General features: G+C 58.8%; 47 protein-coding genes (2 of these 47 running past the window's edge). 23 read left to right on the top strand and 24 right to left on the bottom strand.

Translation table 11 applies throughout. From position 1 onward, the window contains the following. A protein-coding gene (locus FJE54_RS00985) for a response regulator transcription factor (RefSeq protein WP_139650681.1) crosses the window boundary here: on the top strand, positions 1–365 show its end. 1,072 nt of this gene lie to the left of the window's left edge; 365 of the gene's 1,437 nt are visible here — the last part of the coding sequence; its start codon lies beyond the left edge, outside the window; it ends in the stop codon at positions 363–365. A 75-nt stretch (positions 366–440) separates the two neighbouring features. On the opposite strand, the gene FJE54_RS00980 is transcribed toward FJE54_RS00985, so the two are convergent. Together FJE54_RS00980 and FJE54_RS00975 are read right to left on the bottom strand one after the other, a co-directional pair. Beyond that, positions 441–611 carry a YegP family protein gene (locus FJE54_RS00980; RefSeq protein ID WP_139650680.1) on the bottom strand — a complete coding sequence of 57 codons (171 nt, stop codon included), beginning with the start codon at positions 609–611 and terminating at the stop codon, positions 441–443. Positions 612–780: 169 nt separating this feature from the next. Beyond that, positions 781–1,305, bottom strand: coding sequence for a GNAT family N-acetyltransferase (locus tag FJE54_RS00975; RefSeq protein WP_139650679.1), 525 nt, complete (start codon positions 1,303–1,305; stop codon positions 781–783). 182 nt (positions 1,306–1,487) lie between these two features. Here FJE54_RS00975 and FJE54_RS00970 point away from each other — a divergent pair, with 182 nt between their 5' ends. The 4 genes from FJE54_RS00970 to FJE54_RS00955 all read left to right on the top strand — a co-directional run bounded on the left by FJE54_RS00970 (position 1,488) and on the right by FJE54_RS00955 (position 6,643). After that, entirely contained in the window at positions 1,488–2,762 is a 1,275-nt protein-coding gene (locus FJE54_RS00970; RefSeq protein ID WP_139650678.1) for an ammonium transporter, read from the top strand. A gap of 18 nt (positions 2,763–2,780) precedes the next feature. Further along, positions 2,781–3,119, top strand: coding sequence for a P-II family nitrogen regulator (locus FJE54_RS00965; RefSeq protein WP_139650677.1), 339 nt, complete (start codon positions 2,781–2,783; stop codon positions 3,117–3,119). Positions 3,120–3,966: 847 nt separating this feature from the next. Next, positions 3,967–4,788: a helix-turn-helix transcriptional regulator gene (locus tag FJE54_RS15915; RefSeq protein ID WP_180326483.1), complete on the top strand. Its 822-nt coding sequence runs from the start codon at positions 3,967–3,969 to the stop codon at positions 4,786–4,788. Positions 4,789–4,966: 178 nt separating this feature from the next. Then, positions 4,967–6,643 carry an FAD-dependent oxidoreductase gene (locus FJE54_RS00955; protein WP_180326637.1) on the top strand — a complete coding sequence of 559 codons (1,677 nt, stop codon included), beginning with the start codon at positions 4,967–4,969 and terminating at the stop codon, positions 6,641–6,643. 328 nt (positions 6,644–6,971) lie between these two features. Here FJE54_RS00955 and FJE54_RS00950 read toward each other — a convergent pair whose 3' ends face one another. Next, the gene (locus FJE54_RS00950; protein ID WP_139650674.1) at positions 6,972–8,180 is read right to left on the bottom strand and encodes an IS110 family RNA-guided transposase; all 1,209 of its coding nucleotides are present in this window, start codon (positions 8,178–8,180) and stop codon (positions 6,972–6,974) included. A 266-nt stretch (positions 8,181–8,446) separates the two neighbouring features. Between FJE54_RS00950 and FJE54_RS00945 the strand changes: the two genes are divergently transcribed. From FJE54_RS00945 to FJE54_RS00930, 4 genes are all read left to right on the top strand, one after another. After that, positions 8,447–8,854, top strand: a complete 408-nt coding sequence (locus FJE54_RS00945; protein ID WP_255467149.1) for a phasin family protein — start codon at positions 8,447–8,449, stop codon at positions 8,852–8,854. A 197-nt stretch (positions 8,855–9,051) separates the two neighbouring features. Beyond that, positions 9,052–10,533, top strand: coding sequence for an ABC1 kinase family protein (locus FJE54_RS00940; protein ID WP_255467148.1), 1,482 nt, complete (start codon positions 9,052–9,054; stop codon positions 10,531–10,533). Between the two features lie 321 nt (positions 10,534–10,854). Then, a complete protein-coding gene (locus FJE54_RS00935; RefSeq protein ID WP_218971881.1) occupies positions 10,855–11,283 on the top strand; it encodes a Fur family transcriptional regulator in 429 nt (142 codons plus the stop codon). A gap of 115 nt (positions 11,284–11,398) precedes the next feature. Further along, a complete protein-coding gene (locus tag FJE54_RS00930; protein WP_180326482.1) occupies positions 11,399–12,757 on the top strand; it encodes a sensor domain-containing diguanylate cyclase in 1,359 nt (452 codons plus the stop codon). Between the two features lie 88 nt (positions 12,758–12,845). On the opposite strand, the gene FJE54_RS00925 is transcribed toward FJE54_RS00930, so the two are convergent. Continuing rightward, a complete protein-coding gene (locus FJE54_RS00925) occupies positions 12,846–15,848 on the bottom strand; it encodes an EAL domain-containing protein (protein ID WP_255467147.1) in 3,003 nt (1,000 codons plus the stop codon). Positions 15,849–15,989: 141 nt separating this feature from the next. Between FJE54_RS00925 and FJE54_RS00920 the strand changes: the two genes are divergently transcribed. After that, on the top strand, positions 15,990–19,634 hold the full coding sequence (locus tag FJE54_RS00920) for a cell wall-binding repeat-containing protein (RefSeq protein WP_139650671.1): 3,645 nt from the start codon (positions 15,990–15,992) through the stop codon (positions 19,632–19,634). A gap of 317 nt (positions 19,635–19,951) precedes the next feature. Next, positions 19,952–21,184: a 30S ribosomal protein S1 gene (gene rpsA, locus FJE54_RS00915; protein ID WP_139650670.1), complete on the top strand. Its 1,233-nt coding sequence runs from the start codon at positions 19,952–19,954 to the stop codon at positions 21,182–21,184. A 140-nt stretch (positions 21,185–21,324) separates the two neighbouring features. Here rpsA and FJE54_RS00910 read toward each other — a convergent pair whose 3' ends face one another. The 6 genes from FJE54_RS00910 to FJE54_RS00885 all read right to left on the bottom strand — a co-directional run bounded on the left by FJE54_RS00910 (position 21,325) and on the right by FJE54_RS00885 (position 28,823). Continuing rightward, positions 21,325–22,851, bottom strand: coding sequence for a helix-turn-helix transcriptional regulator (locus FJE54_RS00910; protein WP_139650669.1), 1,527 nt, complete (start codon positions 22,849–22,851; stop codon positions 21,325–21,327). Between the two features lie 404 nt (positions 22,852–23,255). Then, on the bottom strand, positions 23,256–23,594 hold the full coding sequence (locus tag FJE54_RS00905; RefSeq protein WP_139650668.1) for a SpoVA/SpoVAEb family sporulation membrane protein: 339 nt from the start codon (positions 23,592–23,594) through the stop codon (positions 23,256–23,258). 8 nt (positions 23,595–23,602) lie between these two features. Beyond that, positions 23,603–23,992: a SpoVA/SpoVAEb family sporulation membrane protein gene (locus FJE54_RS00900; RefSeq protein ID WP_180326481.1), complete on the bottom strand. Its 390-nt coding sequence runs from the start codon at positions 23,990–23,992 to the stop codon at positions 23,603–23,605. Positions 23,993–24,061: 69 nt separating this feature from the next. Then, positions 24,062–24,394 (bottom strand): 4Fe-4S dicluster domain-containing protein, encoded by a 333-nt coding sequence (locus FJE54_RS00895; RefSeq protein ID WP_139650666.1) that lies wholly within the window; start codon positions 24,392–24,394, stop codon positions 24,062–24,064. A 2-nt stretch (positions 24,395–24,396) separates the two neighbouring features. Beyond that, on the bottom strand, positions 24,397–26,640 hold the full coding sequence (locus FJE54_RS00890; protein ID WP_139650665.1) for a molybdopterin-dependent oxidoreductase: 2,244 nt from the start codon (positions 26,638–26,640) through the stop codon (positions 24,397–24,399). Between the two features lie 341 nt (positions 26,641–26,981). Continuing rightward, the gene (locus FJE54_RS00885) at positions 26,982–28,823 is read right to left on the bottom strand and encodes an acyltransferase family protein (RefSeq protein ID WP_139650664.1); all 1,842 of its coding nucleotides are present in this window, start codon (positions 28,821–28,823) and stop codon (positions 26,982–26,984) included. A gap of 328 nt (positions 28,824–29,151) precedes the next feature. On the opposite strand from FJE54_RS00885, the gene FJE54_RS00880 reads away from it, so the two are divergent. The 3 genes from FJE54_RS00880 to FJE54_RS00870 all read left to right on the top strand — a co-directional run bounded on the left by FJE54_RS00880 (position 29,152) and on the right by FJE54_RS00870 (position 31,727). After that, positions 29,152–29,436, top strand: coding sequence for an ArsR/SmtB family transcription factor (locus FJE54_RS00880; protein ID WP_139652150.1), 285 nt, complete (start codon positions 29,152–29,154; stop codon positions 29,434–29,436). Positions 29,437–29,518: 82 nt separating this feature from the next. Then, positions 29,519–29,737 (top strand): cation transporter, encoded by a 219-nt coding sequence (locus FJE54_RS00875; protein ID WP_139650663.1) that lies wholly within the window; start codon positions 29,519–29,521, stop codon positions 29,735–29,737. Between the two features lie 91 nt (positions 29,738–29,828). After that, positions 29,829–31,727 carry a heavy metal translocating P-type ATPase gene (locus FJE54_RS00870; RefSeq protein ID WP_139650662.1) on the top strand — a complete coding sequence of 633 codons (1,899 nt, stop codon included), beginning with the start codon at positions 29,829–29,831 and terminating at the stop codon, positions 31,725–31,727. A gap of 85 nt (positions 31,728–31,812) precedes the next feature. Here the strand turns inward: FJE54_RS00870 and FJE54_RS00865 are convergent, their stop codons facing one another. Next, entirely contained in the window at positions 31,813–32,520 is a 708-nt protein-coding gene (locus FJE54_RS00865) for a TorD/DmsD family molecular chaperone (RefSeq protein WP_139650661.1), read from the bottom strand. Between the two features lie 43 nt (positions 32,521–32,563). After that, on the bottom strand, positions 32,564–33,997 hold the full coding sequence (locus FJE54_RS00860; RefSeq protein WP_139650660.1) for a helix-turn-helix transcriptional regulator: 1,434 nt from the start codon (positions 33,995–33,997) through the stop codon (positions 32,564–32,566). A gap of 294 nt (positions 33,998–34,291) precedes the next feature. Here FJE54_RS00860 and FJE54_RS00855 point away from each other — a divergent pair, with 294 nt between their 5' ends. Next, a complete protein-coding gene (locus tag FJE54_RS00855; RefSeq protein WP_218971880.1) occupies positions 34,292–35,116 on the top strand; it encodes a 4Fe-4S dicluster domain-containing protein in 825 nt (274 codons plus the stop codon). 42 nt (positions 35,117–35,158) lie between these two features. Continuing rightward, complete coding sequence (locus tag FJE54_RS00850; RefSeq protein WP_255467146.1) at positions 35,159–37,405, top strand: molybdopterin-containing oxidoreductase family protein; 2,247 nt, start codon at positions 35,159–35,161, stop codon at positions 37,403–37,405. A gap of 178 nt (positions 37,406–37,583) precedes the next feature. Here the strand turns inward: FJE54_RS00850 and cydC are convergent, their stop codons facing one another. The 8 genes from cydC to FJE54_RS00810 form a co-directional block, all read right to left on the bottom strand. After that, a complete protein-coding gene (cydC, locus tag FJE54_RS00845; RefSeq protein WP_139650658.1) occupies positions 37,584–39,332 on the bottom strand; it encodes a thiol reductant ABC exporter subunit CydC in 1,749 nt (582 codons plus the stop codon). Further along, positions 39,329–41,047, bottom strand: coding sequence for a thiol reductant ABC exporter subunit CydD (cydD, locus tag FJE54_RS00840; protein ID WP_139650657.1), 1,719 nt, complete (start codon positions 41,045–41,047; stop codon positions 39,329–39,331). The genes cydC and cydD overlap by 4 nt, the downstream gene beginning before the upstream one ends. A gap of 148 nt (positions 41,048–41,195) precedes the next feature. Continuing rightward, positions 41,196–41,582, bottom strand: coding sequence for an FMN-binding protein (locus FJE54_RS00835; RefSeq protein WP_139650656.1), 387 nt, complete (start codon positions 41,580–41,582; stop codon positions 41,196–41,198). Positions 41,583–41,626: 44 nt separating this feature from the next. After that, positions 41,627–42,274 (bottom strand): TetR/AcrR family transcriptional regulator, encoded by a 648-nt coding sequence (locus tag FJE54_RS00830; protein WP_139650655.1) that lies wholly within the window; start codon positions 42,272–42,274, stop codon positions 41,627–41,629. Between the two features lie 117 nt (positions 42,275–42,391). After that, complete coding sequence (locus FJE54_RS00825; protein WP_139650654.1) at positions 42,392–42,904, bottom strand: DUF3784 domain-containing protein; 513 nt, start codon at positions 42,902–42,904, stop codon at positions 42,392–42,394. Positions 42,905–43,094: 190 nt separating this feature from the next. Then, entirely contained in the window at positions 43,095–43,751 is a 657-nt protein-coding gene (locus tag FJE54_RS00820; protein ID WP_139650653.1) for a DUF6320 domain-containing protein, read from the bottom strand. Beyond that, positions 43,738–45,243 carry a phthiocerol/phthiodiolone dimycocerosyl transferase family protein gene (locus tag FJE54_RS00815; protein ID WP_255467145.1) on the bottom strand — a complete coding sequence of 502 codons (1,506 nt, stop codon included), beginning with the start codon at positions 45,241–45,243 and terminating at the stop codon, positions 43,738–43,740. Before FJE54_RS00815 ends, FJE54_RS00820 begins: the two co-directional genes overlap by 14 nt. Further along, positions 45,216–46,235, bottom strand: coding sequence for an alpha/beta hydrolase (locus FJE54_RS00810; protein ID WP_139650652.1), 1,020 nt, complete (start codon positions 46,233–46,235; stop codon positions 45,216–45,218). The genes FJE54_RS00815 and FJE54_RS00810 overlap by 28 nt, the downstream gene beginning before the upstream one ends. A 191-nt stretch (positions 46,236–46,426) precedes the next feature. Between FJE54_RS00810 and FJE54_RS00805 the strand changes: the two genes are divergently transcribed. From FJE54_RS00805 to FJE54_RS00785, 5 genes are all read left to right on the top strand, one after another. Further along, entirely contained in the window at positions 46,427–47,041 is a 615-nt protein-coding gene (locus FJE54_RS00805) for a Type 1 glutamine amidotransferase-like domain-containing protein (protein WP_139650651.1), read from the top strand. A 141-nt stretch (positions 47,042–47,182) separates the two neighbouring features. After that, a complete protein-coding gene (locus tag FJE54_RS00800; RefSeq protein WP_139650650.1) occupies positions 47,183–47,470 on the top strand; it encodes an AbrB/MazE/SpoVT family DNA-binding domain-containing protein in 288 nt (95 codons plus the stop codon). Then, on the top strand, positions 47,449–47,817 hold the full coding sequence (locus tag FJE54_RS00795; RefSeq protein WP_255467144.1) for a type II toxin-antitoxin system PemK/MazF family toxin: 369 nt from the start codon (positions 47,449–47,451) through the stop codon (positions 47,815–47,817). The genes FJE54_RS00800 and FJE54_RS00795 overlap by 22 nt, the downstream gene beginning before the upstream one ends. Positions 47,818–47,933: 116 nt before the next feature. Beyond that, positions 47,934–48,278 (top strand): metal-sensing transcriptional repressor, encoded by a 345-nt coding sequence (locus FJE54_RS00790; protein ID WP_139650649.1) that lies wholly within the window; start codon positions 47,934–47,936, stop codon positions 48,276–48,278. Positions 48,279–48,307: 29 nt separating this feature from the next. Continuing rightward, complete coding sequence (locus tag FJE54_RS00785) at positions 48,308–51,028, top strand: heavy metal translocating P-type ATPase (protein WP_180326636.1); 2,721 nt, start codon at positions 48,308–48,310, stop codon at positions 51,026–51,028. Between the two features lie 111 nt (positions 51,029–51,139). Here the strand turns inward: FJE54_RS00785 and FJE54_RS00780 are convergent, their stop codons facing one another. From FJE54_RS00780 to FJE54_RS00765, 4 genes are all read right to left on the bottom strand, one after another. Beyond that, positions 51,140–51,595 (bottom strand): hypothetical protein, encoded by a 456-nt coding sequence (locus FJE54_RS00780; RefSeq protein ID WP_139650647.1) that lies wholly within the window; start codon positions 51,593–51,595, stop codon positions 51,140–51,142. A gap of 103 nt (positions 51,596–51,698) precedes the next feature. Beyond that, a complete protein-coding gene (locus FJE54_RS00775; RefSeq protein ID WP_139650646.1) occupies positions 51,699–52,508 on the bottom strand; it encodes a MerR family transcriptional regulator in 810 nt (269 codons plus the stop codon). Between the two features lie 190 nt (positions 52,509–52,698). Then, on the bottom strand, positions 52,699–53,106 hold the full coding sequence (locus FJE54_RS00770) for a cytochrome c3 family protein (protein ID WP_139650645.1): 408 nt from the start codon (positions 53,104–53,106) through the stop codon (positions 52,699–52,701). After that, positions 53,103–54,815: an FAD-binding protein gene (locus tag FJE54_RS00765; RefSeq protein WP_139650644.1), complete on the bottom strand. Its 1,713-nt coding sequence runs from the start codon at positions 54,813–54,815 to the stop codon at positions 53,103–53,105. Before FJE54_RS00765 ends, FJE54_RS00770 begins: the two co-directional genes overlap by 4 nt. 372 nt (positions 54,816–55,187) lie before the next feature. Here FJE54_RS00765 and FJE54_RS00760 point away from each other — a divergent pair, with 372 nt between their 5' ends. Beyond that, on the top strand, positions 55,188–55,775 hold the full coding sequence (locus tag FJE54_RS00760; RefSeq protein ID WP_139650643.1) for a hypothetical protein: 588 nt from the start codon (positions 55,188–55,190) through the stop codon (positions 55,773–55,775). 379 nt (positions 55,776–56,154) lie between these two features. Next, positions 56,155–57,671, top strand: partial view of a type II CRISPR RNA-guided endonuclease Cas9 gene (cas9, locus tag FJE54_RS00755; protein ID WP_139650642.1) — the 5' portion only. Its footprint extends 2,611 nt past the window's final position; 1,517 of the gene's 4,128 nt are visible here — the first part of the coding sequence; it begins with the start codon at positions 56,155–56,157; its stop codon lies beyond the right edge, outside the window.

Here is a 57,671-nt window from a genome sequence, read left to right as displayed (position 1 = left end):
CCGAAACGAGTTTCGTCGCCTACCTGGTATGCGCGATGATCATCGTCGTGGTGGGAAGTTTGGTGTTCACCCAAGTCGATCTCATGAAGCTGTATAAGCCGAAGCCCACGAATCATGCGGGACAGGGTGTTTCTGAGAACTGCAGAAGGATATCTGAAGCGTGCGGGTTGACTCCCCGCGAGAGCGAAGTTCTGGGTTTGCTTGCCGAAGGTAGGAGCGCTCCGTACATCAGCGGCGAGCTTTGCATCGCGGAGAGCACAGTGAAGCACCATATCAGCAGCATCTATCGAAAGATCGGCATTTACGACAGGCAGAGTTTGATGGACGTCGTGTTGCAGGGGGTGGCCGGCAAGGGCGCTCTGTAGGACTGCTGCCAAGCAGGGCGTGACCTCATGTCTAGGAAGCCCTGCTTGGCGATGCGACCATACGATCGAGCGTTGCTACTCCTCGACGATTTCCGCGTCGGGCGCGTTCTTCTTCACGCTCTCGATGCCCTTTTTGCAAGCCTCTTTCGAGCTGTAGGTTTCCGAGGTTGCGATGATTTCGCCGTTGTTCGCCTTGAGGACGAAGTGGCAGCCTTTTTCGGTTTTCCTGATAACGAATTTACCCATGATGCAGTCTCCTCTCGCTTGTACGTGAGGCGATGATACACCTGATCAAGCACGGACGACCGTCTTCGATGCTTGGTTAAACCGCTGGGTTAAGCAGAGTGGTTCGCAAACGTGCTTGCCTCGGTCTGCTGTGGCACTGCGCGTGCAGGAGCTGTGTCGGAGTCGACTCTTACGACTCCCGCTCTTCTACGGTTTTTTCCATGATGTAGTCGTCCATGATGAAACCGTCTCCGATGTCTGTTTCGGCAACTTCGATCGTTTTGAACCCCTTGGCTTCATATGCTCGGATGGCTAGGTCGTTGCCTTTGTTGACGGTAAGGTACATGGCCTTAAGCCTGCGCATTTCGCACAGGCGCTCGTAGAAGTGGATGACGCGCGAGGCGTATCCCTTGCCGCGCTCCGAGGCGTACAAATAGATTTTGGAGATGAAGAACCGCTTGGTGGAAAGTTCCATCTTGCCGCCCGTATAGCCGACGATGCGGTCTTCCCCCGACTGGTCGTCAACTAAAAACCAGTACTCATATTCGCCGTTTCTGATATCGCGGATGAGCGCGTCGAAGCTTTGGAACCGCTCGACCATGTAGTCGGTCTGCTCCTTGCCGATGAGTCCCGGCCAGTATTCGTGCCAAATCTCGTCAGCCATCGCTGCGAGGTCTTTGATCTGCTCGTCGGTTCCAACTGGTTCGAATCTCATAGATGCTCCTTGGTCGCGTGCTGTTTTCGGCGTCATGTTTCCGTATTGTAACGCCCGAACTTCGCGTTTGTTAAAAGAGTTTCTCGAAACCGTTAACAGTCCCGTATCTGCCGCTCGTCGCCCGCGTGGGATGGGATTATCGGTGACGAAAACGGATAAGACGGCGATTAAGGAGGTAGTATATGTTCGACACAGGATCGACGGGATTCATGATCGTCTGCGCGATGCTCGTTTTGCTGATGACGCCCGGTCTGGCGTTCTTCTACGGAGGTTTGAGCAGGCGCAAGAACGTGGTGAACACGATGATCATGGTGCTTGCGGTGATGGGCATCGTCGGAATCACGTGGACGGTCTGCGGGTGGTCGTTCGCATACGGCGGCGACGGCTCGATCCCGTTTTTCGGGGGATTCGATCAGCTCGGATGCTTCGGCGCGGTGCAGGGCATGCTTGCGGAAGCGCAGACGGTGCCCGAGGACGCGGTGTATCCCGGCATCGTGGATGTCGTGTTCCAGATGGCATTCTGCATGATCACCACGGCCATCATCACGGGTGCGGTCGCGGGCCGCATGAAGTTCGGTGCGGTATGCGCGTTCGTGGCGATCTGGACGATCGTCGTGTATCCTCCGCTCGCCCACATGGTGTGGGGCGGGGAGGGGAGCCTGATCGGAGACACGATCGGCGCGCTCGACTTCGCCGGTGGCGACGTCGTGCACATCAGCTCCGGGCTGACGGGGCTTATCCTGTGCGTCTTGCTGGGCAAGCGCAAAGGTTTCGGCATGATGAACTACCGCCCGCACAACGTGCCGTTCGTGGCGCTTGGAGCTGCGCTTCTGTGGTTCGGTTGGTTCGGGTTCAACGCGGGCTCCGAGTTCGCGGCTGACGGAGTCGCGGCGCTTGCGCTCGTCAACACGGTTGTGGCTTCAGGTGCGGCGCTCGTGTCCTGGATGCTTGTTGAACGTATCAAAGTGGGGAAGCCCACCTTGGTCGGCGGTGCGACCGGTTTGGTCGCCGGCTTGGTGGTTATCACGCCGGCAGCAGGTTTCGTGGAGCCGTGGGCGGCCATCGTCATGGGCCTTATCGTTTCGCCCATCTGCTACTTTGCCATCTCGCTCTGCAAGAAGAAGCTCGGCTACGACGATGCGCTCGATGCGTTCGGATGCCATTGCGTGGGCGGTATCGTGGGCGGCGTGCTGACGGGCCTGTTCTGCGTGCCCGAGCTATCCTGGACCGAATTCGGCGGTCTGTTCTATACAGGGGACCCCTCTCTTCTGGTCAGCCAGGTGCTCGGCATACTCGTAACGGTCGTGTTCGTAGGCGTTGCGGGCATCGTGATCGGGCTGATCGTCAAAGCCGTGTTCGGGGGCAGCTTGCGGGTGAGCGAAGAGAAGGAAGCGCAGGGTCTCGATGTGGCGGAGCACGGTGAGAGCGCCTATCCGGCCTACATTGGCCTCGATTAATCAAAGAAGGGAACTGACATGAAGAAAATCTCGGCGATCGTTCGGCCTGAAAAGCTCGAGCCTTTGAAAGATGCGCTCTTCGCAGCGAAAGTGTCAGGCATGACGATATCCCAGGTGCATGGGTGCGGAAACCAGCATGGCTGGAAGGAATACTATCGCGGAACCGAAGTGATGCTCAACATGGTTCCGAAGGTGAAGTTCGAAATCGTGGTCGGTGACGAACGGGTCGATGCCATTGTTGACCTCATCTGCGAAACTGCGCAGACAGGAGACGTGGGGGACGGCAAAATCTTCATCTTCCCTGTTGACGAAGTGGTGCGTATACGCACGAAGGAAAAAGGCGAGGCGGCCGTTTAGGTCAAGACGAATCCGTTGAGCCTGGCTGCGCATGAGGCGCGGTTTGCGGACGCACGCAGCCCCGAAAGAATGTTACGGGGCTGCGTGCGTCTTCCCGTTCGGTTCGCAGGGCTGCTATCCGCGATCGTGATACACTGAGGCGGAACAGTTGTGCGGGGGTATTATGGACATGCCAAAACGTTCCGGGATACGTGGATACGCTGCCTTTCTTGGTTTCGGGTTCTATTGGGCCTGGGTGACTGTTGTCTTTTACAGCGATGCACTCGCGCCTGGTGTGTCCGATGCGGACGGCATGGTCGACATGGTTTGGCTCTGGGCGACATGGGCCCATGCTATCGCGCTCTTCGCACACGCTGCATTCGCACGTAAGATGCCCCACCTTCTCGATACCCGAGCTCTCACGATTGGGGGATCTGTTGGAACGGCGCTGGGGACAGCGATGATACCCCTTGCTCTCGTTGTCTTTGACCCATCTTCGCCTGAGCGTGTCGTGGTTGTGGCAGTCGGCGCCGTGCTTGTGGGAGTGACGAGCGCTTGGCTTGTCCTCCAGTGGGCGATTCGGTATGCAGCGATTGACCGTGGCCCTGTAATCCAGTTGTCTCTGTTTTCATTTGCAGGCGGCCTACTCCTCTATTTCCTATGTATGGCGCTATCCTTACCCCTTGCGACGGTGACCGCAGTTCTTCTTCCGCTCTTTTCGGGTGCTTCCCTCGCTTTTGCTTCCACGAAAAAAGAGGGGGTTGAATCGAATTCCGCTCCGATTGGGGCGAACGAAGCACCATCGCATTTTTCCGCAGGTTTGCTTCTTTCGGTTGGGGCCGTGTTCGTGTTCGCGTTATGCGGCGAAATGCTGCGTGCTTTTTCGCTTGAGCTCACCGATGCTCGCGTAAACGAGATGGGTAGGCTGTATCTGCTAGGAGGCGTTCTCGGCCTAACCGCGTTGGCGGCGTACCTTTTTCTTCCGCTGGGAAAGATGGAGCGCCGTCGCATCACATTGCCGCTTGTGAGAAACGTCCTTATCGTTATGGCGGTTGCCTTTTTGTTGGCACCGTTTCTGAGTGGAGTTTCCCTTTCTGTTTCGTACGGGATATTCGGAGCGGGATTCTGGTGCTTCAGGGCTATATCGTGGATTCTCTGCTTGCTTATCGTGGTGCGTTTCCGTTACAGTCCCGTGCGTGCAATCGGTGTGATGGACGGAGCTTTTGCGCTTTCTGTTGTGGTGAGCGCACAGTTGAACTCGTGGCTTGTCGAAACCATTAAAGTTGGGGGAACCGAGCTTACCACGGTGTCTCTTATTACGGTATTCGTGCTGATGTTCATTGTTGTCGTGGTGCTGAATGGCAAGGAGACCGGCAGCGTCTTGCGAGAAACCGTCGAAGATCGCGGTTCGCCTGACACGGGGATGCCGTCGAGGGGCGATGGCGATATTGCGTCATGCATCGATGAGATCACACAGGAATACGACCTTACTCCGCGAGAAGCGGAAGTAGCTCTTTTACTTGCAAAGGGAAGGAGTCTTCCCTTCATACAAAACGAGCTCTACATCTCTTCGGGCACTGCCCAGACGCATGCTCGCCACATTTACAAAAAACTCGATATACACTCGAGGCAGGAGTTTCTCGATATCGTCGAGGCTCGTATTGCGCCGAACAGGGAGTCGTTGCGCTAGCGAAACCAGTTCGCGAAAAGGCTTTTTGCAAGAATCAGTGATTTCATGTGATGCCGAATCATGGCTTTTCTCATCAAGAGCGACGCTTCCGTGTACGACAATGCCGGCAGGCTTCGGTCGTTCGCATGTGCGCGAATCGAGCGAAGCGCAGTATGTGCTCGATCGATTGGAGGGAACTATGGAAAAGCATGCTACGTTTTTATCTCGTCGTACGTTTTTGACGGGAGCGGCTCTTACGGGAGCGGCAATGGCGGTTGCAGGCGTGACGGGGTGCGCCTCTGCGCCCTCAAACGATGGGAAGCAATCGCAAACGGCCCAAAGTCCAGCCGCCGGCAATCAGCCTTCTGGAAGTGACGATCTTGCTATCGCGGCTGTATCGGTAGGTGAAGCGGGGGAGCCGGCGAAGGAGTGCGACTACTTGGTTATCGGTGGCGGCAACTGCGGCATGATGTCTGCAGCGCACGCAAGCTCGCTCGGTTTGAAGACGATCCTGCTTGAGAAGTCGACGGTTACCGGGGGCTCGTCTGTTGGGACTGAAGTTACCATGGCATTTTCGGACTGCAAGATCATGCAAGAATGCGCAGACGATCCGAATGTGGTGAACGCAAGCCAACAAACGGGAAGCAATAACGACATATACACGTACTTCATGATGCACAACTCGTGGGAGGCGAACGCCGAGCTCGTTTCGAACTATGTGAAAAACAACCACCGCCAGCACGATTTCCTGTACGAGCATGGTGCGTATCCCATGATGTTGCTTCCTTCGCTTGATGCTCCAACAGGAGGTATCATGTACGAAGGGCAGGGCATCGGGGCATTCGACGTCATGCAGAAAGCCGCCGAGCAGTACGATGCGGAGATACTTACTGGATCACCGGCAACCGCATTGGTTGTCGATGAGGGCGGAACAGTCGTTGGGGCTATGGCGACGATCGACGGAAGCAATGCGTACGTCAAGGCGAAAGCCGTGTTCGTCGGTACCGGCGGCTTTTCGACCAACGCCGAGATGATCGAGCGATTCATTCCCGGGTACGGCCCGATTGCCTGGAAGAACGATTCTCACCTCGCCCACGATGGCGACGGAATCCGTATGATGCTTGGTGCCGGGGCTGTCCCGTCGGATATGGGGTTTGCCCAGCCGTCGGCCTCGAGCGTCGAAGGCGTAACATGGGACACCCCTATCGACAAGGCGGCTCGCGAACCGTACTTGTGGGTGAACGCCGTTGGCAAGCGACTCGGAAACGAGAAGTGGTCGGTCATGGATACCATGTTCAAGGTCGGTATCAAGGAGAACGATTACGTGTACTTCAATGTGATCGACTCGGCAGCCGTCAAGCGTATGGAAACCGAGCCGCTCATGACAAATGCGCGTACGGTTCTCGGCTCCATGGATCCGGTTCCTGAGATGGGCGAGGAGCTGGAAAAGGGCGTCACGTCGGGAGACGTGTACAAAGGCGAGACGATCGAGGAACTCGCTGAGGCTGCGGGGATCGACCCCGAAGGGCTTGCCGCAACGGTTGACGCGTACAACGCCTTGGCGAAAGCGGGCGAAGACACGGAATTTTACAAGGACCCTGCCGCACTTTTTGCTCTTGAAGAAGGCCCCTTCTACGCGTTCAAGCTCATTCCGTCCTGGTATTCGACGCTGTGCGGTGTGAAGATCGATGGCAAGATTGAAGTGGTGAATGCGGAAGGCAAGCCGATACCGGGACTGTATGCAGGCGGACTGGATTCTGGTGAGTTTTTCAAAGACAACTACAATCATGGCTTCTCAGGCGGCTGTTCAGGGTATTCGTATTTTACGGGATTCTTTGCAGCAGACCAGGCGAAAGAATATATCGATTCGTTGTAAGCAACCGCACTTGGTCGGTGCGCCCCTGCTGAAAGCGCGGGGGCGCTAACCGGGGCCGACGCCTGAGACGTCGGCCCTTTTCACCAGTACGCTGCCCTTGCGGTCTCCGCGCCGAATGAAAACCGTTTCGTACTTTGCTGCGGTACTGTTGATTGCTCTTTTCGCTCCCATGAGGCATTATGATTGCAAGTGCTGCAAGCGCTTGAGCGCGCGGCGGCCGCACGCAAAGCTTCGAAGGAGACCAGCTATGAGTAGTCAAGACCCGTAAAGCAGTTTTGCGAGGAATTTCACTTTGTAGATTTTTGCACTTTGACAGTCCCATATCGAATCACTCGGAACGCGATGCGAGGGGGTTCCTCGCGACCTCCGGGTCGTAGGGTTCTTGCCTCGAGAGCACGGCGTAAATCACGTGGACGAGCTTTCTCGAGACGGCAATCAGCGCCTCGCGGTGAGCCTTCCCCTCGGAGCGCTTCTTGGCATAGTAGTCGTAGAACGGCGTCTTCAGTTTGAGTTGGGCCATCGCCGCCAGGTAGAGCGCGCGGCGCAGGTAGGGCGATCCCTGCTTGGTGATGTGATTTTCGTTGGAGGAGAACTTGCCGGACTGGCTCACGGAAGGGTTGATGCCGGCGTACTTCACGACGGCGGGCGCGCTGCGGAACCGGCGAATGTCGCCGATCTCGGATACGATCCGGGCACCGAGCACGTGCCCGATGCCGGGGATCGTGAGAATCAGCGGCTCGACGGCCTCGATGCCGCTGCGGACCCTGGCCCCGACCTCGGCGATCTGCCCCTCTATGGAGTCGATCTGCTCGATGAGCAGCTTGATCTGGAAGGAGAAGACGGAGGCCGCCACGCTGATGCCGCACGACGTCCTGGCGATGCCCTTGATCTCGTCGGCCTTATCGCGCCCGAGATTGCCGCGGCTGGCCCTCTCGAGCGTCTTCGCCAGGGAGTCGGCTCTCACCCCGAGGCACTCTTCAGGTGTCGGGCACCTCTTCAAAAACGCTTTCGAGCTCTCGCCGAAGGTGTCGGAGAAGATGGAGCCGTACTCGGGGAAGACCTGGTCGAGAGCGACTACGACCTGACGCTTTAGGTCGGCGACGCTCTCCTTGAGCTCTTGGTGGAGACGCGTGAGCTGGCGCAGCTCGATCATGGCCTCGTCGCCCAGCTTGCTCGGCTCGAAGTCGCCGCAGCGCAGCGTCTCGGCCACGAGCACGCAGTCGATCATGTCGGTCTTCACGCGCGAGCTGCCCTTGAACCGGCGCATCGCGTCGGTGCGGATGGGGTTTACGACAGCGACGGCGTACCCCTCGTCCTGCAGGCGGCAGAACAGCGGCAGCCAGTAGTGGCCGGTCGCCTCCATGCCCACCAGCAAATCGCCCTTCGACTCCGCCAGCCCCTCGAGGTAGGCGACGCACCTGCCGAACCCTTCGGTGGAGTTCGCGAACGGCATCGGCTTCGCCGCGTCGCGGCCGCGCTCGTCGGTCGCACCGACAACGTGCTCGTTTTTCGCTATGTCTATCCCGGCATAGATCATGGTCCCGCCTTCCGTACGCGGCAGGCCCCTGCTCACCAAACGGGCTCGCAACCTCCTGAAGGAGATACGGGGTAGCCTCGATGAGGCTCCGCCATCCAGCTAATCCGCGATCCGCCCCGAATGGGGCAGGCTGTCAGTCTCCTTCGCAGGGTCGGAAACGCCCCAGGACACATGCCGACATGCCTGCCCAGCCAGTAACTGCATCGCATTCTGAATGATTCGATTGGAACAGTCAAAAAGCGATAAGAAGACTATAGGAGGCAGATATGGCGAGTTTCGGCGACGGATTCAAAGACATCTTTCTGGCGGGAGTCGGTGCGATGGCGATAACGGGCGAGAAGACAAAAGAGCTCATCGATCAGCTCATCGAGAAAGGCGAGCTCACCGTCGACCAGGGAAAGCAGATCAACAGCGAACTCAGGCATAAGGCTGAGGACGCGGCTTCGACGTTGCGCTACGACGTGCTCGAGGCGCGCATGGCGGCCATGACCCCCGAAGAGCGCACCGCATTCGCTGCGCGCGCTGCAGAGCTTGCTGCAAAAGCGAATGCTGCTTCTGGAAGCACAGAGGCGGCGGTAGGCGACGCTTCGGACGTCACCAGCACCGAAACGAAGCCGGACGCCTCGGCGGGTGAGGCGAACGCAGGGGGCGGCAACGCCGAAGCAACGGCCTAACGCCGCAAAGCTGTACGCTTCGACCCATGGCAGACAATACGCTCTTACGGTACTTTTTTAGCTCCGATGCCGGTGTCGATCCCGAGAACCGCTTTCACCTGAACCGCAAGACGCGGACACGGCGGTTGCGCGAGATATCCACGATGCTCCGGAAGCATAGATTCCTGCGCGGCTTTTCGCCCGAGGAGTTTCGCGCGATGCTCGAGGACCTGGGGCCGAGCTTCGTCAAGATCGGACAAACGCTTTCGACGCGCTCCGAAATTCTTCCGAAAGTGTATTGCGACGAGCTCGCAAAGCTCCAGACCTCCTGCGAGCCCCTCCCGTTCGACGAGATGCTCTCGGCGCTCGATACTCAGTTCGGAAGCCGTCGTGCCCAGATATTCGTTCATATCGACCCGACGCCGCTTGGCAGCGCCTCGCTTGCGCAGGTTCACAGGGCCGTGCTTGAGACCGGCGACATTGTGGCGGTCAAGATCCAGCGTCCGGGCGTCAAGGAGACGATGGCGCTTGACATCGACATCATGCGCATGTTTGCCCGTCAGGCGGCCCGTTTCATGAAAGACGAGCAGATGCTCGACTTGCGCGACGTCGTCGAAGAGCTGTGGGCAACGTTTCTCGAAGAAACCGATTTTCGCCGCGAGGCGGAAAACCTGTCCGAGTTCGCTGATTTGAACAAGGACGTCGCGTTCATCGAATGCCCGAAGGTGTATCCCGATCTGTGCAGCGAATACGTACTCGTGATGGAGTACATCGACGGCACTCCCATCCACGATACCGGGCAGCTGGTCGCGCAAGGCTATGATCTCGAGGAAATCGGCAGCAAGATGCTCGACAATTACGCGACGCAGATCCTCGATTACGGGTTCTTCCACGCCGATCCCCATCCGGGAAACGTGCTCGTGCGTGCCGGTAAAGTCGTCTACATCGATCTCGGCAACATGGGCAAGCTTTCGGCCCGCGATCGGGCGGGCTTCGGCGATATCATCGAAGCAGTGGGCAAACTCGACTCCTCGGAGCTCAAAGAAGCGCTCATGCGGTTTGCTATCTCCAAGGATAATTCGGTCATCGACCATACGCGTTTCCTTGCCGATCTCGATCTGCTGCTCGCCGATTACGGATCGTGCGATGTGGCAGAAATCGACATCGGCGCGTTTCTGAACGACATCCTCGCCCTCACGCGGCAGTGCAAGGTAACGCTTCCTTCCTCGATTACGAGTGTTTCGCGCGGTATCGTGACGATCGAGGGAACGGTCGGCCCGTTCATTCCCAACCTCAACATCGTCGCGATCATCAACGCCCACATCCGGACGAGCAAGAACAGCCAAGAGGAACTTGCCCAAGCAATCGGGGAGCTTGCCCGTTCGCTCAGGTCGTCGGCCACCGGATCGCTCGATGCCCTCGCGTTTTCGGGAGATGCGCTCAAGATGCTCACGCGAGGACAGCTCAAGGTGAACATGGAGGTGCTGGGCTCGGAGGCGCCGCTCGCGCGCGTTTCGAAGATCGTGAACCGCTTGACGATAGCGCTCATCATCGCAGGCCTCTTCATCGGGTCGAGCATGCTTTCGCTCTCGACGATGGAGCCTCGTCTGCTCGGCGTGCCGGTACTGGCTTTCTTCGGCTATCTGGGGGCTGCGGTTTTGTCGCTGTGGATCGTCGTCGATATAGCGCGGAGGAAGTGAGCGGATCGCGGGCGTTCCGGTGCATGCGGTCCCGATCCACCCGAAGATGCGGTTCTGCGCTCGATGCCGCTGGTGCAAGCAGATGACCGTGGTTCGAGCGATCACTTGAAATCCCAAGATGTTCCATTCGTGGAGGACGCTTCACAGTCCGCTTACGCCCTTGCGTCGTACCCGTGTGCATGGTATCTTAACGATATGAAATCCTATTAGGATGGCTATCCGATTTAGTTTCACCGGGTTGGGACCAGCGGACGGCGAAACGGCGTCCGGCAGTGCTGCTGCATGCGCCCGCGACCCGGTAGTTGAGAGAAAGAAGCTGTCATGAGTACGGCGATACACGATACCATCGGCGAGCAGAAGCCGATGACGCGCAATACCATACAACGGGCGCTGGTGCTCGAAGCAGTTCAGGCGCTCCACGAGCATCCTACCTCGGCCGACGTGTACGAGGCGGTGCGGACGAAGCATCCGAACATCTCGCGGGCTACGGTGTACCGCAACCTCGGTGTTCTTGCCGAGCGAGGCGATGTCTTGCGGGTAGAAGTTGCGGGGGGAGCCGACCGCTATGATTTCTTCAACAAGCCGCATTACCATGCGCAGTGCAGCTGTTGCGGTCAGATATTCGACATCGACATGCCGTATCGGTTCGATCTTGCCGACGAAGTGACCGATGCACACGGGTTTAAGATCGAGGGGCACCACATCATGTTCGAAGGCTTGTGCCCGGCCTGCCAAAACGCTCAGCAGTAGGCAACGTTCGGAAGATTTCTTCCCTCAACCAAACGATATGCTATACACTGGTATATGACAGTCAAGGACCCCCCTCGGCGAAGTGTCGCTGGGGGGGGGTTCTATGCGAGGTTATATGTCAAATCCGTTCGATATTTTCGACGCGCTGTCCGAGTTGGTGTACGTAAGCGACGTTGCAACGTACGAGCTTTTGTACGTGAACGAATCAGCGGCCCGGATGATCGAAGGGCCCTGGCAAGGCCGAACCTGCTTCGAAGCGATCCAAGGCCTCGACGCGCCGTGCGAATTCTGCAACAACGGTGAACTCGGCGCATCGACGTGCGTTGCTTGGACGTGCTACAACAAGCAATCGGGAAGGCACTATTCGTTCAAAGACGGGCTCATCGACTGGAACGGTCGTGCGGCTCGGTTCGAAGTCGCGTTCGATGTGACCGAAGATGCCAGGCAGAAGGCCGTTCTGCAAAACCAGCTCGGGCTTGAAACGCTGCTCGTGGATTGCATCATGGAGTTTCGCCGTACATGTGGGATCGAGGTCGACCCCCTGCCTGCTCTCGAAAAGATCGGGCGGTTTTTCAAAGCCGGTCGCGTGTATATCGTCGAAATCGACGGCGAGCTGATGAGCAACACTTACGAATGGTGCAACGAGGGGGTCGACTCGCAGATAGAAGCATCGCAGGACGTTCCCGTTTCGTACATCGATCGGTGGATGGATTCGTTCAAGCAGCGCGATTGCGTGATCATTGAAGACGTCGAGCAGCTGAAGGGCACATCGCCGATCGAGTACGCCATCCTGAAACCTCAGGGGATCGCACGCCTCGTGGTCGCACCGATCTATGCGAACGAAGAGCTGTCAGGCTACATCGGCGTCGACGATCCCGAGCTAGAGCGGCTCGATTTGAGCACTTCTTTTTTCAAGACGGTGGGCATGTTCTTATCGATGGAGGTCGAACAGTCTGCCATCCGGGAAAAGCTCAGGCGTATGAGCTTCGAGGATTCCCTCACCGGGGTTTGGAACCGCAACCGCTTCATCGAGGATGTGCAGCGCTTCGACGAAGCGGGGCCCAAGGCGGGCTTCGGCGTCATGTACATCGACCTGAACGGCCTGAAGGACATCAACGACCGAGAGGGCCATGCGATCGGAGATCGCTCTCTTATCGACGCGGCGCGCATTCTCGACTCATCGTTTGAAAAGTCCGACGTCTATCGCCTTGGGGGAGACGAATTCGTCGTCGTTTCGCTCGAGGCCGACAAACATCAATTCGAACACCAGGTCGCCGAGGCTTCGACTCGGCTTAGCGCACGCTCGTGCCCTGCCGCGATCGGTACGTTTTACGCCGAGGAACCGTGCAGCGTCGACGATGCCGTCAAGTTCGCAGATACCCGGATGTACCAAGACAAGCGCCGATTCTACCGAGCCATGCCCGAGGCAAGCCGCCACCAAAGCATGTACGGGTTTTCCGACGCTGCAACGTAGCCGCGCACTCGTTTGAGCAAGCGACGAGTTTGCTTACGTCACCGCGTGCTGCAATGCGGTGACGTACGGCACGCAAGGTCGCCTCGCCTCAGCTTGGGATGATCGAGCCGCAATCGAGCAAGCGGTCGGCTTCTTCGCGCGAAACGGGTCGCGAGTACAGGTAACCCTGAGCAATGCTTCGGGGATCCATAGTCCGAATGAGCGCTGCATGATCGAGCGTCTCGATTCCTTCCACCACGATTTCGGTACCCAGGCGCTCGGCGATGGCGATGATGCCCTCGAGAATCGTCCTGCTGCGGGATTCGCTGCTCGTGCTGAGCAAGAACGACTGGTCGATTTTGAGTATGTCGACGGGAAGGTTCTGAAGCGCTCCGAGCGAGGAATAGCCGCTGCCGAAATCGTCGATGGCGATACGGAATCCGAGCTCCTTCAAACGACCGCACATGGATTCGGCGCGCGAGAGGTCTTCCATGACGATGCTTTCTGTCAATTCGAGTTCGAGCAGTTCGACCGGCACGTGGTGTTCATCGACAATGCGTTTGAGCGTTGAGGGGAAGCGGTCGTCAAGCAGATGGAGGCGCGAGAAGTTGCAGGCGATCGGCACCGTCGTGCTGCCTTGATCGATGCGGGCGCGCAGGTATGCGCACGCTTGCGCGAATATGGCGAGATCGACTTCCGTCACGAATCCGGTTCGCTCGAACAGGCCGATGAATTCGGCTGGACTGCGCATGCCTTCCCCCGGGATGATCCAACGCACCAGTGCTTCGAATCCGACGATGCGACCGGAGTCGATGGCCACCTTAGGTTGGTAATAGGCGACGAACTCCCCGTTGGCGAGCGCAGCCACCGCTTCGCTCTGCAAGGCGCGTTGGGCTATGTCGCGCTCTTTCATGTCGGCGGTGTAAAGGGCGATGGTGCTGTGCGGCGAATCGAGAATGCTTTCACGGGCGTAGCGCGCCTGATCGATGAGATCGGAGATGGAATCATCGTCGCGCTTCGACCCCGCTTCGGGCAAGGCGATGCCTCCGAACAGGAGAATGCGGTAGTTGTATGTTCGGAGTATCTCGAGGTCGTTCAAACAGGCATCGAGGCGATCGAAGCGTTTCGTGAAATCGGCCATACCATGCCAGCGCAGCAAAGCGACGAACTGGTCGGCGTTGATGCGCGCATGGCATTCGCCCTCTTGATCGAACTGGTCGAGCAAGCGGCTCAATGCCAGCAGCAGGCGGTCTCCTTCGGCGTAGCCGAACGCTGCGTTGAAGCTCTTGAACCGACTGATGTCGAAGAACAATATCGCAAAGGCGCCGGCATCGTCCTCGCCGATTGTTTTTGAGGCTTCGACTTGGAATCGGTTGAGGTTCCATCCGCCAGTGAGCGAATCGCTGTAGACGAGCTTTACGATGCGTTCGGCATTGCGGGACTTGCTGCGGTAGATGTAAACGAAGACGCCGATCGCGGCCAGCAGGAGCGCAACGAGGCCGCCGATGATCTGAAGCGGGTACTGGCGGACGATGTCGATGGGACTTGCGGGATGCGCGATGAGGGCCGTCTCCGTTATCCATCGCGTCATGGTCGTATCGGAGGTGAATTGGATGCAGCGGTCGAGGATGTCGACGAGCTGGGGGTCGGCGGATGCCGATACGCCAATCGACATGTTGTTGGTGTAGTCGGTAAGCGCGAGCAGACTGAGTGAATTGTACTGAGGCTCCGAGAGGAGGTAGTCGGCCACGTGGATATCGGCATAGGCGATGTCGGCTTTTCCCTCGAGGATCGCGTCGAAACACTGTTTCGGCGTTTTGTAGTAGACGGCCTCATGGCCCTGCGCTTCTTCGGCGATTTCGGCGGCGAGCGAGAATCCCTCGGGAAGCGCGATGCGGGTTCCCGTAGGATTGCCCCCGACGATTTTGGCCATGGTGTCCTTGAGGTAGGGTCCTGTGGTCAGAATCGTGCTTTTCGGCGAGAGCTCCACCGATTGGTCCACCGCATAGACGATATCGACCTCGCCCGATTCGGCGAGGTCGATGGCCGCGTTGTGGTCGTCGACGGGCACGTACTCGAAACGCAGGCCTGTGGTGCGCGCAATATCGGCGAACAGCATCGCGGCGACTCCGGTGAATTCGCCTGTTGTCGGATCGGTGTAGGAGAGCGGGGTTCTGAACGAGTCGTAGGCGACGGTGAGTACAGGTGCGCTTTCGATGTAAGCGTACTCCGAACGGGTGAAGACGGGATCTTGCTTCGTATTCATGCTGAAGTACGCTTTGTACAGCTCGGTGAAGTAATCGGGGTTGCGGATCAAGAGCCTGTCGGTCGCATCGTCGAACAGGGTTTTGAGATCGGCTTCATTCTGGGCGATGGCGATGTAGAGCGGTTCGGGCGAGAACTGCGCAACGGTTTTGAATTCGATGTTCGTGCCGAGATACGTAATCGCGATCGCATCGAGGATGCCCTGCTCGAGATCGCTTATGAGCAAGGGCGTATCGCTGTACGGAATGGTTTCGACCGATAGGTTGTGTTTCTCGCAGTAGTGTTCGAACGCTTCGGCGTCGAGGCTCTCGCCGATAACGCCGACTTTCATGTCCTGAAACGCCTCGTAGTCGTCGTAGGCGAACCGATCGTCGTCGATGCGCACGTTGATCGCCGTGTATATGCTGCACACCGGCGTCTTCGAGAACAGCATCTTTTTGTCGCGCTCGGCGGAGTGGTACACCGAGGGGAGAATGTCGACGTCGCCTTGCACGAGGGCATCGTAGGCGCGCTCCCAGGTTCCGTAGTCGACGTATTCGTAGTTCCAGCCCGCGTACAGGGCGATTTCTTCCAGGTAGTCGATGTTGAAGCCCGAGTATTCGTTGTTTGCGTTGCGGAGCATGTAGTCGCCGTCTTCGTAATAGGCGACAGTTACGGTTTCTCGGGGTGTCGGAACCTGATCGTCTGCGCGGGCATCGTCGGCGAGCGAACACGAAAGGCACACGAGGCACGCAAGCGCAAAGCCCGTTGCCAGGAGATGTCGAACGCACTGCTTGAGAAAGGAGGCTGTCTGTATGATGCCGTCTCGCTTCGCTCGTGTCGGGGCGCACGTCGCTTTGCGGCGCACGCGGAAAAACCGTTCAACTCATGATAATACAAGTTGTTATGTCATGGTATCGCAAGGTTGCGGAAGGCGGAAAGGGGTATCGCTGCAGAAGGATACGTCGTATAATGTTAGTTAAAAGGTAATAGTTAGAAACGAGTGCGCATGGATACAGCGACCGCCTCCGTGTTGACCGTGAAGCAGCGGTTTCTCGGCAGATGCTTACGTGCTTTTCTTGCGATAACCCTAGCGGTCGGGATGGTGCCTTCCGCATTTGCGTTCGCCGATACCGAGCAAGGCGAAGCGGCTAGCGTGGACGACGGTGGCTTTACGGACGTCGAAGCGTCTGAAAGCGACGACCTGAGCCTTGAGCTCCTCGAGAGCACCGAGCTGTTGGAAACCGCACCGCTTCGCAGCGATGCAGTTGTTCGAGCGAACCTCGTGCTGCTCGTGAAGTTCAAGGGCGATACCGAGGGCGATCTAGGTACGACGGGTGCCGATGCCGGGTTCAACGGCCAGTATACCTACAACGGCTTGCGTACCCGGTGGGAATACTTGCAGGCGCGGATCGATTCCGATACGAGATCTCAGCACCAAGCTCCGCCGTTTCGGTACTCCATTCGAACCTTCTCGAACGGTGCCTACGATGTGAAAAGCTATTTTCCCCAAACGAACGAGTCTGACGGTACGGTGAACTACATCGAGCTCGATAACGAGGCGTCGTACTACGTGGACAAGGACGACACGATGATCTCGGAAGCGCTCGAAAAATTCAACAAGGCCAACCCGGGTTTCGATGCCTCGGCGCTCGATGTCGACAAGGACGGCTTTGTCGACAACCTGCTGCTCATTCCCGCCGTCGAGGCAAGCGGTACGTTCACCTCCCATAAGTCGATAAGCGACATGAAGCCCTCGGTTGGCGCGGGGGGAGGTAAGCAGGTTTCTCTCTACAACATCATCGAAGCGCACACCGAGCAAAACGGGCTTGTGATGGACACCTTCAAGGAAGGTACGGCCGTGCACGAGTACCTGCACACCTTGAATGCGCGCGACTACTATCGATCCAGCGATACGCCGGGAGCCGATGTGCCGGTGGGCATCTGGGACGTTATGGCGGTTTCGGTCATGCACTCGTGGCCGTTGGCGCTCACGAGGCAGACCGCTGGCTGGTGCTCGATCCCCGAGGTGGCTGCCGAGGGAACCTACACCCTACATACTGCGGCCGAAGTTGGATCTCCCGAGGGACAGGCGGCGGACAAAAAGCAGGCGGTCATCGTCAAGACACCCGCTTCGGCATCCGAATACTTCGTCATCGAATACCGTCGGAAATCAAGCGAGAATTTCAGCTTCGATTCGAAAATCGGCGGGTCGGGGGCCATCGTGTACCGCGTGAACGAACGCTACGCCGAAGAGGGGAATATCACTTCGAGCGGCGATTACGTGTACGTGTTCCGCGAAGGTGAAACCGGCATGGCGAACGGGCGCCCGAACGGCGCAGGCGACGTTACTCATGCCCAGGTGAGTACGGTGGCGTACGCGGCAGGCAACCGAACCGCCGTTGGAACGACCGACATGGCGAAGGGCTTGGCCGATGGGGCGATCTGCTATTCCGACGGGCAGAACTCGGGGCTTGTGGTGGAGGCAATCGATCAGACGGACGACTCCATCACGATCAAAGTGAGCCACGCCGATTGGTCGGGCGGCGAGTACTGGCAGGAAACCGTTGACGTATCGAGCGGCACGGTGCCGTTCGGCGCGGTACACAACCCTGCGGTCGCTACGGCAACCGACGGCGTGAACGTGTACATGGTTGCGGAAGATCAGCAGGAAGGCCGCAGTCGCGTGTGGAAGTACGATACCGCCGCCGCAACGTGGACGCAATGCGGACAAGAGCTTGTCGGGCTGAGCGGTGTTTCCCTTACCTGGTTCGGGGGATCGCTTTTCGCAGTCGGTAGTGCTGAGGCTGCGAAAACGGTGCAGCTGAGACGTTTCGACGGCGGTTCGTGGGTCGAGGTGGCGAGCACGCCTGCGACTGCCACGAGGGCTTCCTATCCAGGGGTGACAGTATCGGGGGACGCGCTGTACGTGCTTGCGGATAGCGGAGGCGAGCACACCAAAGTGTACAGGTTTGTGGGCGCGTCCCTCATCCAGCAGGGCGGCGAGGTGCTCAGCGGAGCCGCTATGAACTCCGTCGTGTTCGATCTTGGAGGTAATCCTGCGGTTGTGCTGGCAAACACCGGTTCTTCACAATGGGAAACGGGCGTCTACAGCGAGGTCGGCGGAACATGGGCTAAGACCGCTACGATTGGGCAGAGCGCCGCATCGGTGCTCAGCGTTGCATCGTCGGGCGATGGTGCGTATGCGTTCGCCCACCAATCGACGGCGGACGGGAGCAAGGCCTATCTCGCGACGCTCGGCGCGAACGGATCGCTTTCGGCCGTCGAGGAGCTTGCCGGGGAAGCCGCCTCGGTTGCCGCCTTGTCGGGCAGCCTTGCAACCGATGGAAGCCATCTCTACCTTTCGGGCGCTAACGGCAGCGGCGCGGTAGCCGCCTGCGCGGCACCGGTGAGCAATCCGAGCCAGATGGCTCCATTCGGCAGCCAGGTGTACCGAAGCGGCCTCGGTGTTTCGAGCGTTATCGCCAGCGGTACGGTATATTGCGCGGTTGCCGATGCGAACGGCAGCTCGGTCGCAGTTCGCATGCGCGACGCCTTGCCTGGGGCCGTCGTTCCCGATCCCGGCCCGGATCCCGATCCGAACCCCGATCCCAATCCAATCCCTAATCCGGACCCCACGCCGGACCCCAACCCCAACCCCAATCCCAATCCCACGCCTCCGCCGGCGCAGAAGGCGGAAACGGAGCTCTCCGGCACGACCCGCATCGGTACGGCTATCGCAATCGCCCGTACCACGTATTCAAGCGAGAAGCCGAAGGGCATCATCGTCGCGCGGTCCGATAACTTTCCCGATGCGCTGGCCGCTTCGACGCTTTCGGGCGCTCAAGGCTATCCCATTCTGCTCAACCCGACCGGATGGCTCGATCCCGAGGTGCGGGCGTACGCAAGCGGTCTGCGCGATTCAATTCGTGAGGTCATTCTGATCGGCGATGCGAACGCGCTGTCTAAAACCGGTGTTGAGGCGCAGCTGAAAAAGCTCCTGCCGTCCGCTTCGGTGAAAAGGATAGGGGGAGTAGACCGCATTCAAACCGCCGCGTTGATTCGAAGCGAAGCGAAGCGCGCAGGTGCTGCGGGCAGAACGGCTGTGATCGCCCGGTCCGACAACTTCCCCGATGCGCTGTCCATTTCGCCGTACTGCGCCGCAACGGGCGCGTTGCTCTATCTCGTGAAACCCGGATCGTCTCTCGATGCGCAAACCGTGCGGGAGCTTACCGGTTTCGACCAGGTGCTCATCGTGGGCGATTCCCATGCGGTGTCGTCGAAGGTCGAGGCGGCGCTCAAGGCGAAGGCGGTGAAGGTCAAACGACTTGCAGGCGGCGTCGGCAACGGATATGACAAGAGCCGCTACGGCACTTCGGCGGCGATAGCCGATTGGGTCGTCAAGGAGTCCGGTTCGGGGTTCGGCTACAGCGGGGTCGTGTTCGCCACCGGCAAGAACTTCCCCGACGCGCTTGCCGGTGGGCCGCTCTGCGGCAAGCTCCGCTATCCTATTGTCTTGGTCGATGCAGGCGCTTATTCGGCGGTGGATGCGGTGGCTGCAAGCGGAAAGCCGAACGCGCTGTACTGGCTCGGCTCCGCCTATACGCTTTCGACAAGTGTGAGGAAGAACATCAAAGCAATACTGAAATACTGACGAATGGGGTGTTCGAGGCGCCTTCCCGCTTGGATGACGCCCGTGGTTTTCGGCGAATCCGGCTTGCTTCGGGCCGTCTTCCGCGCGATTTGTGAAATACCGCCGTGCGAGGCGAATCGTTACCGAAGTCGGAAATCCCGTATGCTATACTAATTCAGCTTGTATCGAAGACGCGATGCAGGCGTGAAAACTGTAGGCCCCCGAGACATGTTTGTAGCACGGTGACAAGCCAAGCTTCATTGCATAAGCGAACATGGTGAATGTAGCAAGCAATCATGACGAAGGGTCCCCGATTTTAGGTTTGAAAGGGGTCCGTTTTGACCGAAATTAAGAACACGTCCGTTATCGAGTTCGACGACATCTCCGATGATCAGATGAACCAGATGATCGATGGCACGCTGACCGAGTTCGACGAGGGCGATCTGGTCGGTGGTACGGTCGTAAAGATCGAGCACGACGAGGTGCTCGTCGACATTGGGTTCAAGAGCGAGGGCGTCATTCCTTCCCGCGAACTCTCCATTCGCAAAGATGCCGATCCTTCCGACATCGTGAGCCTCGGCGACGAGATCGAAGCGCTCGTGTTGCAGAAGGAAGACAAAGACGGACGTCTTATCCTTTCCAAGAAGCGTGCCGAGTACGAGCGCGCATGGATTCAGGTCGAAGATAAGTTCAAGGCTGGCGAAGTGGTTACCGGCGAGGTCATCGAAGTCGTCAAGGGCGGCCTTATCCTCGACATCGGCCTGCGCGGCTTTTTGCCGGCATCGCTTGTCGACCTTCGCCGCGTGAAGGATCTCGACATGTACCTCGGCACCGAGATCGAGGCTCGCGTCATCGAGATGGACCGCAACCGCAACAACGTCGTGCTGTCCCGCCGCGTGCTTTTGGAGGAGGGCCGCAAGAACGAGCGCGCCGAGATCCTCGAGAAGCTCACGAAGGGCATGCGCCTCAAGGGCACTGTTTCCTCGATCGTCGACTTCGGCGCATTCGTCGACCTCGGCGGAATCGACGGCCTCGTGCACATCTCCGAGCTTTCGTGGAACCACGTCAACCATCCCTCCGAAGTCGTCAAAGTGGGCGACGAGGTGGAGGTCGAGGTGCTCGACGTCGATCTGCAACGCGAGCGCATTTCGCTCGGCCTCAAGCAGACCACCGAGGATCCGTGGATCAAGCTCGTCGAAGCCTATCCGCTCGGCACCATCGTCGACGGCAAGGTTACGAAGATCGTTCCGTTCGGCGCGTTCGTGGAACTCGGCGAGAACGTCGAAGGCCTCGTGCACATCTCCGAAATGTCGCTGAAGCACATCGATTCGCCCGCTCAGGTCGTGCATGCCGGCGACGAGGTCAAGGTCAAGGTCATGGAGATCAACCCCGAGCGTCGTCGCATTTCCCTGTCGATGAAGGCCGCTGCCGAAGAGCTCGGTTTCGAGATCGAAGTCGACGAGAGCGTCGTTGTGGAGGAGAAGCCGGCCAAGAAGAAGGCCGAGAAGCCTGCGGAGGAAGCTCCCAAGGCCGAGGCCGAAGCTGAGGCAGAAGCTCCGGCTGCCGAGTAGCTTTCAGATACATTAGCAAAACACGAGAAGGGCGCCTGCGGGTGCCCTTCTTCTTTGCGATAAAGATGGCCCGACGTGTGGGGCGGGTCGCGGAGGGAGGCGAGCGGACGCGAGCGATCCCGCGGAAGCTCCTTCGTTCGTCAGCCGTTGACCGGCGCCTTCTTAACAAGCAGACGCTTTTCGTTGGCGCGCTGTTCGATGAGCGTGATGATCTCCTGTTGGGAATGGACGTCGAGCTTCTTGTACAGGTGATAACAATGGGTCTTCACCGTGTGCGACGATATGAACAGGGCATCGTGGATGTAGTCGGTATCCCTTCCCCGCGAGAGCAGTTCGAGGACTTCGGTTTCGCGCGGCGAGAGATCGGCTTCTTCTGCGATCTCGAGAATGCTCTGCTTCCAGTAATTCTTGCGGTCGTCTTCGATCCGGCTTGCCGTGTAATCGGGCCAGCGGACGAACGTGAGTATGACGACGAGAAGAAACACGCAGCTCAAACATGCCGTGGTAAAGACAGCATCTCCGAAATCGCTTGCAAGAAGCACGATCGAGCCTACCACCCAGCCGATGACTACCCCGATGGCGTTGGCGAACCTTCCCAGGACAAAGTACTTGGCAGGACTCAGCGATTCGGCCCGGATAATGCTTGCGAGCGCACTGAAACTGAGCATGTCGTAGCAGGTGAAGCCGAAGATCAGAAGCGAGCAGCATACGATGCGCCAAAACGTGTCGAGAAACGGGAGGGGCAGCAAAATGGCGGCGATGCAGGAGAGCAGCACGCGTGACATGGTGGCAAGCCCGAGATGTCGGTTGATAACCGTACAGTACACAAGCAGGAAAACGCCGGGAAGCCCAAGCGCTATCCAGACGAAACCCTGTCCTTGGTTGTGAAGCGAAAACGATACGCCGATGCACAGGGCAAGTCCGAATACGACCGAGAAGAAGAACAGTTCGAGCGAAAGCTGCTTGAACGCCCGCGAAGCGCCGGAGGTGCGGGTTTGGCGCGCATCGTCTTCCGGGGAAGCGCAGAGTTTCGGTGCTGCCCAAAGTAAGGCACCCGTGCAGCAGGCGAGCGCTGCGATGGCGATGATGGCTGCAACGCCCTGCATGTTCGCGACAGCAAGGTACAGGATGCCAGCGAGAATCGTACCGACGGCAACCGCAAGCGGGAGGCTGTCTCCGTCGATACGGGTGATGAGCGTGCCGAGCTGCACGAGTGCGGCGGCAGTTCCGCATCCCATGAGCAGCCACAGCGCGATCGCGGACAAAGGCCATGGCCCGAATCCCGAGACGAGGGTGACGAGTGCGGGAATGCAGGCGGCAAGCCCGCAGGTGAGGGGAAGCAGCTTCAAGGCGATGCGTCTGTTGCCGTGCGCAAACCAGGCATGGGTTCGGTACGCGAGAAAAAGAAACAGCGCCGCTCCGGCGAGGCCCGCTCCCTTGAGCAGCAAATCGGGTGCGTCGGTTCCGACGAGCGGAATCATGAGGATGTCGGTAAAGTACGTCGAGAATATCCAGGCCCAGTACAGAGCAACAGCAAGAAAACCCGCTAAGAACTTCGGCGTAAAATACAACGGCGCATCTCCGGATCTCGCCCCCGCCTGCTCTTCGCGAGCCACCGCGTCGCGATTATCTCGCGCTTCGTTTCGGCTGCTGTCGTTTTCTGCCACGCGACCCCCTGAGTACGTTCGTCCGACTCCTTTATGATACTACCGAATGGTTTCGAGACGGTCTTTTCGCACGCGGATGTACCGAAATCTCAAAGAATCGGGAGTATCGTTGACGCCGAACAAGGAGACTCGGACACCCGAACCTCCTTGTTCGAACCATGTCGACAAGCGCTATGGTTTGCCGCTTCGACGGGCGGAGTCTGCTTGTTTGAGGCCAGCGCCGCAGGCTTTGCATCGGACGGAGGTCGGTCCGTTCAGATGCCCGCATGCTGTGCAATAACCCGGAACCGATTCGACTCCCGCTTGCGGGCGTGCAGGCTTTTTACCGCAGCGTCCGCAATTCATGCATGCATACCCGCACATCGAATCTTCCTTCCGTATAGGGTCGGTAGTGATCGCGACGCTTACAGCTTGTTTTTCTTGCAATAGATCCATCCAGCGGCTACGCCGAGCAGGATAAGGGCAGCGAATATGCCGAGTACGAGCGCGACCATGCTCCAATCGCCCATGAGGGCCAACGTAGTAGCGCCGAACACCGCATCTCCCGCGCCGACGGCCATGATGAGCATGCCTGCGGTGTTGAACGAGAGGAGCGCTCCCATGATGCCGAATGCGGAGAGCAGGCCGCCGAGCCCCAAGCCGAAGATGAGCAACTTGGGCGGTTCGAGCTTGGTTGCCATCATGATGGCTTGGAACACCAGACAGGTTGTTCCGCCGATCAGAAACGCATTGATGAATTCCATAGCTGCTCCTAACCGATGAAGAATGCGATGACGGCGATGATGACGACGATGAGCGAACCTGCGCCGAGTACCCAGGCCGCAAGCTTGGCCCCGGCGAGCATCGAGGTGGCCATGGGCGCCCCGCCTTCCTTTGCGCGCACGACGCACCCTGCGACTGCTGCCGCGAGCCCCGAGAACGGCAGCGCCGCTCCGAAGCCGCCTACCTGCTCGATTTTCTGGTAGATCCCGAAGACGAACAGAATCGCGCCGACGAGCCCGACGCCAACGAGCGTTGCCGCGGCAAGGAAAAAGGAGTCGGGCCCTAAAACGGCAACGGCAAGGCTCATGAATGCCTGACCGACCATTGCGAGGATTCCTCCGACGACGAACGAACCCAGCAAGGCTTTGAGCGAGTCCATCTGCATACCCCCAATCATAGGGCTGCGGCGGTCGAGAAAGCCAGGGCCGCCGCAGCGAGGCGAAAATCGTTACGGTACGATGAGCAGCTGCTGAGGCTTCTTCTCAAGCTCCGCCGCCAGCTCTGCGACCGGTCCGTAGGTGAGGCATCGAGCCTGACAGTGGGCTACGCATGCGGGAAGCTTATCCTTCTCGGTGCGCTCCTGGCACAGATTGCATTCCTTGCTGAACAACGGAATGTTCGCGTGCTGCCACTCCTTGCCTTCGATCTGCCACGGACCGAGCTCGAACAGTTTCGCACCGAAGCGGTCGGTCGGCAGTCCGTGTTCCATCTGGCAGGCGACTTCGCAGGTATGGCATCCGGAGCACCATTCGTAATCAACCAGTATTCCATAGCGGGCCATGGCTATTCCCCTTCCTCGATTTTGTAAACCTTGCAGAGTAGCGTCTTGTAATTGCATCCGAATCCGGCTTTGCCGGGAATGTACTGGAACAGGTTGTTCACGTTCAGATCCCTCACGTCGAACAGGTTCTCGGGATCCGCTTCGGGATACCACCAGCCGTGGTCGGTCGAGACGGTCATCTCGTTGACGATGGGCGTGACCTCGAGGCGCCTCTTGCAGCGCCCGCGGGCGTTTTCGACCCAGACCCAATCTTTGTCCTCGAGTCCGAAGCGGGCGGCGGTTGCCGGGTTCATCTGCACGATGGGGTCGGGATGGACGGCACGCAGATGCGGCACTTGGCGGTTCTCGGAATGGAAGAGCGTGAAGTTGCGGGCGCCGGTGGTGAGCACAAGCGGATACTCGTCGAGCAGTTCGGGCGTTGCGGTCGGGCCGGGGGTGGGTTCTTCGAAGTAGGGCAGCGGATCGAGGCCCGCGTTGTTGTAGAAGTTGCTCCACAGTTCGATGCGGCCGGACGGCGTGTCGAAACCGGGTTGCCCGTCGGCGCGAAGCAGTCCCTTTTCGTACTTATGGTATTCGAAGGGGATATAAGCCGGGGCGTTTTCCTGCAGCTCGTGGAAGTCCATGCCGACGCCCGCATCTTTAAGGATGAAGGAGAACATCTCGTCGACATCGTCCCACGGCCATGCGTCGGGGTTCAGGCGCTTGCCGAGTTCGAGATTGATCTCCATGTCCGATTTGCACTCGCCGATCTGCGTTACTTTGTTGATGACCTCGCCACGCTGGACGCCGTCGCCCACGCGCAGACCGTCGCGTTCAGGATAGGTGCAGGCGGGAAGCACGATATCGGCCAGAGCCATAGCGGTCGGCGTCATGAACAGGTCGGTGACGACGATGAAGTCGAGCTTCTGCCACGCAGCCATGGTGCGTTCGGTATCGGGGGCGGTGCAGGCGAGGAAGTTCGTGGTTTGCAGCCAAGCGGCTTTCATCTCGTAGGGCTGGCCGGTCTCAAACGTTTTGATCATCTCGTCGGTCGATGCCACTTGGAACCCGAAGTTCAGAAGCGCGTACTTGTCGAGACCGATGCGTTTCTTGGCGATTTCGGGGTCGAGCAGCTCGTTGCCCCAGCCGCCAGCATAGTACAGGATGGAGGGCGGGGCGATCATGCCGCCCGGGTTGTCGATGTTACCGGTGATCTCGAACAGCGCCGAGATTGCCTGGCAGGCGGGCAGCGCTTCTTTCGTAGTATCGATGGCGAGGCCCCACTGCATGATGGCGTTTTCAGCGTTCGCAAACGTGCGTGCTGCTCCGATGATCTCATCGGCGGGAACCCAGGTGATCTCCTCGACTTTCTCGGGCGTGAACTCGGCAACGCGCTCTTTCAACTCATCGAAGCCGTAGCACCAGCGATCGACGAAATCATGGTCGTAGATATCTTCGTTCATGATCACGTTGAGCATGCCCATGGCAAGCGCAGCGTCGGTTCCCGGGCGCAGCTGGCAGAAGTGCTCGGCTTTGCTTGAGAGCCACGTGCGGCGCGGATCGACGGTGATGATCTTCGACCCCATCTTCATACAGTCGACGATCCAGTGGCCGTAGAGCCCGTCCGAATTCGAGACGATGGGGTTGTTGCCCCAGAGCATAATGACCTCGGGAAGCTTCCAACGCGGATCCTCGTAGCGCTGGGCGAACTGCTGCGAGTAGTCGCCGAGCCAGAACGCGCCGGTGGTGGCGAAGCAGCCGGCTACGCGGGGGAGGTAGCACGACATGCCGCTCATGCCGAACAGGTAGTTGGGGCTTCCGTACGACCAGGCAAGCCGCGTGATCCAGGCGGCGATGTCGCGGCCGGTGCCCTGGTAGAACGCAACGCGCTCGGGACCGAACTCTTCGCGGATCTCGATGAACTTTTTGGCGATGGTGTCGAACGCCTCATCCCAGCTGATGCGCTCCCACGTATTCTTGCCGCGGTCTGCGCGGGCGCGTTTTAGGGGATACTTCAGGCGGTCGTCGTGATTGGTGCATTCAGGTAGGGCGAGGCACCGCGGACAGAGGCGTCCTTCGTTGAAGGGGTTTTCGGGGTCGCCCTCGACCTTGACGAGCGTATCGTTCTCGTCGGTGTAGAGCAAAACGCCGCAGCCGATATGGCATCCCGGACCCGTCCAAGCGCTGCCGCGCGTAACCTTGAGGCCGTCTTCCTCGTGTTGCCATGGTTTTTCATGCGCTACGAGCTCAAAGCCTTTGTCTTCCATGTTCCCACATCCTCTCGTCTCACGTGCCGTGTGCGATGCATGCGGACGGCTGTTGCGTTTGCCTCGGTTGGCCGATCCCCATGCGGGCTTGGGTGCATCATGGATGCGGACGGGATGCGGCGCAATCAAACGGAACGGGTCATTGTGGGAAAAACCGCGAATGCAGGCTCATACCAGCGATGTGATTCGTCGGTAAGACGGGGTGGGTGAGGGTTGTTTTGCCTGATGGAGATAGTGCTCCGGCAAGGTTGGCAGCGTGCCTTGCGGTGATGCGGAAACGATCGAGTGCCCACGCACGCGGACACATCGAGTACTGACGGATGCCGAAGGTTCGCTTCGCCTCAGCCTTCCAAAGCCGCTTGTATCATGGCGGTGTATACCTGTGCGCCCTCTTCGGTAAGGTGGGTGCCGTCGCCGTCGAAGTAGCGGTCCTGCCCGGCGCTCGTCGACGCCCAATCGATGAGGTGTACGTTGTCGTACTTCGCCGCCGCGCGCTCAAGCGCCGCATTGGTTGCATCGATCCACGATTCGGGTGCCCGGGTGTTCACGAAGTAAATCTGACGGTCTTCTCCGACATCGGCCACTAGCTCGTCAACTTGATCGTCGCTTGCGGGCCCGTTGGTGCCGAGGGCAAATACTACGGTTTTCCCGACAACGCGGGTTTCCTCATAGGAATCGAACACGGCCTTTCCCGCAAAGAACTGCCGATTGATTTCGGCATCGATAAGTCCGTTGGGAAATGCTTCCTCAAAGTATGGCACGACTCGCAGCGACACCGAATCCCCGATCATCACAGGGCTGTGCTTCTTCACGACCGGCGTAGGCTTCGGCAGTTCGACATCGTCGCCGATATGCCGCGTGCCGATGAGGGGCAGAAGCGATACATCGATTGCGGGTTTCTGCACAAGAGGCGAGCGGTTTTGGGCGGAAGCTTCCTTCATGGCGTCGAGCCCCTCGACCGCCGAGGTGGGCGGAACGAATGCGATGCCGCCGAGCGCGAGCACGATGACCAGGCTTCCGCCGACAAGCGGCGCGATGCGCTTCTGTACGAACGCGGATACATTGATGGACCCGGAGCGGATATTCTTCACAAGCGTGCCGATCGCGCCTTTTCGGATGGGGTCCTCGACAAACGTGTACGAGAACGCCGATACGGCGAATATGATCGCGAGCTGCAAGAGCAGGTACAGGTAGTTCGGTTCGCCGACGGTGCTCTGCGGATTCATAAGCAACAGGATGGGATAGTGCCACAGATACATGCCGTACGAGCGTTTGCCGATCCATACGAACGGGGTCAGGGCGGCGAAGGAGCCGAGTCTGCTTCGGGGGTGAGCCATCACCGCGATGACGATCATGGTGAGCACCGAGGCGATGACGAGTCCTCCCCAGTAGAGAAACGGCGAGAACCCGTCCACGAGGGCGATCATGAGTACGAGTCCCGCAAGAGACGCGATCCCGACGCCGTCCATAACCATGCGTGCGCGTTTGCTCAAGCGCGCGCTTTTGGTGCCTACGCGGCTTGCGGGCGTTTTGAACGCAAGCCATGCGCCGATAAGGAGCGAGAAGGCGCGCGTATCGGTTCCGTAGTAGACGCGGCTCGGGTCGGCCAGGGGATTGTAGAGAAGTGCCATGGCGAGCGCCGAGGCGGCGGCAAGAACGACGGCGATGCGCCTGAGCAGCGGCCGCTTCGCACCCATTTTGAATGCGATCAGCAAAAGAGGGGGCCATACGAGGTAAAACTGCTCTTCGATGGCAAGCGACCAGAAATGATTGAGCGGCGAAGGCGCGCCGAGCGCATCGAAGTACGAGAGGTCTTGGAATATATACCACCAGTTGCTGAAAAACAGGAGCGCAGGGGGGATGTCGGGGCGCATTTTCGTGAGGAGCTCGTGGTTGAAGAGCGTACAGAGGGCGGCTGTGACCACAAGGACGAATACGATGGCGGGCACGAGCCTGCGGATGCGGCGCAACCAGAAGTTTTTGAGATCGATGGTGTTCGTCTGAGTCCATTCGGTGACGAGCAGCCCGGTGATCAAGTAGCCTGACAACACGAAGAATACCGTGACGCCGAGGAGACCGCCCTTCGCCCATGAGAAGTTCATGTGGTAGGCGATAACCGCGAGAACCGCGAAGGCCCGCAGACCGTCGAGTGCGGGTATGTAGCGTGTTTTCGAGCCTGCCATGCGGCGCAAACCCTTCAGATCCGTACGTGCACGATTCGCTTTGCTGTAAAAGCAGAAGCTGATGCATTATAGCACTGCAACCTTATCAGCTATCGCACGGCGTACGACTCGGGCAAAGCGTTACGGGAGCGAGGTTAAACGGTGAGAACGGTACGAACTATTTCCCGAAACCCTCTTGACAGGCTCGTCGTCATCCTTATACTTATGAACAGTTGTTCATATGATGAGAGGTGACGGTATGGTAGAGTCAACCGAAAGCGCGGTGCAGCAAGGCGAGGCGTCCGCATGCGGATGCGCGGGCACGCCCGATCTCGATACGCACGAGTGCATGCCTGACGAAGAGCTGCTCTACGATCTTGCCGACCTGTTCAAGGTGTTCGGCGATACGACGCGCATCAAGATACTCTACGCCCTCATGGGCAACGAGCTGTGCGTGGCTGACATCGCCGAAACGATAGGGGCGACGCAAAGCGCGGTCTCCCATCAGCTGCGCACGCTCAAACAGTCGCGGCTTGTACGCGCCAAGCGCGATGGCAAGAACGTGATCTATTCGCTGTCCGACGACCATGTGTACACGATGCTCGCTCAGGGCATGACCCATATTTGCGAATGAAGGGAACAAGCGGGAGCGGCTGCAGCATAGACGCTGCAAGCGAGCCCCGGATCCGCATACCACGATGTTGAAAGGAACCGCCATGCGTAAAACGTTCAAGCTCCAGGATCTCGACTGCGCCAACTGCGCTTCGAAGATGGAAAACGGCATCAAGAAGATAGACGGCGTCCACGACGCGACGATGAGCTTCATGACTCAAAAACTCGTGCTCGATGCCGATGACACACGCTTCAACGACATCCTTGACGAAGTGGTAAGCGTATGCAAGAAAGTCGAACCCGACATGGTGATCCTCCGCTAAAGAGACCCGAATACGAGTCTGAACCAGCCTCTCGCGGGGCGTGCGTCAGCATGCCGCGAGCGGGGATGGCAGGCGAAAGGAAAGACGAGACATGAACAAGAAGCAGAAGCGAACGCTCATCCGCATCATCGTTGCGATCGTGCTGTTCGCGATCATATACCCGCTGCCGCTTGAGGAGTGGTTCGGCAGCCCCATGGGGCTCTATATCGAGTTCGCCCTGTTCCTCGTGCCGTATCTGATAGCAGGTTACGATGTGCTGCTCAAAGCGGCGCGCAACATCGGCCATGGACAGGTGTTTGACGAGAACTTCCTCATGAGCGTGGCTACCATCGGAGCGTTTGCGCTCGTGCTGTTCCCCGATTCGGATCCGCATATGGCCGAGGGTGCCGCGGTCATGCTGTTCTATCAGGTTGGGGAACTGTTCCAGAGCTATGCGGTGGGCAAGTCCCGCAAATCGATCGCCGAGATGATGGACATCGCACCCGATTACGCCAACGTCATGCGAAACGGCGAGCTCGTGCAGGTCGATCCGTACGAGGTAGCGGTAGGGGACGAAATCGTCGTGAAGCCGGGCGAGCGTGTACCGCTCGACGGGGTGGTCGTCGTCGGTAACTCGCAGCTCGATACCGCGGCGCTCACGGGCGAATCGGTGCCGCGCCACGTCGAGGAAGGAGCCGAGGTCATTTCGGGCTGCGTGAACATGACGGGGCTGCTGACCGTACGGGTGAGCAAGCCGTTCGGCGAATCCACCGTATCGCGCATCCTCGAACTTGTGGAGAACGCGAGCGAGAAGAAAGCGCGCACCGAGAACTTGATCACCCGGTTCGCACGCTACTACACGCCGGCGGTCGTTATCGTAGCGCTGCTGCTCGCCGTCGTGCCGCCGCTTCTGTTCGGGCAGAGCTGGTCCGATTGGGTGCAGCGCGGACTCATCTTCCTCGTGGTTTCGTGCCCGTGTGCGCTCGTGATCTCGGTTCCGCTGTCGTTTTTCGGTGGCATCGGGGGAGCGTCCAGGCTCGGCATCCTCGTGAAGGGGAGCAACTACCTCGAAGCGCTCGGCGATACCGAAACCATCGTGTTCGACAAGACGGGCACGCTCACCGACGGAACGTTCAACGTGGTAGCCGTGCATCCTGAAGAGGGCATCGATCCCGATCTCATCCTGTCGATTGCAGCGCACGCGGAGGCGTATTCCGATCATCCGATCGCGCTGTCGGTCAAGGAGGCCTACTCGGGGCCGATCGACCGTGCGCGTATCGCCGATGTGGAAGAGCGCGGTGGCCATGGTGTGCGCGCTGCGGTGGACGAGCGCATCGTACTTGTGGGCAACGATAAGCTCATGGCCGAAGGCGGCGTGGATTACCACGACTGCAAGCTTACCGGCACGATTCTGCACGTTTCGCTCGACGGCGTCTACATCGGCCACATCGTGATCGCCGATGTGGTGAAGGCGGATGCCGCCCAGGCGATAGCCGATCTCCATGCGGCAGGCGTCAAGCGTACCGTCATGCTCACGGGCGATCGCAAAGAAGTTGCGGCTGCGGTGGCAACCGAGCTCGGGATCGACGAGTACCGTGCGCAGCTCTTGCCGCAGGATAAGGTTGCCGAAGTCGAGAAGCTGCTGGCCGAAACGACCGGCAAGGGCAAGCTCGCGTTCGTCGGCGACGGCATCAACGACGCCCCTGTGCTGACGCGTGCCGACATCGGCATTGCGATGGGGGCGATGGGATCCGATGCGGCCATCGAGGCGGCCGATATCGTGCTCATGGACGATCGCCCCTCTAACATCGCAAAAGCGGTTCATGTGGCCCGCAAGACCATGGGCATCGTGCGGCAGAACATCGTATTTGCGCTTGCCGTGAAGTTCCTCGTGCTGATACTCGCAGCCGTGGGCATCGCCAACATGTGGCTTGCTGTGTTCGCCGATGTGGGTGTGGCCGTGATTGCGATCCTGAACGCCATGAGGTCGATGAACGTCAAGAAGGATTAGCGCACTCGGCTGGTCGCCGTCGGGGTCGACCAGCCGGTGTTTGGTAAAAACGCGGGGTGCATGCAGCGCCCCGCATTTTCCGATGTTAAGCGAAGAACGCGTTCAGCAGTTCGGCGGCAGAGCGGTAGAAGGGAAGACGCGTTTCGGCGATGACCTTATCTGCGAAACGGGGCATCCAGAAGCGCGCGTGTTCTGAAACGAACGCTTCGTATGCGGCTTCGGGGGAGCCTCCGGGGAAATCTTCGGCGCGGGGGCCGTCGGGGGCAGGAAGGGCGATGCCGGCGCTCAGGAGAGCGAGGTATTGCAGCAGCTCGAATTCTGTTCCTATGTGGTCGAGCGGCTCGTTCGTTCCCTCGGGCCGACCCAGTCCGCATGCGCGGCAGAAGCGCTCCACTTCCATCGATTTCGGGTTCACGAACAAAAGCGGCTGCACACCGTCGTCAAGCGCTGCCCATACGCCTTCGTACGGGCTCACCACGGGTTCGGGAGATCCGATGAACAGCCGCGTTGCCTCGGCCCTCAATGCATGCAGGGAGCGATCTCCTTCGGATTCGCTGCCGGATGCGCACGCTTCGTTTTCAGAAGTTTCCGAGCGAAGCTGTTCGGCGAAGCCTTCGGGCAGCGACAAGCCGAGCGTCTGCGAAATCTCACAGGCTGCATCGGCCCATTCGCCTGAATCGAGCGCTTCTGCGAGCTCTTTGCCAGGGTATCTGAACGAGAAAGCTGCAAGCTCGCACAGGGCGGCTCGGGCTTGCCAGGCATCAACGTGTTCGGGTGTCGGTTGGGATTGCATAGGATACGGTTCCTTTCTCGGGTTTTGAAACGGGCTCTGGTTCCTACTGCGTCTGACGGCCTTCCAGCACATCGAGCAGCTGTTGCTTGTCGTGCACATCGAGCTTTTTGTACAGATGCGTCAAGTGCGTGTTCGCGGTGCCTTGCGATATGTCGAGTTCCTCGCAGATGCGCGGCGTGGATCGGCCTTTCGCGACGAGGATCATGACTTCGGTTTCCTTCGCCGAGAGCTTGTAGAATTTGGCAACGTCTTCGCATCGCCTCCTGAACGGACGGGACGCATCGCGGTCATGCTCTGCAGTCAGTTCGACGATCGACCGTTCGTTGAATAAAAACAGGTAGGCGAACAGGAGCGCGCATACCGACAGCAAAGCGATGAAGCTGAGAGTTCGCGGTGTGAGATCGACGAACGAAGTAAGCAGGCTGCCGAGAAACGTTCCTCCTAAACCCCCCGCGACCATGAGACCCCATCCGAACCCGAACACCACGACCGAAGACAGGTGATAGCGGCTCGCCGTTCGGGCCAGTACGACCCATACGAGCAGCGAAAGCGTGCTGTACCCGGTCAACGCAAGTACGTTTGCGAGAAACGTTCCCCGGTCGATGATGGGCAGCAGCAGGAAAATGAACGCCGTCACAAACAAGATCACCTTGTAAGCGAATGCGAAATCGGGCTTCTTCTCCGAGAACACGGTAATGCTGATTACGGCGGCGGAAAGAAGGGCCGCCGCCAGAAAAACCCAGGGGTACAAATCGACGTCGACCACGGGATTCACTTCGAGGAACAGTGCCCTCATGAGGCTTTCGGCGAATCCGAGAATGCCGACGGAAAGAAGGGCTTTGATCAGAAACCCGCTTTTGTTGACCTGTACGGAACCTAAAAGCCGCTTTTCCTTCCATACGCCCAAGCGGCCGAACAGAATATAGGCGGAGACGAGAAGCAAAAGCATTGCTGAAGCAACGCCGGCAATGCGCGGCAGCATGATGACGATGGGAAAGATGATCGCGGCCAGGAGAAACGAGCTCATAGCTTCGACCGCCGTTTTCGTTTCGTCGATGCGCGTGTACGCATCGCCCCAGGCGAGGTAGAGGATTCCGAGCCCAATGCCGGTTACGGTGCAGATGATGGAGCACCACGGCTGCCTGAACCAGTCTGCTTCGACCAACGCGAGCAATGCCGTTGCGGCAAGCAGCGCTGTGGGAACGGCGATCGTCACCCAGCGTTTGCCGAGGACTGCGCGGATGAACTGCTTGGATAAAAGCGCGCTTCCCACCATGAGAACGGCCAACCCCAACGACGACCATGTATCGGTGCTGTTGAGGTGCGAGATGTCGTTTCGAACCGAGTAGTGAACCACCGTGCTGAAGAACATCACGTACGTCCACGCCCGGGTGAGCGCGAAGCCGATCATGCGCATGTTCACCACGTCGGCCAGCGTGATGCTTCCCAGATATTCCCCGATGCTTCCGCGTTGCACGGTCCCCCCGATGCGATAGCGTGACGATGACGTTCGTTGGTGCAGTATACCAGACCCGTATGCGCGCTGCTTACCAAGAGCTTTCCGTAATGCCTGTTCAGGTGTACATCATAGAAAACATACGATGCGAAATGGCGAAAAAGGAGGATTCATACGATACCTAAGAGCGCAGTGCATCCGTATAGTCGCATCCGGTAGGGATGCCGAATGCGAACAGCGAGGGGAATCGCTTGGGCGAGACGCGTATTCGGCATCGGAAGGAGGCCTCGGGGCCTCATGACGAGAGGAGGAGCGTTGGCGACATCATACGGAATGGTCATCAACCTCGAGCGATGCATCGGATGCTACGCATGCGTCGTGGCGTGCAAGCAGTGTTGGGGAACGCGGCCGGGTGTTAACTACAACATGATGAACTACGTGGAGTGGGGTGAATACCCCGACGCGCACCAGCGCTACGTTTCGACCCTGTGCAACCACTGCGACAATCCGCCGTGCGTTTCTGCATGTGCGAGCCAGGCGACGTACAAGACTGACGAAGGCCCCGTTGTCGTGGATTTCGAGCTGTGCGAGGGATGCGGTGCCTGCGTCGGGGCGTGCCCGTACGACCATAGGTTCCTTATCACCGAGGATATGGGAACCAGCTACGAGGGCGCGCCGCTTCCGTGCGAGGAGAAGAGTGCGCAGCGCGTGAACGTGACCGAGAAGTGCACGTTTTGCTACGAGCGCCTGACCGAGGGATTGCAGCCGATGTGCACGGTGCACTGCCCGGGCCAGTGCCGCATCTTCGGCGACGTGAACGACCCTGAAAGCGACATCTCGAAGTATATTGCCGAGAAGAATCCCGTCCCTATCGAGGGGACGAGCGTGTACTACGTTGTGCCCGAAGACATGGACCGCTCGCTTGTTCCGCTCGGTTTGGCCGATGCGGTTTCCGCTCAGATGGCTGCGAAAAACGAGAAGAAGGAAGCGGCGCCTGCGTCCGCCGAGAAAGCGCCCGAGGGCGTTCCGATGGCGGCCGTAGCGGGAGTCGTTGGGGTAGCGGCGGTTGCGGCGGTCGGCGGCGGCGTTGCCTACAAGAAGAACAAGAATAAGCAGTCCTCGACCGATCAGAGCGAATAGGCGGTGGTTACCATGCAAGTATCCCGACGGAAATTTCTTCAAGTGCTATCGATTGCCGGAGCGAGCGCAGTTGCTGCTTCGTCCGGTGCCTTCACCATGTCCTCGCTCGCCTTCGCCGATGAAGACGAGGCCGAAGAGTATCGCTACAGCCATTGCGTCATGTGCAATCATGGGCCGCACTGCGGCGTGAAAGCGCTCGTCAAAAACAACAAGATACTTCGTCTTGAAAAGCGCGACGGCTACAACAACAATCTGCTGTGCGCGAAAGGCCTTTCCTCGGCGCAGGATCTCTACGACCCTGCACGCGTGCTGTATCCCATGCGCCGCGTCAACGCGAAAGGCGAGCCGGGCGAATGGGAGCGCATCTCATGGGATGAGGCGCTTGCGGAAATCGCCGAGAAGCTCAACGGCATCAAAGAGAAGTACGGTGCGGAAAAGGTACTGTTCATGACCGGCGATCCCAAAGAGCCGCGTTCGGCGCTGCAGCGCCTCGCCTTCACCTTCGGCTCACCCAACATGGGCACGGAAAGCTCTACCTGCTTTAAGGCGACCGAGCTCGCGGTCAAACTCATCGTGGGCCCCGAGTGGCACACGGCGACATCGCTCGCCACGGGTGCGGGTCCGACGCCCGGGAAAACCAAGGTCTGCATCATTTGGGGAAACAACCCCGGCTGGTCGGCCCCCTTCAGCTACAACGGTTTGAAGACGGGGCAGGAGAGCGGTCAGGTGAAGTACATCGTGGTCGATCCGCGCATCACGCCGACGGCGCAGAACTTCGCCGACGTGCACCTGCAGATCCGTCCGGGAACCGACGGCGCGCTCGCGCTGTGCTTCGGCAACTACCTCATCGAACACGATGCCTACGACAAGGAATTCATCGAAGCATGGGCGCACGGATTCGACGAGTACAAGGAGTACTGCGCGGAGTTCACCCTCGAGAAGACGGCGGAAATCTGCGACATACCGATCGATGCGCTCGAGAAGGCGTGCGGCATTCTCGCGGAAGAGGGATCGCCCATCGTGTGCAAGAGCGCTGCTGCGTTCCCACACCACACCAACGGCATCAATAACTACCGCGCCATCATGCTGCTTGTTCCCCTGACGGGCAGCCTCGATGTGCCCGGCGGCCTCACTATCGCAAACGAGCCGATCAACTTCGACGAATGGTGGGGGACGTTCGAATTCGCCCGCTCGAAGGAGCTTTTGCCCGAACTCGACCACCTGCGCGTCGACCGGCAGTACTTCCCCGTGTGGGCCGATACCGACCAGCAGGGAAGCCTGCAGCTCAACAAGATACCGGAGTACGTGAAGAACGGCGACATCAAGGCATGCCTCATGCTTGGCGGCAACGCCATGATGTGGCCCCAGTCGCACGAATACCAGGAGGCGTTCAAGGACATGGAGTTCGTCGTGGCCGGCGACTTCTACAACAACGCCTGGACGCACGATTACGTCGACATGCTCCTGCCTGTCGCCATGAGCTTCGAACGCGCAGCGCCGCTCACCATCTTCGGTCGCAAGATATTTCTGCGCGAGCCCATCGTGGAGCCTGCTGGCGAGGCGCGCAGCGATTACCGGATCTGCTGCGATATCGGCACGGCACTCGGATTCGGCGATGTGTTCTGGAACGGCGGCCCCGAATCCGACGAGAACTGCCTGCGCGAAATCCTGCGTACGATCGATGTCGAGAATCCGCCGACGCTCGAAGACATGCGTGCGGCGCATCCGGATCCCATCGAGATACCCCTTTCCGGGGAGCCGCAGTTCAAGAAGTACGAACTCGGACTGCTGCGCGACGACGGGCAGCCTGGATTCTCATCGCCAAGCGGTAAGGTCGAGTTCACGTCCGAAATCCTGCGCGAGCACGGGTTCGATCCTCTTCCGGTATACAGCGAGCCGGTGTACAGCCCTGTTTCTACACCGGATGTGGCAGAACGGTATCCCCTCGTCATGAATTCGGGTTCGCGTGTGCCGTTTTACACGCACTCGAAGGAACGCCATCTGCCTTGGCTCAACCAGTTCATGCCCGAGCCGGTCGTGCGCCTTTCCAAAGCCGATGCCGAAGAGCGCGGCCTTGTCGACGGCGATATGGTGCGTATCACTGCGCCGGTCAACGACGAGGGTATCGTGGCGAAGCTCGAGATCACGAACATCGTGCGTCCGCGTACCATTGACATGTTCCACGGATGGCACCAGGCGAACGTGAACGAGATCATCAGCAGAGATTTCGATCCAATCAGCGGATTCCCGCCGTTCAAGGAAGGGCTCTGTCAAGTAGAAAAGGCATAAGACGTAGGCGCTGCTGGAAGTCGCTATGGGCGCTGCCGAAAGCCGTCAAGGGCACTGTCGCTAGCCGCTCTGCGAACCGCTCGAAGCCGTCATGCGCACTGTCTGAAGCCGTCGGGGTCGATTGCCTCGGCGGCTTTTCGATGGGACGATCGACCTCAACGGCTTCCCGACAAGGAGGCTATGCAATTCCCCGGTCGAACGCGAGAAGGCGGCGGTACCGCTCGCTTGCCTGCTCGAGCTCGGCCGGGGATCCCGCAAGCGCGAGCTTCCCGTCTTCGACGAACGCCACGCGGTCCATCCTCGCCGCACCCTGAAGGTGGTGCGTGATCATGATGAGGGTCTTGCCGCGCGTGGTTTCGAAGAACGTTTCGAGGAGCGCTCGCTCGGTTGCCGGATCGAGGCCCACCGTGGGCTCGTCGAGCAGGATCACCGGCACGTCCTGCAAGAGCACGCGCGCGAGCGCGATGCGGTGGCGCTCGCCGCCCGAAAACCTCATGCCCGCTTCGTCGACGAGCGTATCGAGGCCGTCGGGCAGGCGTTTCGCCATAGCTTCGAGTCCGACTTGGGCAAGGACGTCCAGCACCGCTTCGTCTGAGGCGCCGGGGTTGCCGATCGTCAGGTTCTCGCGCAGCGTCCGGTTGAACAGATAGGTCTGCTGCTGGATGACGCCGATGAAGCGAGAGATGGAGTCCCCGAGCTGATCGGGCGAGACGCCGCCGATCGTAACGGAACCCTCGTCCGGCCTAAGGTCGCCGCGGATGAGCGATGCAAGCGTGCTCTTGCCCGATCCGCTGCGCCCGAGGATGGCGATGCGCTCGCCGAAGGGGATGGCGAGGCTGAGGTTTCTCAGGACGGGCCGATCGGTATTCGGATAGGCGAACGCGAGGTTCTCGATGCGGATGTCCAAGGTGGCGTCGGGCTTGGGAGCCTGGTCGCGTTCGTTCGCTTCGGCGGGAAGGTCGTTCAGCCGCTCGACGGAATCGCGGTAGGCGCTCGCTTCGGTTGCCGCTTCGGGCAAGGGCGCGAACGCGTCGATGAGGGGGAAGAAGCCGAGCACGAACGCGGCGATCCAGTTCGCGGCGCCCCCGTGCGCGCCTCCGAACAGGCCCGCAGCCCACACGAGCAGCATGACCGCGACCGCGCCGTAGAGCACGCTTGCGACGAGGTCGCGCCTGCGCGAGAAGCGCTCCATCTTCTCGTCGAGGTCGCGCATCGCCCGCTCGGTTTCTTTGTAGCGCGTCAGGTATTCTTCGCCGCGGCCGGCGAAGAGCCAGTCGGACACGCCGAGCACGTTGTCGGTCAGCTCGGCGTACAGTTCGTTTTTCATCGCCTTGCGCCGAGCGTTGCGCGCGCCGTTCACGAGCGCCGATGCGAGTGGCAGCACGAATACGACCACGCCGAGCACGAGCAAGACCGCAAGCGCGAACCACACGGAGAAGAATCCCAGCGCGATCACGATGGCTGTATAGAGCAGGTATGCGACGATCGTCGGGAACACCGTGCGCAGGTAGAGGTTCTGGATGTGGCCGATGTCTTCGGCGAGCAGGCCGAGCACATCGCCCGTGCGCCGCGAGCGCTTGAAGAAGATCGCATCGCCCTCAAGCGCCTTGTACAGCTTCAGCCGAAGACTCGACGTCATGCGGAGCACCCAGTCGTGGCTGGTCAAGCGTTCGAAGTACTGGAAAATGGGCTTGCCTATACCGAAGACGCGCACAAAGATGACCGGCAAGTGAATCATGAGGATGTTGCCCGGCATCTCTGCGGCGCGGCTGATCAGGTAGCCTGAGGTGAACATGAGGGCTCCGGCGAATACGAATGTGAGAAGCCCGAGTGCCAGGGCGAGCGCAAGGGCGGCGCGATACTGCTTGAAGAAGGGTTTGACCCACCGATCGCGCTTAAGCGTTTCTTTCCACGATGCGCTTCTCATGCTTGCGTCCAATCGGTCAGCGAGGCGAGGGCGGCGAAAGCCGCGCTGTCGGCCATGACCGCCTGCGCGTCGCCTCTTCCCGCAATCCGGCCGTCTTCCATGACGATGATCTCGTCCATGTCCTGCATCCAGTGCAAACGATGCGTGGCGAAGAACACGAGACGGCCTTCCATGAGGGGGAGCATCCGCTCTTTCAGCTCCATCTCGGTTTCGATGTCGAGGTGCGCGGTCGGCTCATCGAACAAGAGGATTTTCCGGGAGTCGTCCAAGAAGGCGCGGGCGAGGGCAATGCGCTGAGCCTGGCCGCCCGAAAGCGGGCGCGCTCCTTCGCCGATAAGAGTATCGAGCCCTTCGGGCAGTTCATCGATCAGCTCGTCGAGGCCGACGATTTCCACGGCGTTCGCGATGGCGGCAGCAGAAGCTTGCGGGTGGTAGAACGCGATGTTGTCGCGCAGCGTCGCATGGAAGATATAGGGATCCTGCGGGATGTAGATGACCTGCTTCTGCCAATCGGCCTGATCGAAGCCTGACGCATCAACTCCGTCGATTGTGATGGACCCGCTTTCGGGTGTGCAGAAGCCGCCGAGCAGGCTGACAAGCGTGCTCTTTCCCGCCCCGCTTGCTCCGACGATGCCGTACTTTGCAAACCCCTGCGCTTCGAGCGAGATGCCCGAAAGCGCCATGTGATCCGGATACGAGAAATTGATGGTGCGCAGGGCGAGCCTGGATGATTCGGTCCACTCGGGTATAGGCTGTTCGACGGGTAGGTCGTCGGTCGGTTTGACGAGTGCCTGGATGGAGGAGAGCGCGTTTTTGCCGTCGAGCGAGGCGTGGTAGTCGGACGCGAAATTCTTGATGGGCTTGAAGTACTCGGGTGCGAGCACGAGCACGGCGAGCGCGGGGAAGAGGACGAGCGTTCCGTCGAGCAACCGCATGCCGAGCATGAACGCGACTGCCGCAATGGAAAGCGTCGAGAAGAGGTCGAGCACGAAACTCGAAACGGTGGCGACTCCGATCGTCTTCATGCTGGCGACCCTGAACCGCTCGCTCACCTCGTAGATCGTCTCGCCATAGCCTTTGCTCGCTCCGAAGAGCTTCAGCGTGTCGATGCCGCGCAGCGTGTCGATGAAGTGGTTCGACATGATCTGGAACGTACGGTGTTGCGCCGACGCCTTCTCTTTTGCGGTCCGACCGAGGATGGCCATGTACAAGATGATAAACGGAAACGCGATGAGCATGATGAAGCCCGAAACCCAATCGAGCGGAAAGACCACGATAAGCAGAAGGACGGGGATAACGATGAGCGCCGTCATCTTGGGCAGGATGAGGCGGAAGTACGTTTCGACCTGGTCGATGCCCTCGAGTACCGCAGCCGATACGCTGCCTGTCCCGTTTTGGCGTACCACCTGAGCCTTCGTGGCGAATATCGTATGCAGCAGATCTGAGCGCAGCGCATCGGCCCGCTCGTATGCGTATCGGTTGATAAAGCCTTCCTGCATGTACACGATGCCTTGCTTGCCGACGAAACAGAGGAAGAATGCGGCTATCCAGACGAGCTGATCAGCGAGCGCGCCCCCGTACCAGAGGTTTGTGATGGCGGTTGAAAGCGAAAGGGCTTGTCCGATGATGCACAGTGCTTGCGCCGCAGCAAATCCGCAGAGCGCTGCGAGCACCCGTTTGATCCCCGGTAGCTCGAACACCGCCTTGTCGATCATTCCCTGCATCCCGCTTTACCGACCCCGCTTACCGTTCTCGAATATGCATCGTGTGAGTACCACAGTGTAGCACGGCACGATCCTGCACGCCGCCCAAGCCACGCTGCTTCGGTAATGATACTATCCAAGTATCATTAAGGCAAGAGAACTATGCGTGGAGAAGAGCGTTTTCGACGGCTTTCTGAATGACCTTGCTCGAGTTGGTCGCACCCGAAATCGTGTCGATGTCGATACGCTGGGCTTCTACAATGGCATCGGTGATAGCCTCGGCTGCTTGGCCCCGCTCGGTCTTGTGTTCGAGAAGCTCGATCTCGGTTATGCGACCGTTTTCGACGGATACCGAAACCGTGGCTCCGATGATGTCGGCATCGAACGATCCTACGTAGGTCCCTGCGGCAACGCTTTCGAGGGGCGGTGTTTCAATGATCAACGATGTAACGGTATTTTGGTAATTGACAACGCGAACTAAATAGACGATGCCGAACCCGATCGCTACGACGACGATGGCGGCGGCTATGATGAGTAAGGGGGTCATACGCTTCCTTTGCGATTTGAGGGCGGGCGTGTGCGGCGCGTTTTTCATACGTGCCCCTCGGTGCAGATGGCGTGGTACAGGGTGTCGAAGCCTTCTTCGAGAAACTCCTGCTTGGACATCCCGGTGGCTTGTTCAAAGTAGGTGGCTTTTTTTGACGCCATCACGACGAGTCCCGAGAGGGAAGCCCAGAACAGGAAAACCGTATGGGGCAGGGGAAGGTCGTCTCGTAGCTCTTTGCGGGCTATGCCCTGCTCGATGAACCATCCCACTTCATCGTTGATGCACTCGCCGACTTCGTAGATTTCGCGCTCGACATCGAGCGCATCTGGGCGTTCGAAATCCGCAGGTATCTCGTTGCGCGTCAGGTCGAAATACAAAGGACTCTCATCGTAAAACAAGGTCAGTTCGGCGCAAAGCGCATCGTAGCGGGTTCGCGTGTTTGTCGAAGTTGCATCGTGTACGGCTCGGTGCAGGCGCTCCTGCAAACGTCGCATGCTCTTGAGCGTTAAAAAACCGACGATGTCTTCTTTGTTAACGAAGTACACGTACAGCGTCGCTTTGCTGTAGCCTGCCTCACGGGCAATGTCTTCGACCGAGGTTGCTTGGATGCCTTTTTTCGAAAACAGCTTCTCGGCGGCATCGCCGATGCGATTGCGATGCGCCTCAGGCGGTTCCTTTACCCTACGGGCCATGGCTCTCCTTTTAATTAAACCGTTGGTTCAATTAAAGTAGCATACAACGCTGGCCTTGGCAAGAAGGGGGCGGGCGCAGGGTGCCGTTAGTTTTGCGCCGCAAGCGGTGTGATGGCGCTACTTCGATGCCAAAGGTGCGACGACGAGGACGCAGGTGAGATAGACTGCAAGAATCACAAGCAGGACCACTGTCGCCCTGCGATCGAGCTTGACGTCTTCGGATTTTGAGGGATCTCGGGCAACGAGTTCGTTTTCGGCTGCACGGCGTTCCCTGCCCATTTTCACGAACAGCCACACGATGTAGCCCAGCAGCGCAACGGTGCTTGTACCGCAGAGGGCGCTTCCGGCTGCGAACACCGCTTCGTTTTGGAGAAAGCTGCCGTAGCCGATAATCGGGATCGAGGCTACCATGACGCACGCTATGACCATGGCGATGGATATTCTTCTGCCGAGCCTGCGTTGTTCGGGGCTGCCGTACTCCTCTTCGGAAACGAAGTTGTTGCCGGCGATCGAGCGAAGCCACTGCCCATGCCAGTACTTCCAGGCCATGAGGGCGAACAGGGCGAGCATGGCCAGCGAGACGGCGAGACCGATGGCGAGCGTCCCGATGTCTCCTCCCGTATCGTTCATGGCGGCCTTTCATCGTGTGGCATGCAGGTACATGCAAGCTTTGCAATCAGTATAGCAAAGTGGCTGCTGGTCATGTGCGATGCTCGGTGATAGGTAGGTGCGCGCTTCGGCGACAGGCTATAGGTGCGTTGCGCCTGCTGCAGACCGAAGGCGCGCGTTGGCGGCAGCTGAAAAGAATGCAGTAGCTCGACTACGCCGAGAAGAGTTTGCGTACCTCGGCGACGAGCTGCTTGCGTGCGAACACGACGAGCCCGAGCAGAAATACGCTCGAGGTAAGCGCGCTCGCGTAGGCGAGCACATCCCAGGTAGTAAGGCCAAGTGCGACAAGCGCTATTGGGATCAGTCCGAGCACCACGTCGAACAGCAGGTACTTCGCGTAATCGGTGACGAATGTGCCGCGGAACACGGCAAAGAGCACAGCATCGAACACGAGCGCGATGAGGCAGATGCCGGGGATGACGAACGTGGTGATAATGAGGTTGTGCGAAGCGATGAACCAGACTGCGGCGACGCCGAGCAGCACGAGGAAGTAGCGTACGACCACGCGCAGAAAGTTCGGCGAATGCGTGAGGATATTCCTGATGAACAAGTAGTTTACGAGAAGCGCCAAGCATACGGTGAAGACGATGTCGCCCGGCAACGCGAACAGGTACCCGAGAAACACCATGAGCAGAAGCGATGCCCCGCTTGCGAAGGCGAGCACCTTAAGCGCCACGGTCCCCGATTTTCTTACCTCGTTTTTCGGGAACACCGACGGCTCGGCCTCGCCCGAGAGTTCGGCTTGGCAGAGCGGGCACCGGTCGAGGTCGCCGGTGAAATCAACGCGACATTTATCACAGCGTTTCATCGTGTGTCTCTCCCCCCGATGTTTCCGGGATTGTCGAAGCGTCGGGTTTTCGGTGCTTCCGCGGGGTCTTGGGAGCCTTGGGCTCTTTTTCGGCTTGAGAACGTTTAGGGGTCCTGGGAGCTTTGGGCGCTTTCGGCTTCTTGCCTTTGCCGGCAGCCCCCTGCGCTGCCGAGGGCTCATCCGATGCGGGCAGTTGCCCGCCGAGCCGCTTGACCGACGTTTCGAACTGCGTTTCCAGCCTGTCCTCGGCAACTTCTTCACTCGTCTTGTTGATGTTCATGGTGCCCTCAATGCCGAGATAAGAGAAGTACCGGACGAAGTTCTTGACGATATCGGGGTTCGAATACACCGTGGAAATGCCGATGCTCAAATCGTCGCCGAACGAGCAGAGGGTGAAGTTGAGGCCGGTCGTCGAGGTCATGATGTTGACATCGCGGACAAACGGGGCGAGCCGCTCGTCGATCCGGATCTGACCGAGGTTCGAGACGGTCGTGGTGGTCTCGCGGATGACGAAGCGATCGGCGATGTCGAGTATGATGTCTTTCACGAAAAGCGGGGCCAGGCGCAGAAGGGGGTTCTTCTCGAGGGCGATCATGCGGTTCATCCGGTACTTGAGCTGCTCGGCTTCGGTGGCGGCCTTGAGCTGCGCATGCACCTGAGCGGCAATCGCTTCGATCGGCTCGTCGGCATCGCCGGGCGTGTAGGAAACGAACGCAAGCCCGAAGAAATTCTTGGTTGTGGTCGACTCGAAGAATTGCCGCAAGTCGACGGGAATGTCGATGCGGATCGCCCGATTGCGGTCGCGTCGCGGCATTTCCGCGCGAATCGCGCACATGATGGCGGCAATGAGCAGCGATGTAAGGCTCACGTTCAACGAACGAGCCAACTCGAGCACGCGTTTGGCGGGCAGATGCAGCTCCATGAACGTGGGATCGGCCTTGTCGCGCCAGCCGGCGATACGGTACACCTTGGGTGCTCGTGTAGAGGCCGCCTTGTCCCGCTCGTAGTACTTGTTGAAACTGTCTTCGGCTTTCTGATGGTCCGACCCATCGTACTCGAGCGGCACGCCTTCGATGCCGTAGCGTATCTGAATATACGAATAGAGAAGCGCTTTGAAGAAGCTCAAGGCGCCGCGTCCGTCGGACACCATGTGCGATACTTCGAAATTGATGCGGTTTCGGTAATAGCTCACTCGAAAGAGAATGCTTTTCGCGCCTGCATGGAGCCCGAAGCAGATGGGCAGGTTCTCGCGGTGCACGGCGGGCGGCGTGTCGATCTGTTCGAGATAGTGCCAAAACATGCCGCTGCGCAAGCTGACGTTGAAATTGGGGAACGCGTCGACGGCCTTTTCGAGCGCTTGCTGCAAGATCTCGGCATCTACGGCGTCTGCGAGGGTTGTGGAATAGCGAAATACCGTCTGGGTCGATCTGCCCGCCTGAGCAGAATAGAACTTGCCGACGTTGTCTAGTCGGTACCAAGTAGCTCGAGCCACGCCGGTTCGCCTTCCTGTGCAAGCTCGTCACCATCCAAGAAATGCTTGATGATGCGATAGGTATCCTTGACGATGTTGAACACCGAGGGGTACAGCAGATACCCGTGCACGGCGTCGAGAACACGATAGCACTGCGCGTCGCTTCCGTCATCCGCCAAACGCTGAGCGAACACCTCACCTTCGTCGCGCAGCGGACAGTACTCGGCGGTGATGACGAGCGTGCGGGGCTGGCAGGAGAGGTCGGGTTCGATGAGTGGGGCGAAGTAGGGGTTGTGCACGTCTTCGGGCACGGAGAGGTAGAGCTCCATGTAGTCCACGATGTCTTGCGAGGTGAGCAGGTAGTCTTCGCCGTTTTCTCGTACCGAATCGAACAGCGACGTGGTGTAGTGGTGATCGTTGTACGTTGCGGGGTAGAGCAACATCTGCGTGCGCGGCACGAATGCGCCGCGGTCGCGAGCCATGAGCGATACGACGGCGGCGAGGTTGCCGCCGGCGCTGTCGCCGAACAGCACGATGTTCTCGGCGTCGACGTCGGTGAGCAAGGTGCCTGCGAACAGTTGGCGCGTTACCTCGTAGCAATCTTCGGCAGCCATGGGAAAGCGGTGTTCGGGTGCGCGGCGGTAATCCACCGAAACCACGCGCCGTTCCAGGTTCAAAGCCATCGTGGTGCAGGCGTCGGTGTAGAAATCGACGTTGCCGTTGACCCAGCCGCCGCCATGGAAAAACAGAATCGTGCCGCGCGAATCCTCGGTCACCTTGAATCCCTCGACAAACGAAAAATCGATGTCGAGCGGGGTGAACACGCGCAGAAGCACCTCGTATCCGTCGGGCATGACAGCGGTGGTGTCGTCGATGCGGCACCGTGGATCGGGAATCGAGAGCTTGGCGGTGATCTCCTCGGCGACGCGTTGCGCCTTGTACGACGATTTGACATCGGGCTTGAGCCGTGAGGCCGCCCTGAATGCGGCGAGAACCGCTTTGTTGATGGGCATGGCGATGCCGTCCTTTCGTAGCGTGGCGGCATGAGGCCCCGCCTCTGCGCGGTCGCATATCCTGCGCCGCTCAAGGATATCGTAGCATACGCAGGCGAGTGCTTTGTTCGCTCCGTCGAATAAGCAGGAGGCTCTGCGCGAGGGTTTTGCTCTATACTGAAGCGATCAGAGACATGGTTCACGGGAGGCATATGAAAACGCTCGTGCTCGTATCGATGTTCCAAAACGTTGCGGCCTTGTTGCCCGAGCTTGAATTCGATCTCAAGGGCAAAACGGTCACGTACATTCCTACGGCAAGCAGGGTAGAGAAGCTCGGCTTTTTCATTCGGCTCGGGAAGCGGGGGCTCAAGAAGCTGGGCATGATCGTCGACGAGCTTGATGTATCGACAGCGTCCTACGAGGTCGCGAAGGCGAAGCTTGAGAAAAACGACTGCATATACGTTGCGGGCGGCAACACGTTTTACCTCTTGCAGGAAATGAAGCGCACGGGAGTCGACAGGCTGATTGCCGAGGAGGTAGACAAGGGAACGCTCTATATCGGAGAATCGGCAGGGGCTATCGTGGCCGCCCCCGACATCGAGTACTCTGCCGCGATGGATGACAGAGCCAAAGCTCCCGATCTCGAAAACAGCTCAGGACTGGGGTTGACCGATTTCTACGCCGTGCCCCATTCCGGCAACTGGGAGTTCGACAAGGCAGTGAAGGAAATCGTCGCCTCGTACGGTACGACGCTCGATTTGAGGGTTATTACCGATAACGAGGCGTTGGTGGTTGAGGGGGAAAGCGTGCGCGTTGTCGGACGGTAACCGGTCGGTCGGCTCGTTCGGTGCTGGTGCGCTTTCAGGGCTGCGTCTATGACGTCTATCGAGAAAAGCGTTATCTGTTGGACTGCGCAGCAGTAAGGGGCTATACTGTAGATACATATCGTATATACAAAGGAGCGCGCAATGGAAACGACGATTTCGAGGTGGGGCAACTCCGAAGCAGTGCGCATTCCCCGCGAAGTTCTTCGGCTGGTTGGTTTACGAAGCGGCGATCAGGTGGGTTTCGAGGTCAACGAGCAAGGTCGGATAGAGCTAGTTCCTGTGGAAGCGGCACATCGAAGGATCGTTCCGACGAAAGGAGTTACCTTCGATGCGTTGTTCAAGCATTACAAAGGCGGGGTGGCTTCTTCGGAAAACGCGTGGCCTGATGATGATCTGGTAGGGGCCGAGTGGGATGCGTGGTCTCGGTGATATGCGAGCAGGGTGACATCGTCAGCATCAATTTCAATCCATCGAAACGACACGAACCAGCGGGACGGCACTTTGCTGTCGTCGTCAGTCCTTGGCATGTAAATCGGGCCTCGGCACTCACCACGCTCGTTCCCATTACGTCGACCGACAACGGGTACCCTCTGCATGTGAAGATCGCAGAGGGTAATCCCGTGTATGGGTTTGTGCAGTGCGAAGCCATCAGGGCTGTTGATCTCGGTGTGCGTGAAAGGGAAAACGCTATCGAGATCGTCGGATCGCTCGACGATCAAACGCTCGCCGAGGTTATGGCTCGCATCCTCGTAGTGCTTGGTGTCGAGCCGATCTGATGCGTATCTGCCGTACGACCACTGTTGCCGAATTGTCTCTTGACTATACCCATAGGGGGTATATACTGTTTTCGAACTAAGACATACCCCCTGGGGGCATACGAGAAGGTGAGAACATGGGCGACCATACCAATGCAGAACAAGCGAACGCAAGCGGGGCAGCCGCTATCGGCTGCTGCCACCATAAGCAAACACCGCGCAGCACCGAGTTTCAGGCTGATCTGCAAAAGCGGCTGAACCGAGCGATCGGGCAGCTGAACGGCGTCAAGAACATGCTTGACGACAACCGCTACTGCGGCGACGTGCTCGTGCAGCTCGCCGCTGCCGAAAGCGCTATCCGCAGCGTGTCGGGCATGCTCTTGCAAGATCATCTCGAAACATGCGTTGTCGAGCAGATTCGACAGGGTAACGACGAGGTGATCGAAGAGGTCATGCAGCTCATGAAGCGCTTCTCGCGCTAATCGCCCGCATCCAAGCAAGGAGCTTTATGATGAAGCAAACATTCGATGTGACGGGCATGACCTGTGCGGCGTGCTCGGCGCGCGTCGAAAAAACCGCAAACGCAGTTCCCGGAGTGGAGAAAGCCACGGTGAACCTGCTCAAGAATTCGATGGACGTTGACTACGACGGCGCGCCCGCAACGATTGAGGCCCTTACTGCGGCCATCGACAAGGCGGGCTACGGCGCCGAACCGCGCGTTGACATTTCTCGAAACCAGGAAGGCGCACCTGCCTCGCGCGGATCGGTTGCGCCTGTGAACGCGGCGGCGAAGGAGGCTAAGGCGGTCAAAACGCGCCTGATCATCTCGTTCGTGTTCACCGTTCCTTTGTTCTATCTGTCGATGGGCCACATGTTCGGCTGGCCGCTTCCGAGCATCTTCCTCGGTGAAGAAAACGTGCTTGTGTTCGCGTTCACTCAGTTCTTGCTGTTGCTGCCCGTTATTTTCGTCAACTTCAAGTTCTTCAGAGTGGGCTTCAAGGCGCTATTCCACCGCTCTCCCAACATGGATTCGCTCATCGCGCTTGGCGCCACGGCATCGACCGTCTACGGCATCTACGCGATCTACAAGATCGGTTGGGCCATCGGCTGGGGTAACGCTCACACGGCGCATCTGGCTGCGATGGACTTGTACTTCGAATCGGCTGCGATGATCCTCACACTCATCACGCTCGGTAAGTACTTCGAGGCGCGCGCCAAGGGCAAGACTACCGATGCGATATCCAAGCTCATGGACCTCTCTCCCAAAACCGCTACGCGCCTTGTGAACGATGTCGAAGAGGTCGTTCCTGCGGAAAACGTGCACGCGGGCGATCTGCTCGTGGTAAAGGCGGGGGAGGGCGTTCCCGCCGACGGCGTGCTCGTTGAAGGCGCGGGGACGCTTGACGAATCGGTGATTACAGGCGAGAGCGTTCCGGTGGAAAAGGGGCCGGGCGATCCGGTGACCGGGGCAACGGTGTTGAGCTCGGGCTGGTTTACCATGCGTGCTGAAAAGGTTGGCGAAGAAACCGCACTCGCCAACATCATCCGCCTCGTTGACGAGGCGACGAGCTCGAAAGCGCCCATCGAGAAGATGGCTGACAAGATATCGGGCGTATTCGTACCCATCGTCATCGTTATCGCGATTGTGACGTTCATCGTGTGGATCGTGCTCGGCGGTACGCTTGAGGTTGCGCTTTCCCATGCCGTTACCGTACTCGTAATTTCGTGCCCCTGTGCGCTCGGCCTTGCTACGCCGACCGCCATCATGGTGGGAACGGGTCGCGGCGCGGCAAGCGGCATTCTCGTGAAGTCCGCCGAAGCGCTCGAAACGGCTCACGGCGTCTCGACCGTTGTGCTCGACAAGACAGGCACCATTACGCAGGGCAAGCCCCAGGTGACCGATGTGATCGTGGTCGGGGCTACGGGTTTTGCGGGCGCGGAAAGGAGCGGCGACACAGCAGCTGGAGCCAATGCGGATGGAAGTTTTGAGGGATCGGCCGAGCATGCGTTTCTGTCATTCGCGGCGAGTGTCGAGGTGCGCTCTGAGCATCCGCTTGCGCAGGCCGTTGTCGCCTTCGCGGGAGCGCGCAATGCGTTGCCGAGTACCGTCGAGACGTTCTCCCAGATACCGGGGGAAGGTATAGCAGCCACCGTCGAGGGCGACGAGTGCTTTGCCGGCAATCTCCGTATGATGGAGGCACGAGGCATCGACGCTTCGTTCTACCGCGATCAGGCGCAGGCGCTCGCCGACGACGGCAAAACGGTGCTGTACTTCGCCCGTGCGGGCCGTCTCGTCGGGCTTATCGCGGTAGCCGATGTGGTGAAGCCCACGAGCAAGCTCGCGATCGACGAGCTGCGGCAGATGGGCATCTCGACGGTCATGCTTACGGGCGACAACGAGCGCACGGCTGCAGCCATCCAGCGCCGCGTCGGCGTAGACACGGTGATTGCGGGCGTGCTTCCGCAAGACAAAGAGAGGACGGTTCGCGAGCTTTCCGCGCGCGGCACCGTTGCCATGGTGGGCGACGGGATCAACGACGCTCCCGCCCTTGCACGCGCCGATGTGGGCATCGCCATTGGAGCGGGTACCGATATCGCCATCGAAAGCGCCGATATCGTGCTCATGCACAGCGATCTGGTCGACGTGCCTTCGGCGATCGGGCTGTCGCGCGCAACCATGCGCAACATCAAGCAAAACCTGTTCTGGGCGCTGTTCTACAACGCCATCTGCATACCGATTGCGGCGGGCGTGCTCGCAGGCATCGGGATCAACTTGAACCCCATGATTGCAGCGGCTGCCATGAGCTTGAGTTCGGTGTTCGTGGTAGGAAACGCGCTTCGGCTGCGCCGATGGAAGCCCGCGCGCCTTGCGGCCGAGGGCCCTTCCGAGCTTTCGGAGACGGCACGGACCGAACTGGCATCGGCGGACTCTATGGATGAAACTACCGATGCGGCTTTGGCGGGTGCAACGAAGGCTCAGCTTGTTGACGACGATACGAGAGAGAATGGAAAGGACACCATCATGGAAAAGGTTTTGGATGTTGAGGGTATGATGTGCCAACACTGCGTTGCGCACGTGAGGAAGGCGCTCGAGGGAATCGACGGCGTGGAAGGGGCCTCGGTGGATCTCGATGCCGGCACGGCGACGGCGAAGCTTTCCGCCGACGTGGCCGACGATGCATTGATCGCCGCCGTGGTCGATGCCGGATACGAGGCGAAGATCGCAGGCTAACCGAAGAGCGCCGTCCAGTGCAATTCGGTCGCGCGCCCATGTACCGGCGAGAGATACGCATGCGAGCGAAAATAGCGCTGACGAGCCCTTACAAACAATGCATTGCGCGTTTCACCTATCGTCTTGATCGCGGTGCTGCTCTTTTTCGATCGCATCGAGGATGATGCGGTTGGGAACAGAGCCGTGGAAGTAGTCTGGCTCGTGGCTCATCTTTCGTCGCTCGATAAGCAGCTCTGTGAAATCGTAGACGGCATGCGCAATGGCAACGGCGAGAAACAGGCATGCGAGCGCAAGGCCTGCGATTGCGGTATACGGAAGATTGGCTGTCATCGCATCGACGACGGAGCGAATCCATCCGAATCCGAAGACCGCCTGAGGCCAGTCGCCGGAAGCAAATCCGGTCAACACGAGGGCGCCCGCAAACCCGAGCACTACCAGAAGACCCTGCGAAGCGGCAAGGTTCAAAACGAGGTACCGCTCCTCCTCATCATCGAGCGGATATTTTCTGCGGGCGTTCGTCGATCTCCCTTCGTGCAGCGCAATCGTTTCCCTTGCATTGTAGGCCATGGGCGAACAGCTGCGAACCCATCCTCGAGAACAGCGAGGATGGTGGAAGTCATTGCGGTATCGGTTGGAACGGCGGCCGGGCCACGGCTGAGTTCGCGCGCGGTTACGATCGAACATCCTTCACGGGTACGTACAGGATCTCGATATCGCTGCCTTCGCCGTCGAGATTTAAAAACGACGGCATGAGCATGATGTCGCCGCGGATTTCAAGGTTGCGCTCGTCTAGGTATTCGAACAGCTCGTCGAAGGTTTCTTTCTGGATGCTCTCCGCGCGGGTGACACGGCGTCCGAAGCGAACGCACCGCCCGAGCTCTAAGCGCTTCACGCGCTGTTTGGCGTAGTCGCTCAAGTAGTGGCTTTCTTCAACGGAAAGCGTGTTGATGTAGTCGGGATCCACTGCGTCGCTCTCGTCGAGCAGATTGTCGCGCTTCACGATGCGGGCGCAGCTGGTCACACTCAGGAGTGTGTAGAATTCCGCCAGCACGCTCTCGTTCTCCAGAGAGACGGAGAAGTCCCGCCCATAAGAGGCGTTAATGTAGAGGTAATCCGGAAGGGTAACTTCCTTGAATTGCAGTCCTGCGTCGGAGCACAGGAATTCGAGCACTCCGCGAATGCGGCGCTGGCGATACTCAAGCAGTATCTGCTCTCTGTTCAGCCTTACCTGCTGCTCTTGCAGAGACGTGCGGAATTCGTCGGTATCTTGCTTGGCGTCGAGCATCTCGATGGCCTCGCTGATGCTGAACCCGTATTGCAGAAGCACGCGGAACGCATTCGAGCGGAATGCATCCTCGGGCGTGAATACCCGATACCCGTTTTCTGTCCGATCGGACAGCACGAGTCCATGTTTCTCGTAGAACCGTACCTTCGATTGGGTCATTCCAGTCATGGCCGCAAACTGTTTCATTCGATACATGTGATCCTCCCTGACGCTGCATGCGAGCACGCGTTTGCGCTCGCATTCGCGTGCTCGCATGCGATCGCCTTTCGTTTCAGCGAAAACCGATCGTATGCGGCCTCCCGTTTGCCGCGCTGCTCTTTGCGGGCGACCCCCGGCCTTGGAAGGATACCGGGCCGGGGGTCGGAAGGAATCGATGATGCTTATTCTACAGGAACAGCGGTTCTTGGTAGTACGAAGATCCTTCTGCAGAGTAGGGATGGCAGTTCGCGCACCAGTTTTTGGTGAGCTCCTGGCCTTTTTCGTGGCAGTTGTCGCAGGAGCTGTAGCCTCCGTGGATGGATGCATGCGGGTTCCACTGACCGTAATCTGCCGTTTCTGCCGCGTGCGCCTCGTACGATCCCCCGTGGCAAGCAAGGCACGCCTCGTCGGACACGTAAACGCCGGTAGGATCGGTGGGATCGGCTGCGGTCTGTTGGGTGGTCGCGTCACCGCCCCCCTTATCGGTTTCGTTGCTTGCCGGTGCAGCTGCACAACCTGCAAGGGCGATCACCGACATCAAGGCTGCAAGGGCAAGCGCCATAGCCGCTTTCATGCTCAAAGTAGACGTTCTCATGCCTGACCTCCGTTCACCATATGATCAGCAGCCACATAGCCGAAGGTAGCGGCGCGGCCCACGGATGTGCCGGGGATGTGACGCGGATAGTTTCCAGAATAGAAGCTGCCAGAAGCGTTGCCGGTAGCGTACAGCCCTTCGATGGGTTTTCCAGCGGTGTCGAGCACCTGGGCGTTGCCGTTGATGGCCAAGCCTCCCACAGTAGCGAGAATGACGTTGGTGGTGACGAGCGCATAGTACGTGCCGCCCGTGAAAGGTTGGTTGTTGCCGGTGTAGCGGTAGTACTCAGGATCGCGCTCTACCTTGTCGGCAAACAGCTGGTTGTACTCGTTGATGGTGGCCTCAAGAGCCGTCCCGTCGATGCCGGCCATCTGGGCGACTTCGGCGATCGAGGAAGCGCGGAACAGATAGCCCTTGGCCTCGTCGCTTTCCAGCTGCTTCTCAGCCGCTTCGCCGCCCTTTTCGAGGGAGCTTGCGATCATCGCTTCGTCGAAGATGAAGTAGCAGGTATGGCCTCGGCGGATCTGCAGGTTCATGGCATTGCCGGCGTACTGGCGCGGATTGTTCTCGTTGGTGAACCGGTTGCCCTCTTCGGTAACCATGATCCCCCAGTTCATAGCTCCAGGGAAGTACACGCGCTTCTCGACGAAGGTATCGGGGGTCGCGTTGGAGAAGTTCATGACGGGTTGCGGCAGAGAATCCATCTCGGCTCCCACGGACAAGCCCATCATGTGGCCGTCGCCTGTAGTTCCCCAGCTGGGGTTCCACCAGGAGGAGTATTCGTAATCTTCCGGGCGCACCCACGCCTGCATCATATCGGGATTGGCATCGTAGCCGCCGGTGGCCAGAAGCACGCCCTTGGATGCGTTGATGCGGATATAGCCGTCATTCGTCTTGGCGATTGCGCCGGTCACGCGGTCGCCGTCCTTCACCAGCTGGACGGCCGGCGTTTCGTAGCGAACTTCCCAGTTGGGATGCATCGAGCCCGCCTTGAGAAGATCTTCGCATACGTACAGGCCGAACAGCCACGTTTTCGAGATGCCTTCAGGCATGTGGAAGTTCACGTAAGAATCGATAACGGGAAATCCGTTGTAGTTAGGAGCTTGGTCAAACTTGTATATCTCCCAGCCCGTGCCTGTTTTGTCGAACATCGCCTGCCAGAAATCGGCCACCGCTCCGGAATTCTTCACGTACGATGTGACGACTTCGGGATCGGCACGCCAATCGCTTGCGCGGAGAATCTCATCGATGAGCTGGGCGTCGTCGATCTCGATGCCCTGTTCTTTCTGGAATGTGGCTTGCGTAGCGCCGAAACTCTCCCACGCTGAACGGCCTTCGGTCATCTTCTCGATCATGAGCACCCGCGCGCCTTCTTCAGCTGCTTTCAGGCTGGCCATGATGCCGCCGATACCAGCGCCGATGATGAGCACTTCGGTGTCCTCGGTGCCGACGATCTCATCATCGGCAATGGCTCGATCTTCGAAGGCAATCGGTCCGTGGGGGCCGGGGCATTCGGCCTTGCGCATGGGCAGCAGCGTCGCCTCGTCGCCGAGCGCGCTGGAATACGGATTGCTTTCAGCTGCTCCGCTCGTTTCCGCACCGTCTTCGGCGAAGGCTACCGGCGCACCCGAGAGCGCGAACGCGCCTGCAACGCCCGTGACGCCTACGCCTTTGAGAAAGTCGCGTCTTGATAGCTTGCTTTTGGTCATATCCTTCCCTCCTCTTTCTTGCAGGGTGATCGTGCACATCTCTTCATATCCCATACACACAATCGACACATTCAAGGCTAAACCCTCAACATGGTTGAGGGTCAAGGGGGTTTTAATGAGAAAAATCATTCATAAGCGTTGCGCTGCCCGACGGGGTAGCCATCTGGGTTTGCACATCGTCGACAGGCCGTCAAATAATCGGCTGGATTCTATCTTGCGACGCCGTGCTGCTGGCTGTTGGGTAACGATAGGCGCGTTAAGCGATGCTTTACGGTTCCGTCACTCTTTTCGATCGAGCTTGCGAATCGCCATACGCGGGGGATACTTGGTGGAAGACGAAACGTACGCGGACTGGGCGAAAGGCGGTTTGGAATGGGCGGTGTCGATGCGGGGTTCCAGGGGTTGCTCGTTTGGTCGCACGTGTGCCTTGCGCTGTGCGCGGCGCTCTATCTTGCGTGGTGGTGGATCTTTTTCAAGCCGCGAGGCGATAAACCGATCGGTTCTCGGCGCACCTTCGGCATCGCATGCATCGTGGGAGCGGCTTTCGGAGGTGTGGCCGGCGTAGCACTCGCGGTCCCGGCGATTGGGGGTCTCTCTGCCTATTCGGAAGGAATTCCCGCCTGGGCCTTGGCCGTTGGCGCACCAGTGCTGTACGTTGTGCTCGCGTTCGTCACCAAGCGGGTGTTTTCTCGTCCGATTACTACCGAACTGGTCTTGTTCGTGCTGTGGTGCGCGCTTGAGCTTGCAGTGATTACCGTGCTCGGAGGCTCAGGTGCGCTTACTTCGCCGACGGCAACGATGCTCGGAGTATTGGTGATCGGCGTGTTCGCCATCTGCCTTGTAAGCTACGTGCTGTACTACCGGCTCGATCCGATGCCCGCGTTCATCGACGGTGCCGTTCCCCTTGCGGCAGTCGGGGCGGTGTCTATTGTGATGGCGTGTACGATTGCGATGATGTAGGGGTCCTTTTTCGGTCTAGGCCCGCCGAATCGCAGTACTACTCGAGAGAGTTAGAGTATTTCGAATCAAGAGAGGACGAAGGTGTCCAGTGTCGCATGCGTCTTAGAGAAAAATCTATCACAAGACACACAAAGTGAATGGCTGTACCAAAAACAGTACTCGCTTGACCGCGCAACATGATATGGTGCGCAATAAGCTTATCTATCAGGTTATACTAAGAAAAGAAGACCCCTTGCGGGATCTTCTTGCTGAGTCGAAGTGTGCCACCTCCGTGGCGCCCGAGGGCTTTTGTGGCTATCGCCGTATTTCGACTTGCAGTGGAATCTTGACTGGTATCAAGACGTGCTTACTTTAGCACGGACGAAAGGGGATGTGAAGCATGAATTTGCGCCATGTTGACGAATACGACATCGGTCTCGATATGGGAACCGGATCGGTGGGATGGGCGGCGCTCGGCTCTGATGGGGAGCTTTTGCGGTTCAAGGGAAGGCCGGCATGGGGCAGTCGATTGTTCCCCTCGGCCGAGACGGCGGAATCCACCCGACTCGCGCGCGGCCAGCGTCGACGTTACGAACGACGCCGCTGGAGACTCGATTTGCTGCAAGGCTTGTTGCAGGATGAGGTAGAAAAGGTTGATTCTGAATTCTTCATCCGGCTTCGTCAATCGCGTCTGCTTGCCGAGGATCGAGCAGAAGGGCACGCCTCGTATCGGTGGCCGCTTTTCAACGACTCGGACTTCACCGAGCCCGAGTACTACCACCGTTTTCCAACGATCTACCACTTACGTACATGGCTTATGGAAACAGACGAAAAAGCGGATATCAGGCTCATCTACCTCGCCTTTCACAACATCGTAAAGCACAGAGGCAACTTTCTGCATGAAAGCTCGCCGAATCTGAGCGCCCGTCAGGCAAACATGCTCGATTCGGTCGAACGGTTCGTCGGCGCACTCGGAGAATGGTGCGACGAAAACGGCATCGCTTGCTCGTGCCAAAGCGTCGACATTGCATCTGTCTTGGAAGATTCGTCAAAGAGAAAGGGGGACAAGCAGCGAGCCGTTCAAGGTATGCTCGGGTTGGAAAAAGACTATGCTGCCACCATGGGAAAGGCGATATCCCAAGCAATGGTCGGGTATAAAGCCGAGTTATCCCACGTATTCTTCGTCGAGCAGTCATCCGAATCGAAATTCAGCATGACTGACGAGGAGAAGGTGGAGGCATTCCGCTCTTCCTGTCCCGATGACGGAGCGGAGCTGTTCGAATCCCTTCAGGCGGTTCATTCCTCCTTTGTGCTGATGGGTATTTTAAAAGAAGCGAACGGAGGAACACTTTCTACCTGCAAGGTCGCGGAGTACCAGAGGTACAAGGAAAACCTCAAAACGTTGAAAGCTCTGGTAAGGGAGTATGCACCTAAAGAATACGACGCATTCTTCAACGGAGAATTTTACGAGGGCACGCGCACATACGATCCCGCGAAGGCACAAGGTTACACGAAGTACGATATCGGGCCCAAGAACTCCGCATACAAACCCACTGCTCCGATGAGATACGAAGACTTCGAACACGCAGTGCAAAAGCTGTTTGCAAACACGGCTGCGGCTAATGATGAGCGGTACGTTGCGATGATGGATGGCTTCAAGGAGGGATCGTTTCTGCGGCGACTCAAAACGAGCGATAACGGAAGCATTCCCTATCAGCTGCACCTCGAGGAAATGCAGGCCATCATCGAAAACCAGAGGAAGCACTATCCCTTCCTGAAAGAAGAAGAGGAAAAGCTTGTTTCCCTCGTGAAGTTCCGTATTCCCTACTACGTAGGGCCGCTTACCAAACTCAATGCAGCCAAAGATGCTAAGGGGGAGGATCGCTTCGCGTGGTCGGTGCGCAAACCCGGACAAGA

The sequence above is a fragment of the Raoultibacter phocaeensis genome (genome assembly GCF_901411515.1).
GTDB classification, from domain to species: Bacteria; Actinomycetota; Coriobacteriia; order Coriobacteriales; family Eggerthellaceae; genus Raoultibacter; species Raoultibacter phocaeensis.
Note: the sequence above shows the minus strand (reverse complement) of the source record. Positions and strands in the feature narration are given on the sequence as shown.

What these genes read in the sequence shown, in the direction of transcription:
- FJE54_RS00980 (WP_139650680.1), bottom strand. Translation starts at nt 611, where the DNA reads ATGGGTAAATTCGTTATCAGGAAAACCGAAAAAGGCTGCCACTTCGTC.
- FJE54_RS00975 (WP_139650679.1), bottom strand. Translation starts at nt 1,305, where the DNA reads ATGAGATTCGAACCAGTTGGAACCGACGAGCAGATCAAAGACCTCGCA.
- FJE54_RS00970 (WP_139650678.1), top strand. Translation starts at nt 1,488, where the DNA reads ATGTTCGACACAGGATCGACGGGATTCATGATCGTCTGCGCGATGCTC.
- FJE54_RS00965 (WP_139650677.1), top strand. Translation starts at nt 2,781, where the DNA reads ATGAAGAAAATCTCGGCGATCGTTCGGCCTGAAAAGCTCGAGCCTTTG.
- FJE54_RS15915 (WP_180326483.1), top strand. Translation starts at nt 3,967, where the DNA reads ATGCTGCGTGCTTTTTCGCTTGAGCTCACCGATGCTCGCGTAAACGAG.
- FJE54_RS00955 (WP_180326637.1), top strand. Translation starts at nt 4,967, where the DNA reads ATGGAAAAGCATGCTACGTTTTTATCTCGTCGTACGTTTTTGACGGGA.
- FJE54_RS00950 (WP_139650674.1), bottom strand. Translation starts at nt 8,180, where the DNA reads ATGATCTATGCCGGGATAGACATAGCGAAAAACGAGCACGTTGTCGGT.
- FJE54_RS00945 (WP_255467149.1), top strand. Translation starts at nt 8,447, where the DNA reads ATGGCGAGTTTCGGCGACGGATTCAAAGACATCTTTCTGGCGGGAGTC.
- FJE54_RS00940 (WP_255467148.1), top strand. Translation starts at nt 9,052, where the DNA reads ATGCTCGAGGACCTGGGGCCGAGCTTCGTCAAGATCGGACAAACGCTT.
- FJE54_RS00935 (WP_218971881.1), top strand. Translation starts at nt 10,855, where the DNA reads ATGAGTACGGCGATACACGATACCATCGGCGAGCAGAAGCCGATGACG.
- FJE54_RS00930 (WP_180326482.1), top strand. Translation starts at nt 11,399, where the DNA reads ATGTCAAATCCGTTCGATATTTTCGACGCGCTGTCCGAGTTGGTGTAC.
- FJE54_RS00920 (WP_139650671.1), top strand. Translation starts at nt 15,990, where the DNA reads ATGGATACAGCGACCGCCTCCGTGTTGACCGTGAAGCAGCGGTTTCTC.
- FJE54_RS00905 (WP_139650668.1), bottom strand. Translation starts at nt 23,594, where the DNA reads ATGGAATTCATCAATGCGTTTCTGATCGGCGGAACAACCTGTCTGGTG.
- FJE54_RS00900 (WP_180326481.1), bottom strand. Translation starts at nt 23,992, where the DNA reads ATGGACTCGCTCAAAGCCTTGCTGGGTTCGTTCGTCGTCGGAGGAATC.
- FJE54_RS00895 (WP_139650666.1), bottom strand. Translation starts at nt 24,394, where the DNA reads ATGGCCCGCTATGGAATACTGGTTGATTACGAATGGTGCTCCGGATGC.
- FJE54_RS00890 (WP_139650665.1), bottom strand. Translation starts at nt 26,640, where the DNA reads ATGGAAGACAAAGGCTTTGAGCTCGTAGCGCATGAAAAACCATGGCAA.
- FJE54_RS00885 (WP_139650664.1), bottom strand. Translation starts at nt 28,823, where the DNA reads ATGGCAGGCTCGAAAACACGCTACATACCCGCACTCGACGGTCTGCGG.
- FJE54_RS00880 (WP_139652150.1), top strand. Translation starts at nt 29,152, where the DNA reads ATGCCTGACGAAGAGCTGCTCTACGATCTTGCCGACCTGTTCAAGGTG.
- FJE54_RS00875 (WP_139650663.1), top strand. Translation starts at nt 29,519, where the DNA reads ATGCGTAAAACGTTCAAGCTCCAGGATCTCGACTGCGCCAACTGCGCT.
- FJE54_RS00870 (WP_139650662.1), top strand. Translation starts at nt 29,829, where the DNA reads ATGAACAAGAAGCAGAAGCGAACGCTCATCCGCATCATCGTTGCGATC.
- FJE54_RS00865 (WP_139650661.1), bottom strand. Translation starts at nt 32,520, where the DNA reads ATGCAATCCCAACCGACACCCGAACACGTTGATGCCTGGCAAGCCCGA.
- cydC (WP_139650658.1), bottom strand. Translation starts at nt 39,332, where the DNA reads ATGAGAAGCGCATCGTGGAAAGAAACGCTTAAGCGCGATCGGTGGGTC.
- cydD (WP_139650657.1), bottom strand. Translation starts at nt 41,047, where the DNA reads ATGATCGACAAGGCGGTGTTCGAGCTACCGGGGATCAAACGGGTGCTC.
- FJE54_RS00835 (WP_139650656.1), bottom strand. Translation starts at nt 41,582, where the DNA reads ATGACCCCCTTACTCATCATAGCCGCCGCCATCGTCGTCGTAGCGATC.
- FJE54_RS00830 (WP_139650655.1), bottom strand. Translation starts at nt 42,274, where the DNA reads ATGGCCCGTAGGGTAAAGGAACCGCCTGAGGCGCATCGCAATCGCATC.
- FJE54_RS00825 (WP_139650654.1), bottom strand. Translation starts at nt 42,904, where the DNA reads ATGAACGATACGGGAGGAGACATCGGGACGCTCGCCATCGGTCTCGCC.
- FJE54_RS00820 (WP_139650653.1), bottom strand. Translation starts at nt 43,751, where the DNA reads ATGAAACGCTGTGATAAATGTCGCGTTGATTTCACCGGCGACCTCGAC.
- FJE54_RS00810 (WP_139650652.1), bottom strand. Translation starts at nt 46,235, where the DNA reads ATGCCCATCAACAAAGCGGTTCTCGCCGCATTCAGGGCGGCCTCACGG.
- FJE54_RS00805 (WP_139650651.1), top strand. Translation starts at nt 46,427, where the DNA reads ATGAAAACGCTCGTGCTCGTATCGATGTTCCAAAACGTTGCGGCCTTG.
- FJE54_RS00800 (WP_139650650.1), top strand. Translation starts at nt 47,183, where the DNA reads ATGGAAACGACGATTTCGAGGTGGGGCAACTCCGAAGCAGTGCGCATT.
- FJE54_RS00790 (WP_139650649.1), top strand. Translation starts at nt 47,934, where the DNA reads ATGGGCGACCATACCAATGCAGAACAAGCGAACGCAAGCGGGGCAGCC.
- FJE54_RS00785 (WP_180326636.1), top strand. Translation starts at nt 48,308, where the DNA reads ATGAAGCAAACATTCGATGTGACGGGCATGACCTGTGCGGCGTGCTCG.
- FJE54_RS00780 (WP_139650647.1), bottom strand. Translation starts at nt 51,595, where the DNA reads ATGGCCTACAATGCAAGGGAAACGATTGCGCTGCACGAAGGGAGATCG.
- FJE54_RS00775 (WP_139650646.1), bottom strand. Translation starts at nt 52,508, where the DNA reads ATGTATCGAATGAAACAGTTTGCGGCCATGACTGGAATGACCCAATCG.
- FJE54_RS00770 (WP_139650645.1), bottom strand. Translation starts at nt 53,106, where the DNA reads ATGAGAACGTCTACTTTGAGCATGAAAGCGGCTATGGCGCTTGCCCTT.
- FJE54_RS00765 (WP_139650644.1), bottom strand. Translation starts at nt 54,815, where the DNA reads ATGACCAAAAGCAAGCTATCAAGACGCGACTTTCTCAAAGGCGTAGGC.
- FJE54_RS00760 (WP_139650643.1), top strand. Translation starts at nt 55,188, where the DNA reads ATGGGCGGTGTCGATGCGGGGTTCCAGGGGTTGCTCGTTTGGTCGCAC.